We start from the raw sequence: 55,688 nt of genomic DNA on the forward strand, positions 1-55,688 counted from the left end.
CTGCGGTTCACAGAGCTGGTCGCCCAATACTTGTTCGGGCGGCGAAAAATAAACGCCATCGATAAGCCGCCGCCGGTCAATCCGAACCGACCAAGAGACCGATCCTGCCTCAATCAGATGGCCTTCATATATGAATAACTTTCCCCGGACAGTCCTGCTTGTTGTGGGAGAAGGTGGATCGGCGCGCAGCGCCGAGACGGTTGAGGTCCAGCGGAGTGAGGCGGCGGTGTCTTCTGGAACACCCCTCATCCGACCGAGCTGCGCTCGGCCACCTTCTCCCACAAGGGGCCCACAAGGGGAGAAGGGAAAGAGAGGGCGGTGCTGCCCCTACGCCCCCCTCAAAAACTCGATCACCATCGCCGCCGTCCAGGTGAAGCGGCCGCCGCCAAGCGGATCGCCGGTGAGCGGGTCGTAATATTCTGCAAAGCCGCTTTCCCGGATCAAATCCAGGCTGGATTGCGTGATGCGCCGTGCCGCGTCGTTGTGGCCGGCGGCGGCGAGGCCGTCTGATATTATGTAGTTGACCACCAGCCAGACCGGGCCGCGCCAATAGCGCTTGGAGTCGAAACGTGGATCGTCTGGATCATGCGACGGGACGACGTAGCGTGCCTTGGCGGCAAGGCGTTCGACGGTTGCGGCCAGCGCAGCGGTGCGAGCCCCGGGAATGGCCGCGAAGGCCGGCAGGATGCCGCCGACTGAGGCGCTGTCGACCAGTCTGCCGGTGACGCGGTCGAGGCAGAGATACTGGCCGTGCGCATCGCTCCACAGCCGCTCCATCGCATCCAGGCCCTTTTGAGCGCGGACGCGATTGGCGCCGGCGATCCCGGTTTCGCCCAGCACTTGTGCGAGATCGGCGAGATCGGCGCAGGAGCGGACCAAAATGGCGTTGAAGCCGGGATCGACGACCTGGAATGGCGAGGCGTCATGCAATTTGGTGTTGTCCCAGCCAAGCCCGCGAAAGTGCTGCAACAGCCAGATGTAGCGGTCATACTGGCCTTGCGTCGGGCGATGCGCCGGATCGGCGTGTAAAGTGTCGCGGCGCGAGTAGGGCTCGACGCCTTCGGTCGGCACGCACTCGAAGGCCTCGTCCCAGTCGATGGAATTGTCGCGGCCGGACTCCCAGGGATGGATGATGGCGACCAGTCCCTCGCCTCTGGGGTCGCGGTTTTCGTAAAACCAGCGGTGCCAGGCGTCGATCTTCGGCAGCAGCGCGCGGGCCCGCTCCGCAGCCAATTTCTTGTCCTTGGCCCGGTCGAACAGGCGGCGTATGGCAAAGCCTGCAACGGCCGGCTGGGTGATGCCTGAAGTGGCAGTCGGGCGGCCGGTGCGCCAGACTTCCGGTCCGGGAAAATAGCCGTCGCTCCAGACATGGAAGACGATGTGCGGCACCATGCCATCCGGCCATTGGTGCGCGAACAAGGTTTCGATCTCGGTCCAGGCGCGGGCCTCGTCATAATGGGCCAGACCGAGAGCGGTCAGGCAGGAATCCCAGTTCCACTGGAACGGATAGAGACCTTTCGTCGGGATGGTGTAGGCGCCCTTGTCGTTCTCTTTCAGCACCTCGACGGCGCGGGCGATGATGTCACTGGCGGCGGAAGCAGTCATGAGAGTTCGGAGCTTTCGGTATCAAAGAGCATTGGTGGTTTCGGGATCGAACCAGCGGATGCGGTCGGGTTTGGGCGCGAGCCGCAGGCGATCGCCGACCTGGACGCCGGCATTCGAGTCCAGGATGGCGCGGAACAGGCCGCCCTCGACATCGCAGGTGACCAGCGTGTGTGGTCCGAGCGGCTCGATGACGCGCACGGTGGCATGCAGGCCCTCGCTGCCGGCACCGACGTCTTCGGGGCGGATGGCGAAGTCTATGTTCTGCTTGTCCGATTTGGGGCCGGGCAGCGTCAGTCCGGCAACGGTCCAGCTGCCATTCGCGGCCTTGGTTGCCGGAATAAAATTCATCGGCGGGTTGCCGATGAAGGAGCCGACGAAACGCGCGGCCGGATTGCGGTAGACCTCGACCGGCGACGCGGCCTGGACGATGCGGCCTTGATGCATGACGGCGATGCGGTCGGCGAGGCTCATCGCCTCGACCTGGTCGTGGGTGACATAAATGGTGGTGGTCTTCGACGCGGCAAGCACGCCCTTGAGTTCAGCGCGCATTTCCAGCCGCAGCAGCGCATCTAGGTTCGACAGCGGCTCGTCCATCAGGATGACGTCGGGCTCCATGGCGAGCGCACGGGCGACGGCAACGCGCTGGCGCTGGCCGCCGGACAGCTGGCCCGAATAGCGTTTCAGCAATTGCTCGATATGCATCAGTTCGGCGGTGCGGCTGACGCGGCGCTCGACGTCAGCTTGCGGCAATTTCTTCATGCGCAGGCCGAAGGCGATGTTCTCGAACACGGTCAGGTGCGGAAAGACGGCATAGTTCTGGAACACCATGGCGATGCCGCGGTCGCGCGGCGGCAGATGGTCGACGCGGCGGCCGCCAATCCAGACCTCGCCCTGGCTTGGCGTTTCCAGCCCGGCGACGATGCGCAGCAGGGTGGTCTTGCCGCAGCCCGAGGCGCCAAGCAGCACCATGAACTCCTGATCTGATATGGTGAGGTCGATCTGGTGCAGGGCGGTGAAGCCGCCGAAGCGCTTGGCCACACTCTTGATCGCGATTTCAGCCATGTGCGGTCTCCGTGTCTCGCGTCATCGGTTGGCGATCCCCCACATGGCAAACAGGTATTTTCGAACAGCGAAGATGAAGATCAGCGCCGGCACGACCAGCGCGGCACCGCCGGCGAATTTAAGATAGAGCGGCGATTCACCGAGGCTTTGCAGCAGGAAGGCGGTCAGCGTGCGGTTCTCGATGGTGAGCACGGCGGCGGCAAACACCTCGTTCCAGGAGATGGTGAAGGCAAACACCGCCGAGGCCGCGATGCCGGGCAGCGCCAGCGGCAGGATGACCTTGCGAAAGGCCTGCAGCCTTGTGCAGCCGAGCGTCCAGGCCGCCTCTTCGAGTTCGACGGGAATGCCTGAAAACAGCGAGAAAGTGATCAGGACGGCAAACGGCAGCGCCAGCGTGGTATGGACCAGCGCCAGCCCGATGGCGGTGTCGTCGAGGCCGGTGCGGATGAACATCACCGCCAGCGGCAATGCCAGCAGAGGCAACGGGAAGGCGCGCGTCATCAGCACCAGGAAGCGGAAGGCCTCCTTGCCCGGAAAGTCGAAACGCGACAGCGCGTAGCCGGCCGGCGCACCGAAGCCGATGGACAGGATCATCGTCAGGGTGGCGACGAGGACCGAGTTCCACAGTGCCCTGGCGACGCCGGCAAATTCGATGAAGAAGGACAGGCTTCCAAAATCGAAGGACGGAAAGAAGCGCTTGGGAAAGGCGGTGACCTCACCCGGCGACGACAGCGCGTTGACGAGCAAGAGATAGATCGGCAGCAGCACCCAGACGCAAAGCAGGATGGCGGCGGCGATCAGCAGCCAGTCGCCGGCCCTGCGCGCATCGGCGGGCGCCGTGGCCGGTACTTCGGCGATGGCGCTCATATCCGCGCCTCTTTGGGCACCCGCAGCACCCTGAGGAAAAACAGCGTGAAGGCGATCGAGATGGCGAGGATGAGCAGCGCCGAGGCGGCGGCGACATTGCGGTCCTGCAGCGTGAATTGCCAATTGTAGGTCTCGCCCATCAGCACCGGCAGATTTGTGCCGCCAAGCGCTGCGACGACGGCGAAGACTTCGAAGGCGAGGATGACCCGCAGGATGATCGCCGTCTGCAGGCTGGGGCGCAGCAATGGCAGCGTGATGCGCACAAAGCGCTGCCATGGGCTGGCCCCAAACACCTCCGCCGCCTCGTAATATTCCTTGGGGATCAGGCCCATGCCGGCGACGAGGATGACCATCATGATCGCGGTGGCACGCCAGATCTCGGCCAGCGCTACGGCGATGAAGATGGTCAGTTTGCTCTGATAGCCGAGAAACATGATCGGCTTGTCGACGACGCCAAGGTTGGAGAGCAGCGTGTTGAGGAAGCCGGACTGGTCGAAGATAGCGAGCCAGATCAGGCCCGCGGCGAGGTCGGAAATGCCGAGCGGAATGGCGAACACATAGAGCGCCGCGCTTCGTCCGGTCTCCAGCCGCGCCACCACGCTTGCCATCAGCAACGCCATGGCGAGCTGGATCGGCACGACGATCGCCGCGAGCAGCAGCGTGTTGCGGACCGTGACGGGGAATTTCCAGCTGTCGGCCATGGTGCGAAAATTGTCGAGGGTGAAGGCGCCGTCCCGGGTCACCGCCTCGAAAGCGACCAGCGCGAAGGGGTAAAGGAAGAAGATGCAGAGGAACAAGGTCGCCGGCATCAGCAGCAGATAGGGCAGAGCCTTGCCGTGCATGGTGGTGTCCTTTGCGATGCTGCGGCCATGTGGGTGCGGGTCTGGGCGCCCGGAGGGGAAAAAACAACGGGCGCCCCCTCGGGCGGATTTAGTCGACGGGGCAAGCGCCGGTGGATGGCTTGTCAGGTGCCCAGCACGGCGCCTTGGCCTGGTCGATCAGGCCCTTGAGCACCGTGGCCTCTTCGCCAAGCACGCCATGCACGTCCTCGCCGCCGAGCACGATGCGCTCGAAGCTGTCGGTGTAGACCTGGTTGAACTTGCCATCGAGATCGCCGAGCCCCATCGGCAGCAGTGCCGGCAGGGCATCGGGAGCCCCGGTCATGGTGGTGATCGCCGGACCGAAGGCCTTGACCGAAGCCGGCATGTCGTCAGGCAGCTTGACGTCGACGACCGGGAAGAAATTCGTGGCTTTCAGCGTCGCGATCTGGGTTTCCGGCTTCAGCATGTAGGCGACCAGCGCCTTGGCCTTGTCGATGTCGGGCGAGGTCTTCGGGATGGCGACACCGGCCACGACAGGCATGAATCCGCGACCGGCGGGGCCGGCCGGCGCCGGAAAGGCAACAAACTCATCCGGCTTCTTGTTGAAGGCGTCGGCAAGCCGCGCGACATGGTCGAACGCCACCCAGACATCGCCGGTCAAAAGCGGCTCCTGCATGAAGGCATAGTTGGTCGAGTTCGGGTTGGTGTATTGCCACAATTCCTTGAACTTGTTCCAGGCGATCTCGGCTTCCGGTGAACGGAACTTGGTCACCATCGAGCCGGTGTAGGACGGGTAGAGGAACCCCTCGAAGAAGCGGTGCTTGAGCCCTTTTGGACCGGCGGGAAAGCCGAATTTCGGCGAGCCGGTTTTCTCGGCGATGTTCTTCGACCATTCGATCAACTGGTCATAGGTGATGGTGTTGAGATCGACGCCTTGCGGCAGATATTGCAAGGCCTGCCTGTTCGCCGCCATCAAATAGGTGGCCTGCATCCATGGCAGGTATTTCTGCTCGCCGGTGCCGAGCATGCCAAGCTTCTTGTAAGCTTCGTTGACCTTGACGCCGCCGACATCGACGCCGGACAGATCGACAAAGTTCGCGCCGACATTGGAGAAATCACCATGCAGGCCGCCGAGCACGCCGATGGTGCCGGTGCCGGCCTGCAGTTCGGCCTGCAAGCGGGTGAGCCAGGGGCCGGTCTCGGCGACCTGATAGTCGACCGCACCGTCAAAACCCTTCAGCACCTCGTCGCGCATCTTTTGGGTTTCCTCGACGGGGCGCGCCTGCGTCGACCAGAACAGCACCTGCTGGGCCTGCGCGCCGCCTGAGGCGATCGATAACGCCAGCGCGGCGCCGAGCAGTGTCTTCAATGCTTTCATCACGGTCTTCCTCCCTGGATATGCGCCGTCACGGCGGCGTCAGCTTCTCGTCTGCGGTGCGGGTCCATGGCTTGCGCGCGCAACCAGCGTCGGCCGGATCAGCCGCGTCAACGGTGCGGTGGGCTTGTCGGCGATGATGGTGAGCAGCATGTCGGCGATCTCGCGCGCGCATTGGCGGATCGAGGCATCGAATGTGGTCAGGCCGGGTGGCGCGTAGGCCGAAGCGGCAATGTTGTCGAAACCGATGACGGAGAGGTCGCGCGGTACGCTGAGGCCTGCGCGGGCGGCCTCCTCCATCACGGTCAAAGCCAGTTCGTCGAACAGAGCGACAATGGCCGTCGGCCTGTCAGGACCCAGCAGCATGCGGTTGACGGCCTGGACGCGGGCTCCGTGATCGAAGCGCGGCGCCGTCACCACGTCGAGCCGCACCGAAGGATCGCCCCGACGGGCAATGGCCGCGGCAAAGCCGTCTTGCCTGAGATGCCGGAACGTCATCGGTTCGGAAATCGTCACCAGGCCGAAATGGCGGTGGCCGAGATCGTAGAGCATGTCGAAGGCTTCGCCGAAGGCATGGGCGCCGTCGGTATCGAGCCAGTTGTAGCCGAAGTCGCTGTCGAGCAACCGGCCATGGGCAACGAACGGAAAGCCGCGTTCGCGCAGATAGGCGAGCCGCTCGTCGACCGCGGCGATACGCGTCACGACGACGCCATCGGCGCGTCCGGACTCGACGACATGGCGCAGCACCGACAGTTCCGAATGGCCGAAGGCGGCGGTGGCCAGGATCAGGTCGGCGCCATGCGATACCAGCCCTTCGCCGAGCCCGGTGACGAATTCGCCAAGGAAGGAATCGACAAGGTTCGGTCCGCGGATCGGCAACACGAGGCCGACGAAGCCACTGCGGCCGGAGACAAGCGTGCGCGCCGCGGTGTTGGGCACGTACCCCGCCTGACGCGCCGCGTGCGCGACACGTTCGCGCGTCTTCAGCGCGATCTGTTCATGGCCGGCAAGCGCCCGCGACACCGTCGTGATCGACAGGTCGAGGCCTGCGGCAAGCTCCTTGAGCGTGATGACGCGGGTCGTCATCCTTCTCCCTCGAACAAGTTTGAAACGTTTGTAATTGCCTTTCGCAAAAATGCAAACGTTTTAAATTTCTATCCAAAGCGGACTGACGAGCGATTCGACCAACGTGGTGGGGTTTGGGCGTGCCCTGACTATTGGCGGAAACGCCCATCGCTTCGTCATCCTGGGGCGAAGCGACGCGGCGCAGAACCACGATTCATGCCGCGACTTCCAAGCGCTGCCGCGGTGCAGAACTTTGTTCCGCTGCCCTCTGCATGATTAAGGTCGCGGCATGGATCCCAGGGTCTCCGCGACGCCGCTTCGCGGCTGCTCCGCCCAGGGATTACGACATTGGAGGCTAGCGCTCCGCATCCGGGTCGGCCAGACCCTACTGAAGCGTCCGCGCGCTCGGGCCGAGGTGGTCCCGGGCGATGCCGGCATCGCCATCCTCTGCTCCAGACGCACGGTCGAGGCCTGTCGCCACCACCGAGACCCTGAAGCGGCCTTCCATGCTCTTGTCAAAGATCGCGCCGACGATGATGTCGGCATCCTCGTAGACCTCTTCGCGGATGCGGGTCGCGGCCTCGTCGACCTCGAACAGGGTCATGTCCCTGCCGCCCGATATCGAGACCAGGACGCCCTTGGCGCCCTTCATCGACACTTCGTCGAGCAGGGGGTTGGCGATCGCGGCTTCCGCAGCCTTCATCGCCCGGCCCTCGCCGGAGGCCTCGCCGGTGCCCATCATGGCGCGGCCCATGTCGCGCATCACCGATTTGACATCGGCGAAGTCGAGATTGATTAGGCCTTCCTTGACGATGAGATCGGTGATGCAGCTGACGCCGGCATAGAGCACCCGGTCGGCGATGACGAATGCATCGGCGAAGGTGGTCTTGGCATCGGCGATCCTGAACAGGTTCTGGTTCGGGATGACGATCACCGTATCAGCGCTCTCGCGCAGCCGCTCGATGCCCTCTTCGGCCATCTGCATGCGGCGCCGGCCTTCGAAGGTGAACGGCTTGGTGACGACACCCACCGTCAGGATACCGGCCTTGCGCGCCGCCTGGGCGATGATGGGTGCAGCGCCGGTTCCGGTGCCGCCGCCCATTCCGGCGGTGACGAAACACATATGCGTGCCGGCCAGATGATCCATGATCTCGTCGAGCGATTCCTCGGCCGCGGCACGGCCGATCTCAGGAAGCGAGCCAGCGCCCAATCCCTCGGTGACGTGAGCGCCAAGCTGGATCAGCCGCGTCGCCTTCGACATGGTCAACGCCTGGGCGTCGGTGTTGGCGGCGATGAATTCCGTGCCCTGAAGCTGCTCCGCGATCATGTTATTGACGGCATTGCCGCCGCCGCCGCCAATGCCGATAACGGTGATCTTGGGTCTCATCTCGGAGATTTCGGGCTTCTTGAACTCGGCCATGCCTGCTTCTCCTTCGCTAATTGCGCGCGCTTCACGGCCCACCCCCAGACTGCCTTGGGAACATTGCAATCGAGCGGCACGACGCGAATCAGTCCGTTCGGATGGGTACCCCAAAAAGCCAGAGAGCGGCCAGAGGTGCAAGTGCGTGCTAGGTCAAGATTTGTGATGACGGATTGGACAGGGGGTCGTGGAGGTGAGTATCCGGCGCAGGCCCGAATCGCCGATGGGGTTTCGACAGTCGCCGAAACAACGCAACCGTCTCTGGGAACGTTTGCCAGATGCAACCACCGGCAGGGTGACGGGTAGTGTCTCAGTTTGAAATTTGAAATCAGATCGTTGGCCAAAGTGCCGCAATGTTCTGGCATTCGGCAGAGATGTCATTGAGGCGCTGCTTGGTCGCCTTCACGCCGGGGAAGACATTCCCAGAGGCAACGTCAATGACTTGGCAAAATGCCGCATTAACGATGCCATCGCCATATCCGACAACATGAAGGCGGCAATATTCGTTAACTGCCGCCGACACAAAGCCGGCGGATTCAGCGGTGTGAGGATGCGACTTAGAAAAATGGAACTTCAACGCACCAACGTAAAGTTTGCCCTTGATCGTGGCGCGCAACACGATTTCAGGTCGAACAGATATTTCGACGTTATGGAAGGTCAGCTTGGCCGGCGCATGAGCACCCAGTACCGGCTCGGCTCCCATAAGGTCCATGTCGTCCAACATCGTGCTGAAGCGTTCCAGAGCGTCAATGTTGGCGTTTATCCGCCGCGCCGTCCCCACCTTGTCTGGGGTCAACTGCTCAAGGGAATGAAGAACGGAGTCCAAAGGGGACTGGTCGATCGCACCGCTGGCAATGTAGGACGCAACCGCCTCGCTGGCCTCTCTGTGGTACATGCCCATTTGGAAATCGGGGTCTGGATACTTCCGGTCATGCAGAATTTTCCGCTGCCTCGCCCCTTTGCTGGTAATGTATTCCCCAAGTTTGTTTACTGAAATTGTCGGTTTGTTAACCACAGATGCCCACCCTTCCTTGAAGGAGACGAATCATGACGTTCCAAGCAGTCGCTACTTTATCGAACCGTGAGAGTTTGTGTATCTGCGAAATAACAGATCATGAGGCGGATATTGCGCGGCAGGATAACCCCGAATTCGATCAATTCGGCCTCTATCTGATTGCTGTAGACAGAGAAGACCTCAAGGCGCCGGGTCGGGTTCTGGCCAAATTTGCATCTGAGGATGCGGCAAAAAGTCTAGCCAAATTCTTCCGGCTGCACGGCACGCTCGAAACTGCTTAGTCCCGCAGCTTGTAGGGTCCGCGCTTGCCTGGCTTCGGCGCAACAGCGTCCATCTTCTCGCAAAGATCGTCCATCGACCAAAGCGTCTGTGACACGCCAGCGGCCATTCCAGGCGAGGTCTTCAGCGTCTTGTGGATGCGGATGAAGTTGTACCAGACCGTGTATAGCGCAACCATGTGAACGTGGTTTTCGAACTTCTTTGAGAACGCGTTGGTGAGGCGTGTAAAGCGGCGCATCTGCATGCGCATGGTGAGGTTCTGGCGTTCAACGTGCGACGTGCTGACATCGCCAGATCGGGCGAGCCTTCTATGCGGGTCTTCTTTGCGCCAGTGCATACGGCGGGGCTGTAGCGGCGTTCCTGTGGCACTGCCTTGCCTTCCGGTTCGCCATACATCTTGACTAGCACGGCTTAGTCGATGTCGGCTCCAAAGGCTTTCTCGACCGCGTTGAGATAGGCTTTGTGACCGTCTGTCGTAAGCTGGACGCGATTGGCAAGACGCTCCTTTACGTCGTCCATGAAGGCCAGTGCGTATTCGCCATCGCGACCGCCGACCAGCCACGAAATGATAAGCTTGCTGTCGCTATCCAAAGCGGTCCACGTCCAAGTGTCGCCAGCGCGTTCGACGTGGTTCTTCATCGCCGCGACGTTCTTCTGCTTCGCGCCAGTGAACGACCAGATTTCATCGCACTGAACGCGCTTGGCCTTCACGTTGCGGACTTCGCGGTCATGCATCTCGGCGCAGAATTTGCCGGCATCGACAAGCAGCTTCGAAACCGTGTTGATCGACACGTCGGCAATGCGAGAGATAGAGCGCATCGAAGAACCCTCGCAAAGCATGGTCAGGATTTGGACGCGGTTCTTGAGGGGCAGCTTGTTCATGCCCCTAATATCTGAACTTTTATGCTTAGTGCCAAGCATTTCTGTCATGTGAATTTTCCATGCTTGCAGAATCGTAGATGCAAGCATATGCTTGCACAATCGATATGCAAGCACGAGGAACCCCGATGACAGACAAAGACCCTAAGAAGGCAGAAGCCGCCAGAGCGCGGGCCAATTCTCTGACGCCTATAGAACGAAGTGAGATTGCAAAGCGCGCAGCCGACAACAGATGGAACAAAGACCTCCCAGCGGCCATCTACACCGGCGAGATTGAGGTAGGTGATGCCCATCTGTCATGTGCCGTTCTTGAAAATGGCATCCGGGTTCTCACTCAGAGCGACATGATGCGAGCGCTTGGTAGATCACGGCAGGCCAAGGGACGTGGCTTCTATGACGCTGACGTCAACTTGCCTGCTTTTTTGACCGCCAAGAACCTAAAGCCATTCATTTCCAATGACTTGTACGTGACGTCCAGTCAGATCGAATTTAGGCTTCCTTCTGGTCAAAAGGCTTTCGGTTACCGGGCGGAGATGCTGCCGCAAGTCTGTGAAGTCTACTTGAAGGCCAGAGACGCGGACGAATTGACAGGCAATCAGAAACACATCGCTACTCAGGCCGACATTCTGATGCGTGGCCTCGCGACCGTCGGCATCGTTGCTCTCGTTGACGAAGCAACCGGATATCAGCGAGATCGCGCAGCCGACGCTCTCGCAAAGATTCTGGAAAAGTTCATTGCGAAGGAATTGCAGCCTTGGGTTCCAACGTTCCCCAACATGTTTTATGAGCAGCTTTTCCGCCTTCGCAATCTGGATTTTCCGCGCGAGACGGTTAAGCGTCCCCAATATTTCGGCCACCTCACAAACGATATTATTTACGACCGTCTAGCGCCTGGTATCAGGGAAGAACTGCGCAACACGACCCCTAAGCTGCCCTCTGGGCGTCGTAAGCATCACATGCACAGGAAGCTGACCCCGGACATGGGCCACCCGAAGTTGCGCGAGCATCTGGCGTCTGTAACGACAATTATGCGCCTAAGCTCGAATTACGAAGAGTTCAAAAGGAACTTGGATAAAATCCATCCTCGCTATGGCGAGACGATTGCGATGGATTTTGGAAGCGAGGGACTCTAGCGCTTACCCCACCGCTTCTCAGCCGCCTTCTTAGCGATCTCGGCGCGCCGCTCTGGCGTCATGTTTTCCGCCCGCTTCTTCCCGCCCTTCGCGCCAAGCGCCTTGGCTGCCGGGTCTTTGCCGTCGTCAATCACGTCGTCGGATTCCTCGCCGGTGGCAATGCGCATGACGCGGACGGCATTGCCGATCACGTCGGCGGGGCGCTTCTGGCCTTTAGGTCCGGTAGGCATTCCTAGTTCTCCGCATGGCTAAAAACAACAGTGCCGTTGTCCTTACGAACTTCTACGGACACGATTCCATCGTCTCCCCTTCGGGTCTGGAACATGGAGGTAGCGTGGTCTTTGGCCGCCTTCTCGGCGTCGAAGATCACCTTATCGATGATGCCCTGTCTTCCATACCAGATGACAGTGAAGGCCATTGTCGCTCCCATGCTTTCCGCTAAGCATATAGGAGGCCGGCCCGATATGGGAAATGCATATTGCATTCGGGCAAATTTCAAACTGAGACACTACCGGGTGACGAGCTGGCTTGCCGCGCGACGACCGAAGCGTCTATCATGCGGCGATAGATCGCTGACTTGGCGTTCTCGCCGCGATCGGCCAGGCAGGATTATCCCCGGCTGTTGTCGTCAGGGTAGATTTCAGAACGAATGAAGCAGCGTCCCCGCCAATGGCCGACAAGACACAAGTCGGCTTGAGCGCCGTCGACACCGTTCCCCTGCATGAGAAGGTCTATCTGGAACTCGTGCGGGCGCTGATGTCGGGCCATTTCGCGCCGGGCCAGAAGCTGACCTCACGCAAGCTCGCCAAGGAACTCGGCACTAGCGACATGCCGGTGCGCAGCGCCTTCATGCGGCTTCAGGCACTGCGGGCGCTCAGCCCTGTGCCGAACGGCAGCGTCGAAGTGCCGGTCATTTCGGCCGAGCGGTTCTCGCAGTTGACCGCGGTGCGCACGATCCTCGAAGGCTCGGCGACCGAGATGGCGACAAAACGCATCAACGGCAACAATCTGCGGACGATCCGACGCCACTGCACCGACCTGACCCTGGCGGCCCGCAAGGGCGATATCAACGATTACCTGCGCAAGAACCACGAGTTCAAATTCTCGATCTATCGCCATTGCGGCAACGAGCAGATGATCTTCCTGATCGAGACCGTGTGGATGCAGGTCGGCCCGTTTCTTAGGAACCTTGCCATGGGGTTCGAGGATGACCTCGCCTCCATTCTCGACATCGACTATCACGAGGAAGTCGTCGCGGCGATCGAGGCCCAGGATGGGGATCGAGCACGCATGGCCATCGTGCGTGACATCGATGAAGGCGCCGCGCACATCCTTCAGCAGGCCAGATTTCCGAAGGCGAGAGGTTAGAATGGATCACCCGAAAGGCGCCGCCTATCGTTCCTTTCAGCGGACTGTCGCAAAACCTTCGCGATTGGCTGAAGCCTCCCCAACGTCGTCATCCCTGGGCGAAGCAGCTCCAGGGGTCTGCGCCGCGTCGCTACGCTCCTTGCTCCGCCCGTGGATGACGAAGTGACCGACGTTTCCGCCAATCGCCAAGGCATGCGGTTCGTCACCGTCAAGACTTTCTCGCCGAAGAAGCAGGCATCGGCCCAGGAGCTGGGGGCCGACATCACAGCCTGGATGCCCCTTGGCTTTCCGGCTTCTTGCCTCTATGTTGCGATCGCAGATCGCGCAATTGGTTTTGAAATGCCTCCCGACATCCCAGCTAGTGAATTGAAAAAATAAGGAAAATATCCGGCATTAGCCGGATATGGTTCCCGAAAACTCACAAGCTATTTTACCAGGGACAGTGCAGCCGAGCAGGCTGCGGCGCCTTCCAAAACCAGAGGTTAGAAATTGAGCGATGCAATTGCGGACGTTTTGAACTGGCTTGACAGCAGAACCGACATCCAGAGCCTGAGGGCGGCGGTGTGCGACCTCAACGGCATCATGCGCGGCAAGCGCATTCCGGTCGAGCAGGCAAGGAAGGCGCTGGAAGGCAAGCTACGCATGCCTTATTCGCTGATCGGGCTCGATATCTGGGGCGAGGACATCGAAGGCAACACCCTGGTGTTCTCGACGGGCGATGCCGATGGATTGTGCCAATGGACGGGGCGCGGCATTCTGCCGGTCGCCTGGACGGCGCACCCGACGGCGCTCATCCCGCTCTGGCTCGCGGACGAAAGCGGCGCGCCCTATCTCGGCGACCCACGACGGGCGCTGGCCCGCATCCTCGATCGCTACAAGGCCTTGGGCCTGACCCCGGTCGCGGCAACGGAACTCGAATTCTACCTCGTCGATCCGCAATCGCAGCGGCCGGTCGGACCGGTCTCGCCGGTAACCGGGCGGCGTCTCGATTCCGACGCGGCGCTGTCGATCGACGAGATCGACGATTTCGAATCCTTCATCCATGACGTCTACGAGGCCTGCCGGACGCAAGGCATTCCCGTCGACACGGCCATCGCCGAAAACGGTGTCGGTCAGTTCGAGATCAACCTGAACCATGTCGCGGATGCATTGCGGGCGGCTGACGATGCGGTGCTGTTCAAGCGCACGGTGAAGGGCATTGCCCGCAAGCACGGCTTTGCCGCCTGCTTCATGGCCAAGCCCTATGGCGACCGGGCCGGCAACGGCTTTCACGTCCATTTCAGCCTGGTCGACGGAGAAGGGCGCAATGTCTTCGACGACGGCACCGACCAGGGTTCGGAGACCATGCGCCATGCGGTCGGCGGCCTGCTTGCGGCGATGGCCGAGAGCACGCTGGTGTTCGCCCCGCACTTCAATTCGTACCGCAGGCTACGCCCACGATCCTACGCACCGACCGCCGTCGCCTGGGGTTACGAGAACCGCATGGTGGCGATCCGCATTCCCGGCGGACCGACCGGTGCGCGCCGTATCGAGCATCGCGTTTCGGGAGCGGACGCCAATCCCTACCTGGTGCTTGCCGCCATACTGGGCGCAGCACTGATTGGCATTGAAAGACAGTTGTCGCCTGGCGATCCAACGGGAAGCGATGGCCAGGGACTTCCGCCGGCAAAGCTGCCACCGGACTGGGCGTCCGCGATCGCCGCCTTTGAAAGCGGGACGCATGTGGCGGAAATCTTTCCGGCAATCCTGCGCGACTCCTTCGTTGCCTGCAAACGCCAAGAGTTGAACACGTTCGCGCTGAATGTCAGCGATTTCGAGATCGAGACATACCTCGAGAGCGTTTGAGGCCAGACTGATCAAGGCTTGCACGATGACGTCGCCCCTTGGGCGACCCGTTGGATTGTCAAAACGTCTCGACCCAGGGCCGCAGCTCAAGCTCCGAACTCCAGGCGCTGCGATGCTGGCGATGGGCAGCGAAATAGGCCTCGGCGACGGCGTCCGGCGACAGGCGGCGGTCCGGCCGGTCCGGGTCACCGGGCTGACCGGGCGGCTCGATCGCCCCGTCGATGATGAAGTGGGCGACGTGGATGTTCCTCGGGGCGAGTTCGCGGGCCATGGACTGCGCCAAGCCGCGCAGGCCGAACTTCGGCATGGCAAAGCCGGCCGAGCCGGAAAATCCCTTCACACTGGCGGTGGCGCCGGTGAACAGGATCGATCCGGAACCCCGGACAAGGAGCCGACGCGCCGCCTGCTGGCCGACCAGGAAGCCGCCATAGGCGCCGACCAGCAATGCCTGTTTGACCGCTTCGGCATCGAGTTCGGCGATCGGGCCGCGCGTGCGCGCGCTGGCATTGAAAACCACGAGCGCCAGCGGACCGGCCTTGTCGGCGGCGTCGAACAGCTTGGCCACGGATGCGGCGTCGGCGACATCCGTCTCCACGGCAAGCGCACCGGTCTCGTCGACCAGAGCGCTCAGCTTCTCGACGTTGCGGGCGGCCAGAACCACGCGAAAGCCTTCGCGGGTGAGAAGGCGCGCAAGCGAGGCGCTCAGACCAGCGCCGGCGCCTGCGATGACGGCCACATCGGATGTCATGATTTTTCTCTCCTTGCGGATTTCGGCGGAAGCGTTTCGCCTGATTGGGCAGGGTCGCGCCTTCGCGGGTGACAGGCAAGAGATGGAATTGCTGCAGTTGTTGAGCCAGAACGGCCGTGAGCCCGGCGTAGCGCGGTCCGGTGTCGCCTGTGGCGCTACGAAGACCGCTCGGCCTTCAGCACCGAAACCGCCGCTTCGCTGTTGTGGACATAATCGTTGGCGTCCGGCTGCTTCTGCACCAGCAGGATGAACAGCAAGTCGGTCAGCGCCAGTTGCGCATCGCGCGCGGTGATCGAGGACGAGCGCGCCCGCTCCTCATCGGCGATGGTGTAGAGGCAGATGTCTGCGACGCGGCTCAGCGGATTGTCGTGCAGGCCAGTGACTGCGATCACGGTCGTGCCGCGCTTGTAGGCAAGCTCGGCGATGCGCAAGGTTTCGATGCTGGCGCCGGAATAGGAGAGTGCGAACAGCACGTCGCCTGGCCCGAGCGTCGAGACATTGGCCATCTGGATGTGGCTGTCGCTGTCATGCAGGACATTGCGGCCAAGCTTCATCAGCTTGTAGGAGAAATCGCGCGCCACCAGCGAGGAAGCGCCGACGCCGACCAGATGGATGCGGCGCGCGCCATCCAGCAATTCCAGCGTCCTGGAGATGATGCGCTCGGTGTTGGCGGCGACCGTGCGCTGCATCGACAGGAGCTTGCTGCCGATCAGCTTCTTCAAAATGACCTGGTAGTTGTCGCCGACCTCGATCGACCCGTGGATCATGCCCGCCGGCACCTGCCATTCCTGCGCCTTGGCCTCGCTGACCGCGAGCTTGAGCTCCTGATAGCTGGCATAGCCGAGCTTCTGGCTGAACTTGACGACGCTCGACTGGCTGCGTCCAATCTCGGCGGCAAGAGCCGCCGTCGACAGGCGCAGCATCTGGTCGGGATTGTCGACGATGTACTGGCCGATCTCACGATCGCCAGGCGCCATGCCGTCGAGCTTCGCATTGATCCTGTTCAGAACTGACACGGATTCCCTCGCGCTTTCAGGTGACGGCAAAAGGAATAAAATATTCCAATTCCGATTGACAGCCAAGAACGTGGAATTAATTCTCGACTGGATCGGGCCAAGATCCGGAATTCGGAGCAACATCTCCAGAGCGAGCCGCCCGTGTGTGGCCGGCTTTCGCACAAAGGTTTCAAACCATGGACAGATTGCGGATCGTCGGCGGACAAAGACTGGAAGGCGCGGTCACCATATCCGGCGCCAAGAACGCGGCTTTGCCGCAGATAGCGGCCGCGCTGCTCAGCCCCTTCCCGCTCGAACTGACCAATCTGCCTGATGTGACCGACGTCGAAAACATGCTCGGCGTGGTGCGGCTTCACGGCGCCCAAGTGACGCGGACGGCGCATGCCGCGACGATCGACACCAGTGCCGCCGTATCCAAGGAGACATCCTACGACACGGTGCGAAAAATGCGGGCGACGGTGCTCGTGCTGGCGCCGCTGCTGGCGCGTTTCGGCCATGCCCGGGTTTCGCTGCCGGGCGGCTGCGCGATCGGTGCGCGGCCGGTCGACATGCATGTCTCAGCACTCGCCGCACTGGGCGCCAGGATTGCCATCGAGAACGGTTCGATCGTCGCATCAGCGCCGAACGGACTGACCGGCACGCGCATCGTCCTGAGCTCACCATCTGTCGGCGCGACGGAAACCGCCGTGATGGCAGCGACCACGGCCAAGGGCGAAACCGAGATCCTCAACGCGGCCCGCGAACCGGAAGTGGCTGATCTGGCCGCTTGCCTCAACGCGATGGGCGCGCGCATCGAGGGCGCCGGTACGCACCGCATCCTGATTGCCGGCGACACAAGTTGGCATGCGGCCAGGCACGACATCATCCCGGACCGGATCGAGGCCGGCACCTATGCGATTGCCGCAGCGATCACCGGCGGCCAGCTAGAGCTGACCCATGCCCGGCTCGAGCATATGGCCTCGGTTGTGCAATTGCTGGAGGCCACCGGCGTCAGCGTCTGGCCCGGCGACCGCGGGCTCATCGTCTCGCGCGATAGGCCACTCAAGGCTGTCGATCTCACCACCGAACCCTATCCGGGGTTTCCGACCGATCTCCAGGCGCAGTTCATGGCGCTGATGTGTTGCACTGACGGCGCATCGCTGCTGCGTGAAACCATCTTCGAGAATCGCTTCATGCATGTTCCCGAATTGATGCGGCTCGGCGCCAACATCAAGCAGCAAGGCACCACGGCGCTGGTGCGCGGCGGCGAGAAACTGCATGGCGCGCAGGTGATGGCCACCGACCTGCGCGCTTCGGTGTCGCTGGTGCTGGCGGCGCTGGTCGCCGAGGGCGAAACCATCATCAACCGGGTCTACCACCTCGACCGCGGCTATGAGCAACTGGACCACAAGCTGCGCCTGTGCGGCGCCGATATCGAGCGGCTGAGCGCATGAGCCCGGGGCGCTATTTTCTCGGCGTCGACGGAGGCGGCACCGGCTGTCGCGCCCGCATCGAGGACTCGGATGGCACCGTTCTGGGACAAGGACTGTCGGGCCCGGCGACGACGCGGCTCGGCATCGACGCAGCCTGGGCGTCGGTCGCGAAAGCGTTTGGCACGGCGGTCGAAGAGGCGGGTTTCGGGGCTGCGGAGATCGCCCGGACCCACGCCGGCATCGCCCTTGCCGGCATCGGCCGCAAGGGCGCGCTGGAAGCACTCAGGGCGATCGCGCATCCCTTCGCCAGCATCGATTTCGTCAGCGACGGAGTCGGCGCCTGCCTGGGCGCGCATTCGGGCCAGGACGGCGCCATCGTCATCGCCGGCACCGGTTCGATCGGCCTCGGCTTTGTCGACGGACGCGACCTGCGTTTCGGCGGCTACGGCTTTCCGATCTCCGACGAGGGCAGCGGTGCCGATCTCGGCCTGAAAGCCGTGCAGCTGGCGTTGCGCGCCCATGACGGCCGGCATGAGCGGACAGCACTTCTGGCAGAAGTGATGCAGCGTTTCGACGACGATCCGATGGAAGCCGTCGCCTGGATGGACCGCGCCAGCCCCACGGACTATGCCGCCCTGGCGCCGATGGTGATGCGCCACGCCGATCAGGGCGATCCGGTCGGACGGCGCATCGTGCAAAGTGCGGCCGAGCAGATTGATACGCTGGTGCGCGTGCTGTTCGAAAAAGGCGCGCCGCGTGTGGCCTTGCTCGGCGGCCTCGCCAGCGCGCTCGAACCGTGGCTCTCCCCCGACGTCCGGCGCCGGCTGAAGCCTGCTGACGGCGATGCCGTGTCCGGCGCGATCATCCTTGCCAAGAGGTCCGTTCACCGACGGCAGCGTCTTGCCCCGAAGGAATAAAATATTCCAGATTTCTGTTGACGATACGAATATCCAATTCTAAAAAGTTAACAGAGAAAACAGGGTGCGAGGACGGGCTCTAGGTCCGCATATGCCCGCTCCCGATCGGTGAGCCGTGCTCATCCGGCTGTGCCGCATGGCTCTTGAAAGCACTGGGATGACCGAGCAAGGGTTGATGTCTGAGCTGGACCGGCTGGTCTCCGAGGGCCGGAACCCGAGGACGATGGATATCGACCTGCTGCCGACCATCGACGTCCTGCGCAAGATCAATGACGAGGACAAGGCTGTTGCGGCGGCTGTCGAAAAGGTCCTGCCTGAAATCGCTGCCGCGGTGGACCGTATCGTGCTTGCCTTCCAGAGAGGCGCGCGGCTTGTCTACATGGGCGCCGGCACCAGCGGCCGGCTTGGCGTTCTCGATGCATCGGAGTGTCCGCCCACCTTCGGCGTGCCCGAAGGCATGGTGGTCGGCCTGATCGCCGGCGGTCCCGACGCTTTGGTGCGGTCGACGGAAGGCGCCGAGGACGATCCGAAAATGGGCGCCAAGGAATTGCGGGAGATCACGCTCACAGCAGACGACGTGGTGGTCGGCATCGCGGTCAGCGGCCGCACGCCCTATGTCATCGGCGGATTGAACTATGCCCGGCAGGTGGGCGCAACGACGGTCGCCCTGTCCTGCAATCCGGCGTCTACCATCGCCGGCATCGCCGACATTGCCATCTCGCCGGTCGTCGGCCCGGAGGTGCTCACCGGCTCGACACGGCTGAAGTCGGGAACCGCGCAGAAGCTGGTGCTCAACATGCTGACCACCGCTTCGATGATCCGCATCGGCAAGAGTTATCAGAACCTGATGGTCGACCTTAACCCGTCGAACAAGAAGCTTGTCGCCAGGGCGATCAGGATCGTCATGCAGACGACCGGCTGTACGGCGCGACAGGCAAAGCAGGCGCTCGGCCAGACCGGCAACGATGTCAAGCTGGCGATCCTGGTGACGATCACCGGTATGGGTGTCGAGGAGGCGCGCGCGGCTCTCGGCAAGGCCGGCGGGTTCCTGCGAAAGGCAATCAGCGACATGACGGCATGAGCCGCATAGACTGGGCCGATGGTCCAAAGCATGTGTGTCTTGGAAGCGGTCGGCAGAACTGCAAGGCATCGAGTCAAATCACAAAGGGAGACGAAAATGGCAAGGCATCTCACAAGAACACTGCTTTCAGGTATCACGCTGGCCGCTATACTCGGCATTGCGACGGTTTCGAGCCACGCGGCAACGCTGCACATGGCCTGGTCACAGGACGCCACGGGACTTGATCCGCACAAGCAGACGGCCTTTTCGTCGCTGCGGCTGCTGGAACTGATCTATGAGCCGCTGGTGCGGGTCGACGCCAGCCTGCAGATCATCCCTGCCATCGCCACCTCCTGGGAGTTCTCCAAGGACGGCAAGGAGCTGACCTTCAAGCTCGACCCCAAGGCGAAATTCCAGGACGGCGCCGCCGTGACCTCGGCTGACGTCAAGGCATCGTTCGAACGCATCCTCGACGAGAAGACGGGGGCTGCGGCTCGTGCCAACTTTCTGTCGATCGCAAGCATCGATACGCCGGATGCAGCGACCGTGGTGTTTCATCTGTCGCAGCCCGATGCGCCCATCCTGACCGCGATGAGCGACGTCAACGCGGCCATCGTCCCGGCCGGCGAAATCAAGGCCGGCTCGATCGGCACCAAGGCTTTAGGCTCGGGACCCTTCAAGCTTGACAAATGGGACCCTAACGCCAAGGAGGTCTTGAGCGCCAACAAGGATTGGGCCGGGGGCGCAACCGGTGTCGACGGCATCGAAATCAGCGTGCTTCCCGATGAAGCTGCGATCCTGGCCGCCATGCGCACCAAGCAGATCGATTTCGCGCTGCTCAACGACCCGCTCGTCGCCACGCTGGTGCCGAAGGAATCCAGCCTGCAGTTGAACCGCGTGCCGGTGCTCGCCTATCACGTGCTGCAGCTCAATCCGTCGCGCAAGCCGATGACCGAGCTCAAGGTGCGCCAGGCCATCTCCTGCGCCATCGACCGCCAGGAAGTGCTGGACACCGCTTCGCTGGGCGAAGGCAAGGTCACCGGGCCGCTTACCATTCCGGCGCTCGCGACCGACCCGAGTCAGTTGTTCTGCTACAAGCGCGACGTCGAAAAGGCCAAGAAGCTGATGCAAGAGGCCGGCTATGCCGACGGCTTTTCGGCGACCGTAATCGGCGCCACCGGCGAACCGCCGACGGCAGCGGCGGAGGCCCAGGTCATCCAGTCGCAGCTCGCCGAAATCGGCGTCAAGCTCGACATCAAGATGATGGAGCTCAACGTCTATGTCGACGCCTGGCTGAAGGGCGACTTCGACATGGCGATTGCCTTGAACGGCGGCCGCGCCGACCCTTACACCATGTACAACCGCTACTGGACCAAGGCGGGCAATCTGCAGAAGGTGGCGAACTACATCGACGACACGCTCGACAGCCAGATGCAGCAGGGCCGCGCCGAAACCGATCCGGCAAAACGCAAGGCGATCTTCGCCGCGTTCGAGAAGCACCTCACTGAAATGTCGCCGTGGATCTGGCTCTACACATCCTACAGCTATACGGCCCAGCAGAAGAACATCGCCGGGTTCGTGCCGACGCCGACGGGTACGCTGTTCAGCCTGAGCAAGGTTACCATCCAGCAGTAGCCACCGGCATTGGACGAGAGGACTTCTTCGCGTGAACTATCTGATGCGACGACTGGCGACGTTTCCTCTCGTCCTGCTTGGCGTATCCGTCCTGGTCTTCGTGGCGATCCGGATGGTGCCGGGCGATTCGATCACGGCGATGCTGGGCACCGAAGCCGGGCTGCTGACGCCGGCACAGCGCGACTCGCTCGCCGCCTATTTCGGCACCGACCAGCCCTGGTTCGTCCAGTACTGGCGCTGGATAGGCGGCATCCTGCATGGAAATCTCGGCATCTCGGTCACCTATGGCAGGCCGGTGCTCGACGTCATCCTCGAGCGCTTCCCGCTGACGCTCGAACTGGCTGTGCTCTCGATGATCATCGCGCTCGCTGCCGGCATGCCGGCCGGGATCTATGCCGCCACGCACAACGAGAAGCTGTCCGATTTGGGAGTGCGCATCGTCGCCATGATCGGCCAGTCGACGCCGAGCTTCGTGCTAGGCCTGCTGATCATCTACACGCTGTCGGCCGGGTTCGGCGTGCTGCCGGCGATGGGCGAGTTCGCACCGCTCTGGCAGGATCCCTTGCGCAATCTCAGCCAATTGATCCTGCCCGCCATCACGCTCGGCTTCGCCTTCGCCGCGTCGGTCACCCGCATATCGCGCTCTGCCATGCTCGATGTGTTGAGCGACGACTATGTGCGGACCGCGCGCAGCAAGGGCGCCTCGGCGCGCAGCGTCATCTGGCGGCACGCTCTGCCCAACGCGCTCATCCCGGTCGTGACGCTGAGCGGCATCGAGTTCGGCTACCTCCTGGGCGGCGCCGTGATCGTCGAGCAGATCTACGCGCTGCCCGGCCTCGGTCGCATGGTGCTGGACGCGATCCAGCAGCGCGACTACGCGCTGGTGCAGGGCAGCGTGCTGTTCATCGCCTTGAACTTCATGATCGTCAATCTCCTGGTCGATCTCGCCTATGTCGGGCTCGATCCGCGCATCCGGCTTGGAGAGTCCTGATGCGCATCCTGCGCGCCATCTTCGGCCACGGCAGCGGCCGCATCGGCGGCGTCATCGTCGGCGCCTATATCACGGTCGCCATCCTCGCCATGCTGGGGCTGACGCCGCACAATCCCATCACGCAGTACCGCGTCGACCGACTGCATGCCCCCAACGGCGTCTACTGGATGGGTACCGACCTGTTCGGCCGCGATGTGGCCAGCCGGCTGATGGCAGGCATCGGCCAGTCCTTCACGGTTGCCTTCTTCTCGGTGGCCTTCGCCACTCTGGCCGGCACCGTGCTCGGGCTGGCCGCCGCCTGGCTCGGACGCCGCTGGGACGGTGCTGTCATGCGGATCATGGATGTGCTGCTGGCCTTCCCGGCCATCCTTTTGGCGCTGCTCATCGTCACCGTCGCCGGACCCGGCACTTGGACCAGCGTCGTTGCCATCGGCATCGTCTACACTCCGATATTCACCCGCGTGGTGCGTGGCCCTGCACTGTCGCTCAAGGCGCGTGAATTCGTCGATGCCGCACGCACGTTCGGCAGCAGTTCGAGCTACATCGTGACGCGCCATCTGCTGCTCAATCTGGTGGCACCCTTGACCGTGCAGGTGACGCTGGCGCTGGCATGGTCGCTTTTGACCGAAGCCGGCCTGAGCTTTCTTGGCCTCGGCACGCAGCCGCCGGCGGCCTCGCTTGGCCTGATGCTGAGCGACAGCCGCAATCTGATGGAGACCGCCCCCTGGCTGATGATCTTTCCGGGGCTGACGATCATGATCAGCATTCTCGGCTTCAACCTGCTGGGTGACGCCCTGCGCGATATCCTCGACCCGAAGATGCGGAGAGCGCCGGCATGATCCCGCTGCTGTCCGTTCGTGACCTGCGCGTTGGCTTCGGCCGCGATTCGCAAGCCAATGAAGTGGTGCGCGGCATAAGCTTCGATCTCGCCGATGGCGAGACGCTGGCCATAGTCGGCGAAAGCGGCTCGGGCAAGTCCGTCACCGCGCTCTCGATCAACCGCCTCATCGATTTCGGCGGCGGCCGCATCACCGGCGGCGCCATGAGGCTGAAACGCGCCGACGGCAGCCTTTTCGACCTGATGACCGCGACCGAACCGCAACTGACCGGCATTCGCGGTGCCGAGATCGGCATGATCTTCCAGGAGCCGATGACCTCGCTCAACCCGGTGCTGACCATCGGCTGGCAGATCGAGGAATCCTTTCGCCTGCACCGCGGCCTGACCGGCAGGCAAGCCACTGCAGCGGCCAAGGATGCGCTCGACCGCGTGCGCATTCCCGATGCCGCGCGGCGGCTGAAATACACGCCCAACCAGCTGTCGGGCGGCATGCTGCAGCGGGTGATGATCGCCATTGCGCTGGCCTGCAATCCGCGCCTGCTGATCGCCGACGAGCCGACGACGGCACTCGACGTGACGGTGCAGGCACAGATCATGGCGCTGCTTGCCGAACTGAAGCGGGAAACCGGCATGTCGATGATCTTCATCACGCATGACATCGGCCTGGTCGCCGGCATCGCCGACAAGGTGATGGTGATGCAGAACGGGCAGGCCGTCGAACAGGGCGAGCTCAACCAGATCCTCGACAATCCGCAGCACCCCTACACGCAGCATCTGCTGCGGGACGTGCCGCATTTCACCAACGGCAGCACCACGCGTTCGGATGGACGGCGCGACAAGGGCGCGAGCCACGAGCCGGCCTTGAAGGTCGACGGCCTCGTGGTGCGGTTTCCTCTCAAGAGCCGTTTCTTCAGCCGCGCCACCGGCGCCGTGCATGCCGTCGACGGCGTCGATTTCGACCTAATGCCGGGCGAAACTTTGGCCATCGTCGGCGAGAGCGGTTCGGGCAAATCGACCACCGCGCGTGCCGTCCTGGGGTTGGTGCGGTCGACGCGCGGCAGCTTCTCGGTCGGGGCTAGAAAAGCTTCTGCTCAGCAAAGCGCCCTGCCCGTGCAGATGGTGTTCCAGAACCCCTACGCCTCGCTCAATCCGAGGCTCAGCATCGAGAGCATCCTGGCCGAACCGGTGATCGCCACCGGCGGTCGGGTCGATGCCGGAACGCGGGCCAGGATGGCGAGCCTGCTGGAACGCGTCGGCCTGCCGAAAAACAGCCTGGAGCGTTACCCCCACGAATTCTCCGGCGGCCAGCGGCAAAGGCTGTGCATTGCTCGCGCGCTGATGCTCAACCCTTCCGTCGTCGTTCTGGATGAAGCGGTGTCGGCGCTCGACGTCTCGGTGCAGGCCAAGGTGCTGGAGCTGCTGGTCGATTTGCAGCGCGAGTTCGGGCTAGCCTATCTGTTCATCTCGCACGACATGGCGGTCGTCGAGCGGATCGCGCACAGGATCGCCGTCATTTATGCCGGCCAGATCGTCGAGATCGGTGATGCGACCTCGGTGCTGTCGCAACCGAAGCATTCTTATACGAAGAAGCTCATCGCCGCCGTTCCGACCATCGACCGACGGCACGAGCATTTCGAGATCGATACGCGCCAGGTTCCTTCGCTGGTCCGCCCGCAGGGGTTTGAGCCGGCTCCGGCGCGGTGGGAGCAGTTTGGCGGGGATCATATGGCGAGGGTGGAGGTGTGATGGGTGGCGCGCAGACACTTCTAAACTCGGCGGGACAGCACCCCCCTCTGCCCTGCCGGGCATCTCCCCCGCAAGGGGGGAGATCGGATGTCGCCTCGGCTTTCGCCAATCTCCAAGATTGGAAGGTTGGCGGGACATCAACGCTGCCAATCTCCCCCCTTGCGGGGGAGATGTCCGGCAGGACAGAGGGGGGTGTGACGGATCACGGCCTCTCGGACGGAGGCCAACATTGAGCGACCTCTCCCAACTCTTCGACCGCGCCTTCCAACCACTTGCAACCGCAGTTTCCACCAAGCGCATACCTGGCGGCGTGCTTGGCATCGTCGACAAAAGCGGCCACCGCATCACCAGAGCAATCGGCTCCGCGCAGCTCGTGCCAAAGCCCCGCCCCATGCGGGACCACACCTGGTTCGACCTGGCATCGCTAACTAAGGTCATCTTCACCACGCCACGCATCCTGGCGCTGGCGGAAGATGGGGTCATCGATCTCGATGCGCCGCTGGTCTCGGTGCTGCCGGACCTGCGCCAGTATGATGCAGAGGCCTGGGAGCGGAAGGTGACGTTCCGGCAGTGCCTCGGCCACCAGACGCCCTTTCCGGCGGTCGAGCCGATCTACACGTATGGGCGCGACCCCGAACTGCTGCGCGCCTTCATCCTGCAGCGCGAATGGCGGGCCCGCGACCCGGTCTATTCCGACATCAACTTCATCCTGCTCGGCTTTGTGCTGGAGCGGCTGTCGGGGAAGACGATCCGGAACATGGATCCCGGCCCCGGATTCGCCTGGTCCGCCGAACCGGATGCTGCCGCCGCGACCGAGGACTGCACCTGGCGCCATCGCGTGCTGTCCGGCGAGGTCCACGACGACAATTGCTCGGCGCTGCAAGGCGCGGGTCACGCCGGCCTGTTCGGAACAGCCGCTTCGGTGCTGGATTTCGCGCAAGGGCTGCTGACCGGCGCCTCCGAACGTTCGATCGCGCTGATGCGCACGCCCCTGTCGGCCACCCGCACCCATGGCTGGGAGCGCCCGTATGAAGGCTGGTCCGGCGGGACCTTGTGCAGTCCGGGCACTATCGGCCACACCGGCTTCACCGGCACGGGACTGTGGATCGACTTCGACGGAGGCAAGGCTTGGACCTTGCTCACCAACCGGATCCATCCGACACGTCATTTCGACAGTGGAATCGGTTCGCTTAGGCAGGCGGTCGGCGATCTCGTCAATGGAGCTCAATAATGGAACCAATCTGGGCCGTCGGCCTGATGACCGGCACCGTGCTCGACGGCAACATCGACGTCGCGCTGATCAAGACCGATGGCGAACGGATCGACGATTTCGGCACCTATCGGTTGATGCCTTATCCCTCGTCGATCCGCTCCCTGCTGGAAGAGACGCTGAAGGAGGCACGGGCCTGGAACTTCACCGGGCCGGAGCCGGCGATTTTTCGCAAGGCGGAGGAGGCCCTGACGCGTGCCCAGTCGGCGGCGGTCAAGGAGTTGGTCGAAGGCTATGGCATGACGATGGCCGATATCGGCGTCGTCGGCTTTCACGGCCAGACGGTGCTGCATCGTGCGCCGCAGGTTGGACGGCTTGGCCAGACCCGGCAGCTGGGCGATGGCGAACTGATGCACGCCCTGTTGGGCACCAAGGTCGCCTACGATTTCCGTTCGGCCGACATGCGCGCCGGTGGGCAAGGCGCGCCTTTGGCCGCTGTCTATCACACGGCGCTGATGCGCAGCGCCGGCGCCAATGGCGAGGTGGCGGTGCTCAATCTGGGCGGCGTCGCCAACATCACCTGGTGGGACGGCGCCGACAATGTCGTTGCTTTCGATACCGGCCCCGCCAATGCGCCGCTCAATGATTTCATCAAATCGAAGGGTCTGGGCGAAATGGACCGCGATGGCGCACTTGGCCGAGCGGGAACGGTCGATGAGGCAAGGCTCGCCAAGCTGTTGCAGCACCCCTATCTGACCAAAGCCTATCCCAAATCGCTAGACCGATTCGACTTCGGTGCCGCGATGGCGGACGGTTTGAACGCCGAAGACGGTGCTGCCCTGCTCACCGCCTTCACTGCTGCCGCCGTCGGCAAGGCGCTCGATCTTCTGCCACGGCGGCCTAGAAAGCTGGTGGTCAGCGGCGGCGGGCGCCACAACCCGACGATGATGGCAATGCTCGCCAGCCGCGCCGGCGTCGAGGTGGTGCAGGCCGAAACCCTTGGCTGGAGCGGCGACGCTGTGGAAGCGGAGTGCTTCGCCTTCCTCGCGGTTCGCGTGCTGCGCGGCCTGCCGATCAGTTTTCCAAGCACCACCGGCGCGCCGCAGCCGATGCGCGGCGGGCGGCTGGCCGGCTGATCAGGCAACCAGTTTCTTCTGCAGGAAGATACGGCTGCGGCCGACCGGGAAATCGGCAAGCGTGCCGAAGGGCTGATAGCCCTGTCGCTGATAGGCCTTGGCGGCATTCGGATTGAAGGTATCGATCCAGGCATTCTGGCAGCCGCGACCGACGGCTTCCTGTTCGGCCGCGTCCAGCATCCTGCCGGCCACGTGCTGGCCGCGCAGCCTCTCATCGACCCACAGCCATTGCACATAGAGCCAGCCCCAGGCGGTGTAGCCCGAAATGCCGGCAACGACCGCACCGGCCTCGTCGCGCACGAACACGGCCAGGGCCTTCCTTTTGGAAGCACCGACATCGCCATCGTTGAATGCCGTCAGACGCTCGCCGAGAAAGGTGAGTTCTTCCGGCAGGGGATTTGCCGTCGTTTCAAGTGTCGTCTTCATATCGATCCCCGAACAGGGTGCGCGTCCTGATCGCCGCCGTTGCGAAATTCGGACGCGGCGATGCCGTAGCGCTTGAGCTTGTCGTAGAAGGTCTTGCGCGGCACGCCGAGCGCATCGATGGCGCTGCGCACATCGCCGCCATGGTCGCGCAGCGCATCGCGGATGAGTTCTGCTTCGTAGAGGCCGACCCGTTCGGGCAGCGTCGCCTCTGGTTCCGGTACTCGGGTGGGTACCACCTTCGTCTCATCGTCCGGGCCGAGGCCGAGCGCGACGCGATCGGCAAAATGGGCGAGCTCGCGCACATTGCCCGGCCAGGCATGCGACTGGAGATGGTCGCTGACCGCGGCGTTCACCTTGGCGACGGGCCGGCCGAATCGCTCCGAGGCCTTGCCGAGGAAATGCCCGAACAGCATCGGGATGTCGCCGCGCCGCTCACGCAGGGGCGGGATGCGCAGCGTCACCACGTTGAGGCGAAAATACAGGTCCTCACGAAAGTCGCCGCGCTGGTCCGGCCTGCCGAGATCGACCTTGGTCGCCGCGACGACCCTGAGGTCGACGCGGCGGGTCTCGTTCGAGCCAAGCGGTGTCACGCTGCGCGTTTCAAGCACCCGCAGCAGCTTGACCTGGAGGGCTGGCGGCATGGATTCGATCTCATCGAGAAACAGCGTGCCGCCGCTGGAATGCTCGATGCGGCCTATCCGCCGCCGTTGTGCGCCGGTGAACGCGCCCGCCTCATGACCGAACAGTTCGCTTTCTATCACGGTCTCCGGCAGCGCGCCGCAATTCAGCGCCACGAAGGGTTTTGCCCGGCGCCGCCCCCATCTGTGCAGAAGATCCGCCACCACTTCCTTGCCAGTTCCGGTCTCCCCTTCGACCAGCACGTCGACATCCATGTCGGCGATTTGGCGCAAGGTTTCGCGCAGGCGCCGGATGGAAGGCGCTTCGCCGATCAGCGGCAGGCCGTCGGCAGCCTGCGCCGCTGCCTCGCGCAGCCGCCGGTTCTCCATCACCAGCCGCCGCTTCTCCGATGCCCGTTTCAGCGCCTCGACCAAGCGATCGCCGGCATAGGGCTTCGGGATGAAATCGTAGACGCCGTCCTTGAGTGCGGCCACCGCAAGATCGACATCGCCATGCCCGGTGACCAGGATCACAGGTATGTCCGGATCGATCGCCTTGATGCGGTCGAACAGCTGCAGGCCGTTCATGCCCGACATGCGGATGTCGCTGACGACCACGCCCTCGAAATTCCCGTCGACGACACCAAGCGCTGCCTCGGCGGCGTCGAGCGCGACCACGGTGAAGCCGGCAAGCTCGAGCAATTGCGTGGTGGCGTGAAGCAGGTCCGCATCGTCGTCGACGAGTGCCACCAGCCCTGATCGGTCCGTCATTCTATCCGCCTCAGGTCGATGGTGAAGGATGCGCCGCCGGCGCTGCCGGAGGCGCTGGCGCTGCCGGGATCGAGCCGCAGCGTGCCGCCGAGTTCCTGGGCGATCTCCTGCGAGATCACCAGCCCGAGGCCGAGCCCCTTCTCTTTGGTGGTCTGGAACGGCATGAACAGACTGCCGGCGGCCTCCGCCCCGACGCCGGGGCCATTGTCGCGCACCGAAATGAGCACCCTATCGTCGCGCTCCGCGAGTTCAATCTCGATGCGGGGATCAGGCTGATCCTTCATGGCGTCCAGCGCATTCTGCAACAGATTGACGAGGATCTGCTCCAGCCGGATGCGGCTCGCCATGACGACCGGCGACGCGTTGCCGCGCGGCTTGACGATAGTCACCCCGGAATCGCGGATGCGGCCGGACAGCAGCGACAGCGCGCCGTCGATCGCCTCGCGCACCGGCAGCGGCGAGGCGGCGACGCCTGGCCGGCGGGCGAAGGTGCGTAAGGTACTGGTGATCGCGCCGATACGTTCGGTCATCGAGACGATCGACGTCAGATTGCCGCTGGCCGGCACGGTCTTGCCGCTGTCTAGAAAGCGGCCGGCATTCTCGGCATAGGTGCGGATGGCGGCGACCGGCTGGTTGATCTCATGCGCCACGCCGGCCGCGATCTGGCCGAGGATGGAAAGCCGGTTGGCCTGGGCGAGGTCGTCACGCAGCCGGCGGACCTTGGCTTCGGCGTTCTCGCGCTCGGCGATTTCGCCGGCAAGGGCGGCGTTGGAGCGCGTCAGCTCGGCCGTCCGCATGCTGACCCGGCTCTCCAGTTCGACATTCATCCGCGCCAGCGCTTCCTGCCTCAGCCGGTGGGCGCGCCGGCGCCGGGTCAGCACAAAGGTTAGCAAGCCCATCAGCAGCAAGCCGAGCAGCGTGGTGAGGCGCGCCGTGTTGGCGGCGGCGGAGAGAGCAGCATCGGCGGGCGTCAGCAGCCAGAGACGCCAACCGGGGACAGCACCCGGCAGGTCCTGCACAACCTCGACGAACTGGCGCTGCTTGCCGGCACTGTCGATCGTCGCCAGGCCGTCACCAGCGCCGCGTCGGATCGGCAAGGGCTCGAAGCCGGCATCGGCCAGCTGGAGCTGCTCGTGGGCAGCGGCGGTGTCCTGCGCCGAGAGTGGTGCGAGGGCACGAAACCGCCAGTCGGGCTGACTGGTAGCCAGCACCACGCCACGTTCATCGGTGACGAAGACGAGAAAGCCGCTGGAGCGCCAATTGGCTTCGACGCTGTCTAGCTCGACCTTCAACACCGCCACGCCAAGCGGCTTGGCGCCATCGTCGACCCGGCTGGCCAGGTAAAGGCCTGGCTTGCCGCTGATCGTGCCGAGGCCATATTGGCTGGCGGCACCCTTCGCCATGGCCTCCTGAAAATAGTGCCGAAAATTATAGTCGATGCCGACAAAGCTGGTCGGCTCGCCGGCATTGCTGGCTGATATGGCGATGCCTGCTGTGTCGATGACATAGATGGCGGACGCCGAGGCATCGCCGGCAATCGCCTTGAGCTTGTCGTCAAGGGCCTTTTCTTGCATTTTTCCGGCTCGGCGCAGAGCGCCGCGTACAGCGTCGTCACGTGCCAGCACCAAGGGAACCAGGCGCTGCTTTTCGATTTCGCCGGTCAGCGTCCCCGCCGCCAGCGGCAGGGCCGCAAGTGCTGTGTCGCGGAGATTGTCGGCCGCCTGGCCGGCGGCAATGCGCCCGGCAATTGCGATCGCGCCAGCCAGGAAGGCAAGGGCGACGACCGCGACAAGCCAGCGGCCATCGCGCAGCCGGGCCACCGCCTCGCGCAGCAATTGACGTCCGGCAAATCCAGGGGATTCGCTATCGGTGCCTGCTTGCGACGTCTGCCCTCTCCTATTCCTCAAGCCGTCCCGACTTCCCGGCCAGTGTAATGCGAAAATCCGCCCAGGCAAACAATGCCTGTGCGGAAATCCGCACAGGCATTACCCGCTTAACCTCGAACAAGGGCCGAAATGCCGGGATTCCGGCCTTTTCCCGATCTGGCACGACGCTTGCAAAAGTCCTTGCAGCGGCGTGCGACCGGAGCGCCGCGATGGGAGAAGTCACGCAGGGCGGTGCATTCCGCCCCATCCGGCAGGGAGAGTTCGATGCACATCGCAGATCATTCAGGCGCGGCTTCCGCGCGGCGCAAGCCTTTCTATGCCCAACTCTACGTGCAGGTGCTCGTCGCGATCACCGTCGGCATCCTGCTCGGCCATTTCTATCCGTCGATCGGCGAAAGCATGAAGCCGCTCGGCGACGCCTTCATCAAGCTGGTCAAGATGATCATCGCCCCGGTCATCTTCCTGACCGTGACGACGGGAATTGCCGGCATGAGCGACCTGCAGAAGGTCGGGCGTGTCGCCGGCAAGGCGATGCTCTACTTCCTCACCTTCTCGACGCTGGCGCTGATCATTGGCCTTGTCGTGGCCAATGTCGTGCAGCCGGGCGCCGGCTTCAACATCGACCCGGCGACGCTCGATGCCTCGACCGTCAACACCTATGCCGCCAAGGCGCACGACCAGTCGGTCACCGGCTTCCTGATGAACATCATCCCGACGACGATCGTCGGTGCCTTCGCCGACGGCGACATCCTGCAGGTGCTGTTCTTCTCGGTGCTGTTCGGCATTGCGCTGGCGCTGGTCGGCGACAAGGGCACGCCCGTCCTCAATTTCCTGCAGGCGCTGACGACGCCGATCTTCAAGCTGGTCAGCGTGCTGATGAAGGCAGCCCCTATCGGCGCCTTTGGCGCCATGGCGTTCACCATCGGCAAATACGGCATCGGCGCGGTCATCAACCTCGCCATGCTGGTCGGCACTTTCTACGTGACGTCGTTTCTGTTCGTCTTCGTCGTGCTGGGGGCGGTCTGCCGCTACAACGGGTTCTCCATCCTGTCGCTGATCCGCTACATCAAGGAAGAGTTGTTGCTGGTGCTGGGCACCTCATCGTCTGAGGCAGCCCTGCCCTCGCTGATGGAGAAGATGGAGAAGGCCGGCGCCAAGCGCTCGGTGGTCGGTCTAGTCATTCCGACCGGCTATTCGTTCAACCTCGACGGTACCAACATCTACATGACGCTGGCTGCGCTGTTCATCGCTCAGGCAACCAACATCCACCTGTCGATGGGCGACCAGATCCTGCTGCTGCTGGTTGCGATGCTCTCGTCCAAGGGTGCCGCCGGCATCACCGGGGCAGGCTTCATCACCCTTGCCGCCACGCTTTCGGTTGTTCCGGCGGTGCCGGTCGCCGGCATGGCGCTGATCCTTGGCGTCGACCGTTTCATGTCGGAGTGCCGGGCGCTGACCAACTTCGTCGGCAATGCCGTCGCCACGCTGGTGGTGGCGCGCTGGGAAGGCGAACTCGACGAGGCCAAGCTGGCGAGAGCCCTGGCAGGCACCGCGGATGACAACCTGCCGGCGGATGTCGTTCCCGCCGAGTAATAGTCCGTGCGGTCTGATACCAACAACGGCCGGAGGCATGCTGCCTCCGGCCGTTGTTGTTCAGGTCGCAACGTCGATTTTCCGCGGCCCGACGAAGACGACGAATTCGCGGTCGCCGACATCAAGGTCGACGCCCTTGATCACCTCCACTCAAAGGACTTGCGCACGCCGCGCAGCTTGAGCTCAGCCATTGAAGTCCCTCCTCCGGTCCGGACAGGTGCTCGGGCCGACAGGCATGCGAGCCGCCAAGGTGACCACGTCATCGAACAGGACAAGGCTGGCGGCGCCGACGAGACCGGCGTGGCGGCCGAGTTGGGCCTGAACGACCGGCACGTCGCGATAGGCGCGCATGGCCCGCTGCCTGATCGTCGCCTCGATGGTCGGCAGCATCAGGTCGAGGCCATTTGCAATGCCGCCACCGACGACCAGCACATCGGGCGAATAGAGATGCAAGAGGTTGGTGAAGCCGACGCCTAGCCAGCGGGCTTCCTCGTCCAGCAATGCCGAGGCAAGGCCATCCCGCAGCCGCGTCGCCTCGACGACATGGCGGCCAGTCACCTCCGCGTCCGCAGACAGGCGCCGCAACGTCGAGCCGTCGCCGGCGGTCGTGGCGGCGGTGGCGCGGCGGCCGAGCGCTGTTCCAGAAGCGATCGCCTCGAAACAGCCGACGACGCCGCATATGCAGCGCTCGCCTTCGTTGGTGATGGTCATATGGCCGATCTCGGCGGCAAGGCCGCGGCGGCCGTGCAGGATGCGCCCGTCGACGACGACACCGCCGCCGATGCCGGTGGAAACCGTGACGAAGACCAGCGAGCGCGCACCATGACCGGCGCCGAAGCGCCATTCGCCGAGCGCGGCGGCATTGGCGTCGTTCTCCAGCCGCACCGGTAGACCGAGCCGCCGTTCGAGGATATCGGCAAGCGGCACGTCTAGCCAGCCGGCGAGCGTCGGCGGTCCGACCGCAATGCCGGCTTGCGGATCGAGCGGCCCCGGCGCGCCAACGCCGACACCGACAATGGCGAGCGCCGGGGCCTCGGCATACACGGTTGCCGCCAGCGCCTCGATCTGGCCGATCACCGCATCGGGACCAGCCTGCGCCTGCGTCGGCACCGCCGCGAATGCCAGGATCTTGCCTTCACGGTCGACCAGGGCGGCGCGAAGCTCCGTCCCGCCAAGATCGATCGCGAGGGCGGCTTGTATTGTCATCCCGCGACCTTCAATCCGTACAGCCAGGCGATGCGGCCGGCGAGGTCTTTGTCGCCGAAGGCGAGCGAACCGAGAACCACGGTTTCGGCCCCGGCGGCACGCAGCAATGGCACCGTCTCGTGGCGGATGCCGCCATCGGCCGCCAGAACCACGTCTGCCTCGCGGCCGGCCTGCTTTAGGACGGCGCGGGCGTCGCGTAGCCTGTCGCAGGCCTTGTCCGAGAGGCTCTGCCCCTTGACGCCGATTGCCGTCCCGAGGAGCGTGACGAAGGCGACCTCGGAGACGAAAGGCGTCACCGTCTCGACCGGCGTCTCCAACCTGAGCACGACGCCGGCTTCGGCGCCGAGTTCCCGGGCCAACCGGACGGCGCGCAACCCCGCCTCGCCATTCTCGGCATGGACGCTGATCATGTCGGCGCCGGCCTCGATGAACTGGCGCGTCTGCGCCTCAACGATTGCTTTGTCGACCATCAGATGGACATGGATGGGCTTGGCCGTCAGCCTGGCGATGCGGGCGACGAGATCAGGAAAGAACAGGAAGGACGGGGCGAAATGCCCATCCGCCACATCGATGTGGTGAAGATCGACATAGGGCTCGATGCGTTTCAGGTCGCTCTCGAAGTTGGCGAGGTCGGCAGACCACAGCGAGAATTCGGCTATCATGCGATCGCGTGGCAATGCGGCGATAGCGGCTGGGCCGGAGAGTGGTTTCGAGATCATCATGGGTCCTGGTTGTTGAAACGAGCATCGAGAAAGCCCGCGATAGCAGCGCGGATTTCGGCGAAATGGCGATCTTTGTCGGTGCCTTTCGGCGCCACCTCGGTGAAGACTGCATTGGGGATAGCGTCGGCAAGGCTGCGGGCGGTCGCCAGCGGATGGACGAGATCGATGCCGCTGCCAATCACGAGCGTGGGGATTGCGAGGTCGGCGGCTACTGGCTGTGTGATGCCAGGCCCGTCCTCTGCGATCGCCTGCATCACCTCGGCGAAAATTGACGCGTTTTCGCGCGCGAAGAAGCCAAGCAAGGAAGCGAGATTATCCGGCGCTTCCGAGCGAAACCGGGCAGCGGTGGCGGAGGCCGCGAAGGCATCGCGCGCTTCATCAAGCGAACGGCTGCGGATGAATTCCGCCACTTCCACGTAAGGGCGCATGTTTTGCGGCGCTGCTTCGAAGGCCCAGGCCGGGCGCACAAGCACCAAACCCAGGACGCGGTCCGGATACCGGACGGCAAGCTGCAAGGCGATGGCCGCGCCCATCGAAATACCGCCAGCAACGAAGTCCTTGATGCCAGCAGCATCGGCGGCAGCCAGCACATCTTCGGCAAACATGTCGATCGAAAAGGGGCGACCGCTGCCGGCGCCGGAGCCGCCCTGCGCGCGGCATTCGACGGTCAGCCGGCGGTAGGAAGGACTGTCGGGAAAGTTCAGCGCCACCTGCGCGGCATCGCCTCCAAGGCCATGCTGGAAGACGACGGGAAGCCCGGCTTGCCGCGTGTCGAAAACACGAAGTGCCGCATCGTCGCGAAGCAGGATCGCCGGTGCTACGCCCATCAGAGCAGCCCCCGCAGGAAGGCAGCGACACCGGGAGCTTCCTCGGCGGACAGGCCGTGGGTGACGAGCGATCCCTCGAAGCCGACTGCCTTGAGCCGCGCGACGAAATCGGGGAAGTCGACAATGCCTTGCCCAGACGTGGCAAAGCGGCCATCACCGTGGCGATCCTTGGCGTGCGCCATGGCGACGTGGCCGGCTGCCTCGTCGATCGCTGCGGCAACGATGGAGCGCGCCTCGTCGGGCGTCGCGTGTTCGAACAGGTTCGCCGGATCAAGCACGATCTTCAAGTGCTTCGACCCCATCTCGGCGATCAGCCTGATCGCGTCGTTCGCCGAGGTAACGATGTTGGCCTGCTCTGGCTCGATGCCGAGATCGACGCCGGCCTCTTCGGCCAGCGCCAGCGCCTTCGACATCTCGGCGGCCATATCGGACCAGGCGGCAGGCGTGGCATTGTCAGGATGATAGGCCCACTGATCGGCGGCGTTGCGCGAGCCGGTGCAGAGCGTGACCAGCGGAATGTCGAGGGCAGCAGCAGACTTGATGATGACGGTGAGACGCCGAAGGCCATCGTCGCGGACTGCCTTGTCGGGATGCGCCATATTGTAGGTGCCCGACAGTGCTGCGAGTGAAACACGGGTCGACCGCGCGGCGATGCGGATGGCCGCGATCGCCTCCGCCGGCACGACATCCGGCATCGACGGCAGGCCGGCGCAGGCGAGATTGAACTGCGTCGCCTCGTAGCCGGCCTGCTTAACCGCTGCGAGCACCGCGGCCGGCTCGGCACCGGGAAAGGTCTTGGCGAAAATGCCGAGACGCATCAAACCGCTCCCGAAACCGAGGCGAGCTCAACGCGTTCACCTGATGCCACCGAGCGTGCGATGGCAACCATGGCGCGGATCGAGGCGATGCCGTCCTCGACATTGGCGCCGCGCATCGGCGCGCCTTCCAGCACGGTTTGAGCAAGACCTTCCAGCTGGCGGCGAAAGAAATGGCCGTCGGCACCGAGCGGCTTGTGGGCGGAGGCAGTCTTCTCGTGAAATATCTCCACCTCGCTGGCGCGGAAATACCAGGGGTTGAATGTTCTGGCGATCACCGAACCGTTCTCGCCATAAAGCTGAAAACCTTCGTGCCAGTCCATGCGTACGGCGACGGTCAGGTCGAGATGGCCGAGCGCACCGCTGGCGAATTCGGCCTCGACGAACCAGCAATAGGCGCCGAAGCGTTCGTTGAGGCGGGCGCGCACGGCGACTATATCGCCGCACAGGAAGCGCGCCGTGTCGACAAGATGCGAGCCATGCGCCAGCATGAAATACTGGCGCAGATCGGCCTTGGGATTTCCCCCCGGCTTCTTCGCCAGCTTGCTGGTGACGGGCAGCGGCTGCACGGCATCGGTGTTGGTGTAGCGATGGGTGGAATCGCAATACCAGGCCTTCAGCGCCAGAACCTCGCCGATCTCGTCGCGGACGAAGTCGCGCGCTGCTTCCAGCGCCGGGTCGAAGCGCTTCATGTGCCCGACCTGCAGCACCCTGCCCGAGCGCCTAACCGCCTTAGCCAGCGCCTCGCCTTCCTCGACCGAAGTGCCGATCGGCTTTTCGCACAGAACATGCTTGCCGGCATCGAGCGCCTTGATCGACATCGGCACGTGATAGGCGTCCGACGTGGCGACGATCACCGCTTCCAGTTCGGGATCGGCGAGCATTGCGTCATAGTCGCCATACATCTTCCGCGGTTCGTAGGTGGCGCCCATGCGGGCAAGCAGATCGGGGGCCGCGTCGCAGATAGCGTAGAGGTCGGCATTGCCGGCCTTGACGCAGGATTCCAGATGCGCGAACTGCGCGATGGGGCCGCAGCCGAGCACGCCGACCCTGAGGCGTCTGTCCTGTTTCTTGATCATCGTCTCGTTCTTCAGGCGCCGTAGGAGCGCATTGTCTGGCGGTTGGTCTTGACCGCGCCGGCGGGATCGGCGGCGGCCGTTTCGGATTCCTCCTCCAGCACCAGCCAGCCGGTAAAGCGTGGCGCGGTGTTGGCGATCTCGATAACAGCCGGGGTGTCGCAGACGCCCTTGCCGAGCATGGCCCAGGTGCCGTTGGCGTCGACGTCCTTGAGGTGGATGTAACGGATGCGGTTGCGGTAGGTGCGCAGCGTGTCGGACATGTCCTTGTGGCCGCGCAGGATATGGCCAGTATCCGGCACCCAGCCGACCAGATCAGGGTCGAGCAAGGCAAAGATCGTGTCGTAGTCGGCGCGGTCGAACAGCAGCGTGTTGTGGTGCGAGCTCGGATGCACCGCAACCTGGACACCCGCCTTGCGCCCAAGGTCGCCGGCTTTGTTGTAGATGTCCGCTGCTATGGCGAACTTGTCGTCGCGCGGCCCTTCGGACACTACGGTCGCCGAGCCCATCGAGATCAGCGCGCCGGGAAACGCAGCGGCGAAGTCGATCCAGCGCTTGGCGGTCTCAAGATCGGCGCTGATCTTCTCCTTCAGCGTGAAACCGCTGTTCGAGCCGAAGGCGCAAGAGACGAGCGTCAGCCCGGACGCGTTCAGCGCAGCGGCGAACTCCGACGGCTTGCCGGCATAATGACCGATCATGGTGTCGGTGATTTCGATGCCGGCGTAGCCGCCATCGGCGATCGCCTTCAGCAGATCGTCGGGGCCGCCGGTCCAGGCCTTGCCAAGCATTTCCCAGGTGAAGGTCTGGCAGCCGACTTTGAGCTCTTTCACGTTCATCCTTTCATTCCTTGACACCGCCTATTTCTTGATGCGCCCTGCGTCAGCCGTTCGATGATGTGGCGCGGGAAGAGCAGCACGAGCACGATCGGCGGACCGGTGACCCTGGGATGGACATCCTACTTGACCGAGCCCGCGGTCATGCCGGCGAGGAAGTACCTCTGGGCAACGAGGTAGATGAGCAAGAGCGGTAGCGAGCCGAGCACGCTCATCGCCATCATCTGGTTCCATTCGAAGGCGTGCTGCCCCATCAACAACTGGATGCCGATCGGGACGGTGCGCATGGACGTTGACTTCGTCAGCGTCAGCGCAAAGAGAAATTCGTTCCAGCACAACAGGAAGGTGTAGACCGCCGTCGCCACGATACCAGGCAGTGAAATCGGGACGATCACCCGCCAAAGCGCTGTCCAACTGGTGCCGCCATCGACAGCCACGGCTTCATCGAGATCGCGGGGCAAGGTGTTCAGATATCCCGTCATCAGCAGGATCGCGTACGGCAGTGTAAACACCAGGTAGGTCAGGATCAGTGCGACGTAGGTATCGAAGATACCGTATGAGACGACAAGCCCGAAGAAGGGGATCAAAAGTGTGATCGGCGGAATCGTCTGCGTGCTGATGATGAGTGTGTTCAGGCTGCCCTTGCCGCGGAAGTTGAAGCGGCTGAAGCCGTAGGCCGCCATCAAGGCGATCAGCACCGTCAGCACGGTCACCGCTCCCGCCACGAAATAGCTGTTGAAGAAGAAGCGCAGCTTTACCGGGTCGCCAAGGATGGCTGCATACGCTTCCAGCGTGAAGGCCTTTGGCAGGATTGTTGGTGGCAGGGCAAAGATCTCGGTATTCGATTTGAACGAACTGCTCAGCATCCAGTAGATCGGGAATGCCGCGAAAAAGAGCCCCGCAGCAAGCGCTACATGGAGCGCGACGGTGATCAGCCTGTCTTTCGGCGTATGCCTTTTCCTCATGGTGACTACCGAGCCTTTTGATAGCGAATATAGAACAGCGTCAGGCCGAGAGAGATCAACAAGATGACCACAGCGCTCGCCGAAGCCTGCGACAGGTTGTAGCTCGAAAACGCCAGCTTGTACGTGTAGGTGCTGAGGACCTCGGTCGAGTAGATCGGGCCACCGCCCGTCGTTATCCAGATTAACGGGAAGACCTGCATGGTCCAGATGAAGTCGAGCAGCGAGATGCTGATGATGATCGGCATCAGCATCGGAATGGTGATGAAGATCAGCTTCTGGTAGGCTTTCGCCCCGTCGATATCGGCGGCCTCGTAGAAATCCTTGGGAATGCCCTGCAAACCCGCGAGCAGGCTGACCATGAAGAGCGGATAGCCCGCCCAGATATTGGCAAAGGTGACGGCGTGCAGCGCGGTCTCAGGCGAGGAAAACCATTCGACCTTGGAACCGATGATGCCGATTTGCATGAGAATGCTGTTCACGACACCGTTCGGCTCAAGCAGGAGGCGCCAGATCACGGCGATAATCACCGCGGTGAACAGCCAGGGCAGTATGTAGAGCACGCGCAGAATATTGCGCAGCGTCGGATTGATGCGGTCGCTGTTCAGCATGAGCGCGAAGACCATGCCGATGGTCATGTGGAAAATAACACTCATGCATGTGAAGTAGAGCGTGTGCCACAGCGAAGCCCAGAACACGGGGTCGTCGAAGATCGCCTGGTAGTGTTTCAGTCCGGCAAAGGAAGGGTCACGACGCAGCACCGCGCTGTTCTGGAACGAGTAGGCAATCACCGTCACCATCGGCAGCAGCATCAGAAGCCCGATTATGAGCAGCGAGGGCGACAGATAGAGGTAGGGTGCGACCGCTCGTTTCAGCTTATTGTGGGAGCGCTTTTGCCGGGTCATGTGCCAAACCTTGGGATACGCCTTCAAAAGAAGGTAGGCTTCGGAAACAGGTCCATCTCAAATTGCTGATCCGTTGTTGCCGGGTGGCCTGCCCGAAGTCAGGCCACCCGGTCGAAGATAGCAAACGGGAACAGGCCGATCAGAATTTCGCCATCCAGCCCTTCTGAGCGGTGGCTGCGGCTTGTTCCGGAGACTGCTCACCGGCGAGCATCTTCTGGGCCTGCACGTCGAACTGGGTCATCAGGTCTTCAGCCACCGGCAGGCCTGTGAACTCGTTGGCGAGATAACCGGTCTTGAAGATTTCAAAAGCCTTGCCGAAAGCCTTGTCCGAGGTCACGAAATCGGGCTTGGCGTTGACGTTGCCCGGGAAGGCGTTTGCAAGCGACACGAGCTTGGCGTTCACCTTTTCACTCATCAGATATTGGACGAGTTTCCAGGCCTCTTCCTGATGTTTCGAGGCAGCAGAGATGCCGATGCCCCAGGAGGCATAGGGAAGGCCGCGCTTGCCGGTATAGTTTTCCACGCCCGGGACCGGGATGAGGTCGAAGTTCAGCTTGGGATTGCGCTTGCGGATGAGGTTCACATGCGCGAGCGAGTCGATCATCATCCCGGCGCGGTCGTTGACGAATTCCTCGACCTTTTCCTGCTCGGTCTTGGTGGCGATGCCGGGCGAGATGGTGCCGGCGTCGTTGAGTGATTTGACGAAGGTGAGCATATCCACCACCGGTTTGCCCTCAAGGTCTGGCTTGCCGTTCGCCATCATCGACTGACCCGAAGCCCAAACCCACGACATCATGTCGTTCTGGACGCCGGATGGCGTTTGCAGCGACAGGGGCAGCACCCAGCCATACCGGTTCTTGTCGGCGTGCGTCATCTTCTTGGCGGCTTCGAGAAACTCCGCACGGGTCGACGGCAGCTTGGTCACGCCCGCCTGGGCGGCGAGGTCCAAATTCACGAAGACCGGATAGACGAAGGAAGCCACGGGAAACATCACCGCCTTGCCGTCCACCTTGATGATGTCCGCGACCTGGCTCTTGTCGAAACCGCTCGCATCCATCATCGGATTCATGTCGGCGAGTGCGTTCTGCGCATTCAGATTGTTCACCCAGGCGCCGTCGAGACCGACGACGTCGCTGAGGGTTCCGGTTGCAGCACCAACCGAGATCTGGTCTCGCGTGGTCGCGTAGGGGCCGCTGACCAGTGTCACCTTGATTCCGGGGTTTGCGGCCTCGAAGTCATCCATGATTGCCCTGAGCGAGCCAGCCGGCAATTCTGGCTCCCACCATTGGGTGAATTCCAGCGTCGTATCCGCCATGGCGCCGGTTGCGCCAAGCAACCATGCGGCCGCGGCTATTTTCAGCATCGCGGGTCTTATACGAAACGTCATTTTCTCCTCCTTCTTTAGGATCGACCGCACAATGCGGCCGATCGTCTGGTTATTCAGAAGTCTCCTTATGCAGGCGCCTCCCCTCGCCCGCGGGTCTTGTCGCGGATATTCAGATCGCCAGGTGCGTCTCGGGATCGAAGAAATGGAGCTTGGCGTCATCCAGGGCCAACCTGATCTCCGAGCCGGAGCGGACTGTGCTGGCTGGTTCGAATTTCGCCACCGCATTCGACGCCAGGCCGAAATCTTGCACCGCGTCAGGGTCGCCGGAGTCCACCCGGACCGCGTCGATGTTGAGATGGACGATATGTTCGGATCCGAGTTCTTCGATCGAGGTCACCTTTGCCGGTATCGTCTGATACTTGCGGCCGGATTCGAGGCTGCTGTCATAGAGATCCTCCGGTCGTATCCCGAACACGACCTTGCGCCCCGCATACGACCTCAAGCCCGGCCTGCGCACGAAGGCTGCATCCTGCAGCCGGATGGCCAAGGCGCCGGACATCATTTCGTCGCCCGTCAGGGTCGCCTCGAAAAGGTTCATTGAAGGAGACCCGATGAAGCCGGCAACGAAGGCGTTCACCGGCGATTCATAGAGCCTCTTGGGTGTGTCGACCTGCTGCAGCACGCCGCCTTTCAACACCGCGACCCGGTCGCCCATCGTCATGGCTTCGGTTTGGTCGTGGGTCACATATATGGTCGTTACGCCGAGCTGCTTTTGCAGACTGGTGATTTCGGCGCGCATTTGAACGCGCAGTTTCGCGTCCAGATTGGAAAGGGGTTCGTCCATGAGAAAAGCTGCCGGCTCGCGCACCATGGCGCGGCCCATGGCAACCCTTTGACGCTGTCCGCCTGAAAGGTTCGCAGGTTTGCTGTCCAGCAGAGACGTCAGTTGAAGGGTCTTGGCGATCTCGTCCACGCGCTTTTTGCGCTCGGCCTTCGGCTTGCCTGCCAGCCGCATCGAAAAGCCGATGTTTTCGAACACCGTCATATGCGGGTAGAGGGCGTAGCTCTGGAAGACCATCGCGATGTCGCGGTCCTTGGGTGGCATGTCGACGACGTCGACTCCGCCGATCCGAAGGCTGCCGCTGGTGACGTCCTCCAATCCCGCGATCATCCGCAACGCGGTGGATTTGCCACAGCCGGACGGCCCGACGAGAATCAAAAACTCGCCGTCCTCGACCGACAGGTTCAATTGGTCGATTGCGTGAAAATTGTTCCCGTAAGTCTTGGAGATATTCTCAAGAACGACTTCTGCCATATTCCTCCTCCACAAGTCTAAGCCACTGATTTTTATGATTATGCTCGGCTTATGTTCACCTGCGAAATATTCCTCGGATAGTTCGGGCTATGTTCCGGTATCGAGCCGCGCATATTTCAGTTCGACCGCCGACGGCGCGTTCGTCGATGCCAGAAGTTCCGTGACCTGATCGTCGGTCGGAAGCGCCTCGCGCCCACCCCGCCCAGTTATCGATAGGGCCGCCGCCGCGGCCGCGAATGCGACCCGGCCTGCGGTGCCGGCCCTGCGTGTCAATGCAAGGGCATAGGCGCCATGAAAGCAGTCACCGGCGCCGGTCGAGTCGACGACGGCAACCTGGTGCGGAGGCAGGTGCCAGAGCCCTGTCTCGTCGCGCCCGCGATAGAATACGCCCCTGCCACCATCCGTCAGAACCACGGCGGACCGCGACGGCAACCACAATGCATCGAGTATCTCGGCCGGTGAGCGGCGGCCCGTGGCGGTCCGCGCAAAGCCGAGTGGAAGAATGAGATGGTCGCAGAGCCCTATCAGTCTCTCGGTGGCTGGGCCGCGGCTCCATTCGACATCTCCGAGGATCGCAAGGCCGAGATCGCGAGCCCGAGCCACGACATCCAGCGACCCGATCCCGTAACTATCGACGATCAGGACGGTCGCGCGGCTGAGGACCTCGTCCGGAAAGTCCGGCGCGGTCCCCAGCATCGCGTCGTCGTCATACGCGATGAACCGCTCCCCATCCGAACCGACGGTGATCCGCGAGCGTACCGGGCGCGCGTGCGGGTGGCGCGGCGCGAACGCGGTTTCAACCCCACTCGCAACGAGATCGCATAGCACGGCGTCGTCGGCGGCACTGCCCAGCCATCCGACGAAGCCGGCGGTCCCGCCGAGCCGCGCGACGGCCGCAAGTGCCGTCGCGACATTTCCCCCGAAAGCTCGGGCGCTTTGCACAACCTTCCCCTTGCCCGCCGACAACGGCTGATCGACATAGACGATGTCGTCGATCGCAATAGCTCCGAAGCCGAGGATTGAAGGGACGGCGGGCATCGTTCAGGCACCCGCCTTCGCCAAGGCATCTTGCGCCGAAAGGCCGTCATGGATGACGCCCCGAAAGGCAATCGCCGCCTTTTCCGGATCGCCATGCCCCCAGAGATTACGGCCCACCACGGCACCGCGCGCGCCGGCACGGATGGCGTCCGCCGTCTGCTGAAGGGCGCCGAGCAGCGTGTCGGTCTTCGGACCACCGGCGATCACGACCGGCACCGGGCAGGTCCGAACGGTCTCTCGAAACGACTCGAACTCGCCCGTGTAGCCGATCTTGATCACGTCGACGCCGGACTCGTAGCCGATGCGTGCCGCATAGGCGATCTCGTCGGGGGTGAAGACGATTTTTGCCCCGTCGGTGAAATCGCGAGGGTAGATATGCGCCACCACCGGCATGCCGTAACGGGCCGCCGCATTCACCGAATCGGTCAGCCAGCGTATGTATTTGCCCTCGGTCGCGCCGCGCACCGGAATGGCCACGGCCAACGCATCGGCGCCAGCGCGCACCGCATCCTCGGGCGTTGCAATCAGTTCACTGATGCGATCGTCTGGGGTGAAGCAGCCTGCCTGGATCACCAGGGAAGCCTTGCCCGCGTATTGCGGCCACAGATGGCGCGCGGTGCCGGGCTGGATGCTGACGTAGTCGGGTTTGCCCACCATGACGCGTGCAAGCGCGCCTGGCAGGTCGGCAAGACCTCCTTTGCGCACGTCGCCATAGCCGACAAAGTGGTCGACCGCGCCGCCAAAAAGATTCCCAGATGGATGTGAGAAGAGGCGTGCCAGGCGCACCTTGGTTCCGAGGCTCATGAGTCCAAAACTCTCCAATCGATTGATTTCAAAATCCTGGACCAGTGTTTGCGAAAGAAAGGATAAATGCAATCTTTCGAAAGCTTTCGAATTCGCGTATTTTTGGTAGAGTGAACCGAGGCCGGGGCGATCGCTTGGCGCATGGAGGCAAGGACAGGGCAATGTTGTCGGAGCAGAGACGCCAATCGATCCTGGGTGAAGTGCAACGCAGCGGACAGGTTCGCATCAAGGACCTGTCAGACGATTTTGGCGTGTCGGAAGTCACGGTGCGCTCCGACCTCGAGATACTGGACCGCAAGGGACTGCTGACCAAGACCCGTGGAGGCGCGGTGACCCGGACCACAGATTCGACCACGGCCGCGTTTGCCCGGCGGATGCAAACGAACCTCGATGCAAAGAAACGCATCGCCCGGGCAGCGATAGACCTGTTCGAGGACAACCAATCGGTCATCTTCGACGGCGGCTCGACATTGATGCAGGTTGCCATGCTGTTGCCGCCGCTCAGCAATGTCGTGGTCGCGGCCACGGCGATGAATATCGTGCAGCATCTGATGCATCGGCCCGGGCTCGACGTTCACATGATCGGTGGCCGGGTCTATCCAGACACGGTGAGCACGCTGATCACCGATGCCGACACGGCTCTCGGCGGCTTGGTAGCGCATCAGGTCTTTGTTGGAGCGCATGCGATTGACTCGTCACTGGATGTGGTCGACGTGAACGAAGACATGGCGCGAACGAAGCGGAACCTCGTGCGCATGGCCCGGCGCGTTGTCCTCCTTGCGGATTCGAGCAAATGGGGCGTCAGCGGGACCTCCAAGGCATTTTCGCTATCGAGCGTCGATGTTGTGATCACCGACGATGGCCTGTCCGGTCCGATACGCAGCCAGCTTGATAGGACCGGGGCCAAGGTGATCTATGCCTGACTCCGTCGCGATTCCCCGGCCGCAACGGAAATATCCAACGCGCACATGACCACAGGCTTAGTACCGGCGGTCGCCCGTTCCTTTCATGTCTGTCATTCTCTCCTCCTAGGGCTGGCAGCCTCCCGATATCGCGCCAGCATTTCGCATGTTGTAGAAAAATTTTACGCGCGTCAATATTTAAAATGCTGTATAGCCCGCTCCAAGGCGATCACGTTGCCGGCTGGGCGGGTCCGGCAGACAATGACCGCATTGGGAGGTACGATCGGAAATGCACGGAAAATCAACGACGAAGCTCGGGATCGGCGTCATCGGATGCGGCAATATCTCGATGACCTATCTGCGCAATGCCGCTCTCTTCGGCGGGATCGAATTGCGCGCCTGCGCCGATATCTCGGCTGACATGGCGGCGATGCGAGCGAAGGAATATGGCATCCAGGCACTCGGTGTCGATGCGCTGCTGGCCGACCCCGAGATCGATCTTGTCCTCAACCTGACCATTCCGGCGGCGCATTTCGAAATTTCACTTGCCGCGCTTTCGGCCGGTAAGCACGTCTTCACCGAAAAGCCGCTCGCCACCTCGGCCGCCGATGGACAGCGTCTGGTCAACGAGGCGAGATCGCGCGGCCTGCTGCTCGGCTCGGCGCCCGACACCTTCCTGGGTGCCGCCGGACGCCGCGCCCGCCGGCTGATGGACGACGGTGCCATCGGCCGCCCTGTCACCGGCACCGCCTTCATGATGGGCCGCGGCATGGAGCACTGGCACCCGAACCCGCAATTCTACTACCAGCCCGGCGGTGGTCCGGTGTTCGACATGGGCCCCTACTATCTGACCATGCTGGTCAATCTGCTCGGTCCGGTCGAGCGCGTCATGGCGATGGCGACGCGTGGCCAGGAGGAACGGCTGATATCAGCCGAAGGGCCGTTCAAGAACACCACATTCAAGGTCGGCACGCCGACCAGCGTTTTGTCGCTGCTCGAATTCCGCTCCGGTGCGACCGTCACCTTCGGCGCCTCGTGGGACGTTTTTCGCCACTCCAACCACCCGATCGAGCTGCACGGCACGGAAGGCTCGCTGCGCCTGCCCGACCCCGACACGTTCGGCGGCACCGTGTCGTTGTCCGAACGCGGCACAGAGTGGAAGGATTTCGCCAGCGAAGGCGAGCTCTATGGCGCCCGCAACTGGCCTTATGCGGCGCCCGATCGCGCCAATTACCGCATGCTTGGCGCCGCAGATCTGGTGCGTTCACTTCAAACCGGCAGCACGCCGCGCGCTTCCGGCAGCCTTGCGCTGCATGTGCTTGAGATCATGGAGGCGATCCTGCGTTCCGGCGAAACACAGGGCTCGGTCGCCATCGCGGGCGATGTCGTCCAGCCGGCCCTGTTGACCGAAGAGGAAGCAAGCAGTCTGCTGGCCTGAGGATATGATGATGACACTCGACCGGGATGCGCTGCGCGTCCTCGAAATCAGCCGCGCGGCCGGCGGCGAACCGTTCGAGACCGGCAGCGTGGCGGCGGCGCGCGCCGCTTACAATGCTTCGTTCCCGACGCTGCAGGGAGAGCACGAGCCGGTAGCCACGACCTTGGAACAGCAGATCGAGGGGCCGAACAGCCCGATTGCCGTGCGCATCCATCGCGGCATCGGCGCACTACCGAACGGGGCACCGGCGCTGCTCTATCTGCATGGCGGCGGCTGGGTGATCGGCAATCTGGATTCGCATGACGAGATCTGCCGCTGGCTGGCCAATCTCGGCAACGCCGTCATTGTCTGTCCCGACTATCGCCTGGCGCCGGAACACAAATTCCCCGCCGGGCTGGAAGATGGGCTGGCAACGCTGCGCTTCATGGAGGAGAATGCCGCCGGTCTCGGCATCGATAAGGCGCGCATCGGCGTGGCCGGCGATAGTGCCGGCGGCAATCTCGCCGCCGTGCTGGCGCTGCTCGCCCGCGATGGATTGGCGCCGCCCGTTGCGGCGCAGATCCTGATCTATCCCAACACCGACGCCCGCCAGATGGCAGACAGCTATCGGCGCTTCGGCGACGGCTTCGGTCTTACCGCAAGCACCATGGCCTGGTTCCGCGACCACTATGTGCGAACGCCCGACGACATGCTGGATTGGCGCGTCTCGCCCCTGCTGGCGCCTCACCTCGCCGGCGTCGCGCCGGCCTTCGTGGCGCTTGCTGGCTGCGACATCCTGGCCGACGAAGGGACAGCCTATGCCGCGCGCCTGCAAACCGAAGGCGTGCCAGTGATCCTGCGGCATTGGCCGGGCCAGATCCACGGCTTCGTCTCGATGGGACGCCATATTCCTGGGGCCCGACAAGCGGTAGCCGAGGCGGTGGCGGCCTGGCGCCAGTTCGAGAGGAATTCGCCGACGACCAACGCTCAGGCCGACTGACGCATCACCAGCGTCGCGCCGAGCTTGACCGTGCGCGCCAGGCCCTGCTTTGGCGGATCGGTCTCGTCCAGCAGAGCCAGCAGGATCTCGACGCTGCGCCCGGCCATGGCAGTGAAATCCTGCGCCATGGTGGTCAGCGCCGGACAGGTGTAGCGGCTCAGCGGATGATCGTCATGCGCGGCAAGGCGCAGATCGCAGTCGGGCCTGCGGCCGACCTTCAGGCCGCGCGAGTACGCGGCAGCCATTACGCCAAAGGCGAGACGATCATTGGCGCACAGGATGGTGCGGCCGGGCAAGGTGCCGGTCTCCAGCATTCTTTCCATCTGCTCGTAGCCAATGCGTTCGAAGTCCCAGGTGTAGTCGCGCGCAGCCTCGATGACGACCGGCTTGAACCCGGCGGTTTCCATCGCGACGATATAGCTTTGCTGGCGTTCGCCGGAGTTGTGGTTGACATGCGGAATGTCGAGATAGGCTGGCGGCTCACCGGAGCGGCAGAGATAATCGACGATGGTCGACACGCTCTGCCGGTTGTCATTGCCGACGAACGGCGTATCGCCCTCGATATAGGTGTCGAAATAGACGATCGGAATGTCCTGTCCGAGCTTTTCGAAAACGCCGCGGTCGGAGGCCAGCCCCAGCGGGGCGATGATCGCGCCCGCCACCTTCAGTGACAGCAGCGTCCTGACCGACTCCGCCTCTAGCTTCGGCGAGCCATGCGAGGAGATGACGATCGGCCAGTAGCCTTCGTCGCGGCAGCGAATTTCGATGCGGCTGACCATCTCGGCATAGGACGGATCGGTGATCGTCGGCACGATGATGCCGATGTTGCGGGTGCGCTTGCGGTTGAGGTTGCGCGCAAAAAGGTTCGGCTGATAATCCGAGGAGCGCAGTGCGGCTTCGATACGCGCCCGCGTCGCCGGCTTCACGCTTGCCGGGTCGTCGAAATATTTGGACAAAGTCGGCCGGGACACGCCGCATGCCTGGGCGAAGTCATCCATCGTGCGGTGAGTTTTCTCCGCCATCGATATTCCTGATCCCCATACCGTCATTGCCGACCGGACGAGCCGCTACCACTCATGCGGCCGTTGACCGGAAGCAGCAATGGCTTGACCGAACTTATTCAGTCAAATTTTCATACTTCTAAATACAAAGCAAAAATATTCCGCACGTTAAATTATTTATTGACGCTTTAAAACCGGAGACAAAGGGTTCGGGATGGAAAGTGTGGCATGGGGCAGCGCGACGGACTGACCGCCGGCTACGGCGCTGATCGGCCACGGCGTCGGTCCTGCTTGCCAAATGCCGCCACGCCGCCCATACACGGCTTGGCAATCGCCCACCCGCGATTGTGGTCCGCCTCACTTTCAATTTTGCCAGGGATACTCTTCAATGCCTGCGGCGCCTCGGTCAAAGCCTTGACGGATCACTCCACGCCATCGCTCGCCAGCCTCGGCTGGACGGACTTCTTCGGCGACCAGCTCAAGCCCGGCGAAGCCAATCTCGTCCCGACGCGCATCGCCATGGTCCATCGCGACCGCCTGACCGGCTTGTCGCAGGCAGGGCCAATCGATCTGACGCTGCCGGCGCAGGCGAACACAGGCGATTATGCCGTCGGCGACTGGGTGCTCGTCGACGCGCATGACCAGCTTGTGCAACGCCGCCTGACCCGCAAGACGGTGCTCGAGCGCCGCACCCAGGGCGGCAGGGTGCCACAGCTTGCCGCAGCCAATGTCGACACGCTGTTCATCGTCACCTCGTGCAATGCCGACTTCAATCCCGCCCGGCTCGAGCGCTATTTGGCGCTGGCCAACGAGGCCGGAACGACGCCTGTGATCCTGCTGACCAAGGCCGATACCGCTGAGGATGCCGAAGCGTATGAAAGGCAGGCTGCCGCGTTGCAGCGTGAACTGCCGGTCGTGATCCTGAATCCCCGCACCTCAGATGCGGCAACCGCCTTGGCTGTCTGGTGCGGTGTCGGCCAGACGGTGGCGTTGATCGGTTCCTCCGGCGTCGGCAAATCGACGCTGGTCAACACGCTTGCCGGACCGGCGCAGCAATCGCCGCAACAGACCGGGGGTATTCGCGAACATGATTCCAAGGGTCGCCACACCACCACGTCGCGATCGTTGCACGCCATCGCCGGCGGCGGCTGGGTGATCGACACGCCCGGCATGCGGACATTGCACGTCAGTGATGTCGCCTCCGGCATCGACATGCTGTTTGCTGAAATCACCGAACTCGCCCCACTCTGCAAGTTCCGCGACTGTACGCATGTGCATGAACCGGGCTGCGCGGTGCAGGCTGCCTTGAAATCCGGGACGCTCGATCCGGAGCGTCTTGCCCGCTGGCGCAAACTTTCCGACGAAAACCAGCACAACACGCCGGTTCAGAGCGGGCCGCGCGGGGCCAGGTCTCCCGGCGGTCGCGGAAAGAGGCGTTGAAGGGTGAGAACCGAGGATCAGAGCCGCGCCGTGCCGAAGAGCCGATCCCAAAATGCCGACGTGACACCGAAATTGGCCGATTCGTCGATGTGATGATGCACGGCGTGGCGGCGCTTGAGGGTGTAGAGATAGCTCGGATGGCTGGGATGCCAGTGATGAACCATGTGATGGATGCTGATGTACCAGAGGTACCCCAGCATCAGCCCGCAACTTACGGCACTTGCGGTTGCGAAACCTGAGACCATCCAGACAGGCACAAACGCGACCAGCGCATGCACACCGAGGCTGAGCCAGGTCGGAGTGCCCACAGAACTGCGCTCCTCGACATGGTGACGCTCGTGCAGGTCCCTGATGTAGGGAATGTGATGAAGCACGAACCTGTGCAGCATGTATTCGGTCAGCGTCCAGAGGAAGAGACAAGCGAGGACCGTGCCGATCCAGCCTGTCGCATTGTCTTCGCCGGCCTCGATCAGCCCTGCAACTGCTAGTGCGGCGATAACCAGCGGATAGACCACGAAGTCGCTGTAGTAGCCAACAAGACCGAGTTGCATCGTCACCTAGCCTTCGAGCCGCCAAATAAGCGATTTATCAGATTGCCGGACTCGTGGGTGAGGCGCAATGCAGATGCAACTGACATAGCGTCGCAATGCTGTGAAGCAAGGTTCGGACCAACGATCACGCACAGTCGATAGGAATGCAAGTCTTCGTTGCCAACATCGCAAACGGACGCATCACAATGGCAAAACGGAGTGCTGGATTGCTGATCTATCGCCGTAGCGACGGCGATCTCAGGGTGTTGCTGGTTCATCCGGGCGGGCCGTTCTGGACGAAGAAAGACGACGGTGCGTGGTCGATACCGAAGGGCCTCGTCGGCGAGAACGAGGACGAGTTGGCGGCAGCGCAACGAGAAACCGAGGAAGAGCTCGGCGTCAGGATCGACGGCTCCTTCACGCGCCTCGGCGACTACAGGCAACCGGGCGGAAAGATCGTCGTGGCCTGGTCTGTCGAACCGACCGTCGACATCGACGTGCTTGCCATCAAGAGCAACATCTTCACCATGGAATGGCCGCCAAAGTCAGGATTCCTGAAGGAGTTCCCGGAAATCGACAGAGCGGGCTGGTTCACCTTGCCCGAGGCCGAGGCGAAGATCCTCAAGGGGCAGCACCCGATCCTGTTGGATTTTGCCAGGCAGCAAGGCGCCGAATGATCCGCGGCCCTCAGTAAGGCAGGCCGACATAATTCTCCGCAAGCGCGGTCGAAGCTGCACGCGACTGCACGAGGTAGTCGAGTTCAGCCTCCTGGATGCGCTGGCCGAACTCGCCGGTGTCGGGAAAGCGGTGCAGCATCGTTGTCATCCACCAGGAGAAGCGCACTGCCTTCCAGACCCGCGCCAGCGCCTTGCCGGAATAGGCATCGATGCCGGCGTGTGATTTCTCGACGTAGAAGTCGCGAAGACCGGCGAAGAGATAGCGCACGTCGCTGGCAGCGAGGTTGAGGCCCTTGGCGCCGGTCGGCGGCACAATGTGGGCGGCGTCACCGACCAGGAAAAGCCTGTTGAAGCGCAGCGGCTCGGCAACAAAAGAGCGCAGCGGTGCGATCGACTTCTCGAAGGATGGGCCGGTGATGACACTTGCCGCCGTCTGTTCCGGCAAGCGGCGGCGCAACTCGTCCCAGAAGCGCTCGTCCGACCACGCCTCCACGCGATCGTCCTCAGGGCACTGCACATAGTAGCGGCTGCGATGCGTCGAACGCATCGAGCAAAGCGCGAAACCTCGCTCGTGATTGGCATAGACCAGTTCACGATCGGCCGGCGGAACTTCGGCCAGCACGCCGAGCCAGCCGAACGGATAGTGCCGCTCGAAGGTCTTTAGCGCATCCGCTGGCACAGATTTGCGGCTGATGCCGTGATAGCCGTCACAACCGGCAATGAAGTCGCAGTCGATACGATGCGTTGCGCCGTCCCTGTCATAGGTGACGAAAGGTGCCTCACAATCGAAATCGTGCAGCGCGACATCGGCCGCCTCATAGATCGTGGTCAGTCCTGCCGCGTCGCGCTTGTCCATCAAATCGTGCGTAACTTCAGTCTGGCCGTAGACGGTGACATGCTTGCCGCCGGTGAGGGCGGTAAGGTCGATGCGGTGCAGGCGTCCGTCGAAGGCGAGCGAGATGCCGGAATGCAGCAGTCCCTCGGCGTGCAGCCGTGCCGCAGCACCCGCTTCCTCCAGCAATTCGACAGTGCCTTGTTCGAGCACGCCGGCGCGTACGCGGCCAAGCACGTGCTCGCGGGTCGCCCGTTCCAGAATGATCGTCTCGACGCCGATGCCAGCCAACAGTTGGCCGAGCAGCAGGCCGGACGGTCCCGAACCGATGATAACGACCTGGCTGCGCATCAGTGGCCGAGACTTTCGACCTGTGCGGCGAGTTCGGCGGCAAGGCGCAGCGACGCGGCGGTCGCGACGACCATCTGCGGCAGCAACAGCCATTCCAGCGTCCATGCCGCGCCCGAGCGCTCCTGCTCGTGCACAAGCGACTGATGCATGCCGGAGAGCTGCGTGGCGTTGAAGCGGGCCAGCGCCACCAGCGCTTCGGCCTTCACCGGGTTCTGCTTGTGCGGCATGGCAGACGAGCCGCCGCCACCCGACAGTTCGATCTCGGTTCCACCCTGCGCCATCAGCGCGATGTCCTGGCCGAACTTGCCAAGGCTGCCCGTCACCAACGACATCAGGCCGGCAAACTCGGCGAGCGCGTCACGCTGACTCTGCCATTGCGATGCGTCGCCAAGGCCGAGCTTTGCGGCAAGGGCCGCGCGTACCGCCGGCCCTTTATCGCCAAGCTTTTCCAACGTGCCGGCAGCGCCGCCAAACTGCACCACCAGCAAACGTCTGGACTGTCCCGACAGTCCTTCCTGATGTCGCTGCAGAGGTGCCCGCCACGCCGCAACGCGATCCGCGATATGAATGGGGATCGCGGGTTGCATGCGGGTCATGCCGGTCAGCCCCCTGCCCCCGAAGCGCTCCTCCAATGAGATGAGCCGGATGATGGTCTCGGTCAGCAGCAGCCCGAGATGCTCGACGACGGACTTCAGCCGGAGCACAAGGCCGGTGTCGATGACGTCCTGGCTGGTCGCGCCGAAATGAATGAAATCGCCATGCGGTTTCCCGACTGCCGATCTGATCTGGCGTACCAGTTCCGGCACCATGACGCCGTCTTTGGCAACAGCGGCCCTAAGCAAGGCGGTATCCGGCCGGAAAGAGCCCAGTGCCGTCACGATCGCTGCCGCCGCATCCCTAGTGATGATCCCGTTTTCGGCTTCCGCTTCGGCCAATGCGCGCTCGAACGCCAGCATGGCCTCGATTTCCGCCTCGACCGAAAAATGCCTTGATGCCTCGTCGTCGCCAAGGAGCGCGGAGAGCAGCGGATGATCGAAAGGCGATACGGTCATGTCGCGGATCTCCTAGCTGTCGAAGAAGACCGTTTCCTTCTCCCCCTGGAGATGGACGTCGAACACATAAATATCGCCCTGGCGCTCGGCGATCAGCGTCGGCACGCGGATGCGGTGCTCGATCCGTGCCAGGATCGCATCCCCGGCATTGGCCTTTTCCTCGTCGGAAAAATAGAGCCGTGTGTGGAGGCCGAGGTTGATGCCGCGCGCAACGATCCAGAGCGTGATGTGCGGCGCCATCAGGCTGCCATCCCTGAACGGCACCTGGCCCGGCTTGATCGTCTCGAACGTGCACAGGCCGGTGTCCATGTCGGTCGGGCAGCGGCCCCAGCCGAAGAAATTCGGATCTGCAGCACCGCGCAACTCGACCGCCGAGTTGTAAAGCCCGTCCGCATCCGCTTGCCAGATCTCGATCAGCGCATCCTTGAGCGGCGTGCCGGTGCCGTCGAGCACCCGGATTCGAAGACCGATGCGCTCACCCTTGGTCTTGTCGTTGACCATGGTGGCGCCAAGGTCGCTCGCATAGACGCCACCGATGCCGCAGAGATTAGGCGTCAGCCCAATATGGACGTATGGTCCCGCGGTCTGCGAGGGGCTCTCCTTCAGCCGGTCGAGCGACTGGGCCATCAATTGCCCTCCAGCCGGTTTTCGAACAGCGATGAGCGCCGCCCGCGCAGCACGATGTCGAACTTGTAGGCGCGCGCATCAAAGGGGATTGTCGCTTGCATGTCGAGCGCGGCGATCAGCGTCTCGACGGCTGCCTTGTCAGGGATGCCGCGCGCGATCGGGCACTGCCAGATCAGCGGGTCGCCCTCGAAATACATCTGCGTGACCAGCCGCTGCGCGAAGCCATGGCCAAAGATCGAGAAATGGATGTGCGAGGGCCGCCAGTCGTTCGGCCCGTTCGGCCAGGGATAGGGACCGGGCTTGACGGTGCGCAACGCATAGCCGCCATCCTCGCCTGATATGGCACGGCCGCAGCCGCCGAAATTCGGGTCGAGCGGCGCCAGGTAGCCATCCTTCTTGTGGCGATAACGGCCACCGGCATTGGCCTGCCAGAATTCGAGCAGCGCGCCGGGCACGCCGACGCCGCGCTCGTCGAGCACCCGCCCGTAGACGATGATGCGTTCGCCGATAGCGCTCTCGCCGGGTCCGGCGAAATTGTGGATCAGGTCGGCGTCGAGTTCGCCCAGCATGGCGTGGCCGAAGACAGGACCTGTTATTTCCGACAGTGTGTTGTCGAAAGCGAGCGGCGCCTTCTGCGGCGAGCGCAGCACCGAAGTCTTGTAGTTCGGCGTCAGGGCCGGCGGATGCCATGTCCGGTCGCGCTGAAAGAAGGCGCCGGTCTCGGGCCTCCGGTTCGAGCCGGACTTAGCGGGCATTCTTGGCTCCGTCCATTTCCGAAAACACGTCCTTGGCGATCTTGAAGGCACGGTTAGCGGCCGGCACGCCGGCATAGATGGCGACATGCAGGAACGCCTCGCAGATATCGTCGCGCGAAGCACCGGTGTTGGCGGTGGCGCGCACATGCATGGCCACCTCCTCATCATGGCCGAGTGCGGCCAGCAGCGCCAGCGTGACGATCGAACGTTCGCGCTTGGTGAGACCCGGCCGCGCCCACACCGTGCCCCAGGCCGCCTCGGTGATCAGCTCCTGGAAAGGCAGGTCGAAATCGGTGGCGGCGAGCTCGGCGCGGTCGACATGGCCATCGCCTAGCACCGAGCGGCGCATCGCGAGACCGGCGCGATATCTGGCTTCGTTGACGGGGACTTCATCCATCGGTTTCGGCTCCGGAGGCAAGCGATGCGATAAAATCGCGGATCAGGGCGACCAGTGCCTCTGGCTGTTCAACACAAGAAATGTGCGCTGCGTCGCCGATGATTTCGAAGCGCGCGCCGGGGATAAGGTCGGCCAGGGATC

55 protein-coding genes and 1 pseudogene (1 of these 56 running past the window's edge) are annotated in these 55,688 nt (G+C 63.0%); 20 read left to right on the forward strand and 36 right to left on the reverse strand.

What is annotated here, in order from left to right; translation table 11 throughout:
* Nucleotides 1-327 precede the first annotated feature (327 nt).
* The 8 genes from NKJ01_RS03270 to NKJ01_RS03305 all read right to left on the reverse strand — a co-directional run bounded on the left by NKJ01_RS03270 (nt 328) and on the right by NKJ01_RS03305 (nt 9,230).
* Nucleotides 328-1,605, reverse strand: coding sequence for an amylo-alpha-1,6-glucosidase (locus NKJ01_RS03270; RefSeq protein WP_352726053.1), 1,278 nt, complete (start codon nt 1,603-1,605; stop codon nt 328-330).
* Between the two features lie 21 nt (nt 1,606-1,626).
* Nucleotides 1,627-2,667, reverse strand: coding sequence for an ABC transporter ATP-binding protein (locus NKJ01_RS03275; protein WP_352726055.1), 1,041 nt, complete (start codon nt 2,665-2,667; stop codon nt 1,627-1,629).
* Nucleotides 2,668-2,688: 21 nt separating this feature from the next.
* Nucleotides 2,689-3,534 carry a carbohydrate ABC transporter permease gene (locus tag NKJ01_RS03280; RefSeq protein ID WP_352726057.1) on the reverse strand — a complete coding sequence of 282 codons (846 nt, stop codon included), beginning with the start codon at nt 3,532-3,534 and terminating at the stop codon, nt 2,689-2,691.
* A complete protein-coding gene (locus tag NKJ01_RS03285; protein WP_352726059.1) occupies nt 3,531-4,376 on the reverse strand; it encodes a carbohydrate ABC transporter permease in 846 nt (281 codons plus the stop codon). Before NKJ01_RS03285 ends, NKJ01_RS03280 begins: the two co-directional genes overlap by 4 nt.
* A gap of 88 nt (nt 4,377-4,464) precedes the next feature.
* Nucleotides 4,465-5,733, reverse strand: coding sequence for an ABC transporter substrate-binding protein (locus NKJ01_RS03290; RefSeq protein ID WP_352726061.1), 1,269 nt, complete (start codon nt 5,731-5,733; stop codon nt 4,465-4,467).
* Nucleotides 5,734-5,772: 39 nt separating this feature from the next.
* On the reverse strand, nt 5,773-6,816 hold the full coding sequence (locus NKJ01_RS03295) for a substrate-binding domain-containing protein (RefSeq protein WP_352726063.1): 1,044 nt from the start codon (nt 6,814-6,816) through the stop codon (nt 5,773-5,775).
* A 364-nt stretch (nt 6,817-7,180) separates the two neighbouring features.
* Nucleotides 7,181-8,215: a cell division protein FtsZ gene (ftsZ, locus tag NKJ01_RS03300; RefSeq protein ID WP_352726065.1), complete on the reverse strand. Its 1,035-nt coding sequence runs from the start codon at nt 8,213-8,215 to the stop codon at nt 7,181-7,183.
* Between the two features lie 328 nt (nt 8,216-8,543).
* Nucleotides 8,544-9,230, reverse strand: a complete 687-nt coding sequence (locus tag NKJ01_RS03305; protein ID WP_352726067.1) for a hypothetical protein — start codon at nt 9,228-9,230, stop codon at nt 8,544-8,546.
* Between the two features lie 32 nt (nt 9,231-9,262).
* Between NKJ01_RS03305 and NKJ01_RS03310 the strand changes: the two genes are divergently transcribed.
* Complete coding sequence (locus tag NKJ01_RS03310) at nt 9,263-9,511, forward strand: hypothetical protein (RefSeq protein ID WP_352726069.1); 249 nt, start codon at nt 9,263-9,265, stop codon at nt 9,509-9,511.
* Here NKJ01_RS03310 and NKJ01_RS03315 read toward each other — a convergent pair.
* A pseudogene (locus NKJ01_RS03315) lies at nt 9,508-10,391 on the reverse strand (IS1 family transposase). The gene NKJ01_RS03310 and the pseudogene NKJ01_RS03315 overlap by 4 nt on opposite strands.
* 125 nt (nt 10,392-10,516) lie before the next feature.
* On the opposite strand from NKJ01_RS03315, the gene NKJ01_RS03320 reads away from it, so the two are divergent.
* Nucleotides 10,517-11,521 (forward strand): P63C domain-containing protein, encoded by a 1,005-nt coding sequence (locus tag NKJ01_RS03320; RefSeq protein WP_352726071.1) that lies wholly within the window; start codon nt 10,517-10,519, stop codon nt 11,519-11,521.
* On the opposite strand, the gene NKJ01_RS03325 is transcribed toward NKJ01_RS03320, so the two are convergent.
* The gene (locus tag NKJ01_RS03325; protein ID WP_352726073.1) at nt 11,518-11,751 is read right to left on the reverse strand and encodes an RNA-binding protein; all 234 of its coding nucleotides are present in this window, start codon (nt 11,749-11,751) and stop codon (nt 11,518-11,520) included. The genes NKJ01_RS03320 and NKJ01_RS03325 overlap by 4 nt on opposite strands.
* Nucleotides 11,752-11,753: 2 nt before the next feature.
* Nucleotides 11,754-11,939: a hypothetical protein gene (locus NKJ01_RS03330; RefSeq protein WP_352726075.1), complete on the reverse strand. Its 186-nt coding sequence runs from the start codon at nt 11,937-11,939 to the stop codon at nt 11,754-11,756.
* Nucleotides 11,940-12,190: 251 nt separating this feature from the next.
* Here NKJ01_RS03330 and NKJ01_RS03335 point away from each other — a divergent pair, with 251 nt between their 5' ends.
* The 3 genes from NKJ01_RS03335 (at nt 12,191) to NKJ01_RS03345 (ending at nt 14,734) form a co-directional block, all read left to right on the forward strand.
* Nucleotides 12,191-12,889: a GntR family transcriptional regulator gene (locus NKJ01_RS03335; RefSeq protein ID WP_352726076.1), complete on the forward strand. Its 699-nt coding sequence runs from the start codon at nt 12,191-12,193 to the stop codon at nt 12,887-12,889.
* Nucleotides 12,890-13,051: 162 nt separating this feature from the next.
* Nucleotides 13,052-13,267 carry a hypothetical protein gene (locus NKJ01_RS03340; RefSeq protein WP_352726077.1) on the forward strand — a complete coding sequence of 72 codons (216 nt, stop codon included), beginning with the start codon at nt 13,052-13,054 and terminating at the stop codon, nt 13,265-13,267.
* Nucleotides 13,268-13,378: 111 nt separating this feature from the next.
* Nucleotides 13,379-14,734: a glutamine synthetase family protein gene (locus NKJ01_RS03345; protein WP_352726079.1), complete on the forward strand. Its 1,356-nt coding sequence runs from the start codon at nt 13,379-13,381 to the stop codon at nt 14,732-14,734.
* 58 nt (nt 14,735-14,792) lie between these two features.
* On the opposite strand, the gene NKJ01_RS03350 is transcribed toward NKJ01_RS03345, so the two are convergent.
* On the reverse strand, nt 14,793-15,482 hold the full coding sequence (locus NKJ01_RS03350) for an SDR family NAD(P)-dependent oxidoreductase (protein WP_352726081.1): 690 nt from the start codon (nt 15,480-15,482) through the stop codon (nt 14,793-14,795).
* 155 nt (nt 15,483-15,637) lie between these two features.
* Nucleotides 15,638-16,498: a MurR/RpiR family transcriptional regulator gene (locus NKJ01_RS03355; RefSeq protein ID WP_352663647.1), complete on the reverse strand. Its 861-nt coding sequence runs from the start codon at nt 16,496-16,498 to the stop codon at nt 15,638-15,640.
* 176 nt (nt 16,499-16,674) lie between these two features.
* Between NKJ01_RS03355 and murA the strand changes: the two genes are divergently transcribed.
* The 9 genes from murA to NKJ01_RS03400 all read left to right on the forward strand — a co-directional run bounded on the left by murA (nt 16,675) and on the right by NKJ01_RS03400 (nt 27,443).
* Entirely contained in the window at nt 16,675-17,931 is a 1,257-nt protein-coding gene (gene murA, locus NKJ01_RS03360; protein WP_352726083.1) for a UDP-N-acetylglucosamine 1-carboxyvinyltransferase, read from the forward strand.
* A complete protein-coding gene (locus NKJ01_RS03365; protein ID WP_352726085.1) occupies nt 17,928-18,827 on the forward strand; it encodes a glucosamine kinase nucleotide-binding domain-containing protein in 900 nt (299 codons plus the stop codon). The genes murA and NKJ01_RS03365 overlap by 4 nt, the downstream gene beginning before the upstream one ends.
* 157 nt (nt 18,828-18,984) lie before the next feature.
* The gene (murQ, locus tag NKJ01_RS03370; RefSeq protein ID WP_352726497.1) at nt 18,985-19,908 is read left to right on the forward strand and encodes an N-acetylmuramic acid 6-phosphate etherase; all 924 of its coding nucleotides are present in this window, start codon (nt 18,985-18,987) and stop codon (nt 19,906-19,908) included.
* 96 nt (nt 19,909-20,004) lie between these two features.
* Nucleotides 20,005-21,522 (forward strand): ABC transporter substrate-binding protein, encoded by a 1,518-nt coding sequence (locus NKJ01_RS03375; protein ID WP_352726087.1) that lies wholly within the window; start codon nt 20,005-20,007, stop codon nt 21,520-21,522.
* 31 nt (nt 21,523-21,553) lie between these two features.
* Nucleotides 21,554-22,513, forward strand: a complete 960-nt coding sequence (locus NKJ01_RS03380; RefSeq protein ID WP_352726089.1) for an ABC transporter permease — start codon at nt 21,554-21,556, stop codon at nt 22,511-22,513.
* Complete coding sequence (locus NKJ01_RS03385; protein WP_352600557.1) at nt 22,513-23,352, forward strand: ABC transporter permease; 840 nt, start codon at nt 22,513-22,515, stop codon at nt 23,350-23,352. The genes NKJ01_RS03380 and NKJ01_RS03385 overlap by 1 nt, the downstream gene beginning before the upstream one ends.
* The gene (locus NKJ01_RS03390; protein WP_352726092.1) at nt 23,349-25,097 is read left to right on the forward strand and encodes an ABC transporter ATP-binding protein; all 1,749 of its coding nucleotides are present in this window, start codon (nt 23,349-23,351) and stop codon (nt 25,095-25,097) included. Before NKJ01_RS03385 ends, NKJ01_RS03390 begins: the two co-directional genes overlap by 4 nt.
* A 229-nt stretch (nt 25,098-25,326) precedes the next feature.
* Nucleotides 25,327-26,328: a serine hydrolase domain-containing protein gene (locus NKJ01_RS03395; RefSeq protein WP_352726094.1), complete on the forward strand. Its 1,002-nt coding sequence runs from the start codon at nt 25,327-25,329 to the stop codon at nt 26,326-26,328.
* Complete coding sequence (locus NKJ01_RS03400; RefSeq protein ID WP_352726096.1) at nt 26,328-27,443, forward strand: anhydro-N-acetylmuramic acid kinase; 1,116 nt, start codon at nt 26,328-26,330, stop codon at nt 27,441-27,443. The genes NKJ01_RS03395 and NKJ01_RS03400 overlap by 1 nt, the downstream gene beginning before the upstream one ends.
* On the opposite strand, the gene NKJ01_RS03405 is transcribed toward NKJ01_RS03400, so the two are convergent.
* Genes NKJ01_RS03405 through NKJ01_RS03415 form a run of 3 tightly spaced genes read right to left on the reverse strand, consistent with a single transcriptional unit; the run spans nt 27,444 to nt 31,077 of the window.
* Nucleotides 27,444-27,869 carry a GNAT family N-acetyltransferase gene (locus NKJ01_RS03405; RefSeq protein ID WP_352726098.1) on the reverse strand — a complete coding sequence of 142 codons (426 nt, stop codon included), beginning with the start codon at nt 27,867-27,869 and terminating at the stop codon, nt 27,444-27,446.
* Nucleotides 27,866-29,257, reverse strand: a complete 1,392-nt coding sequence (locus NKJ01_RS03410; RefSeq protein WP_352726100.1) for a sigma-54-dependent transcriptional regulator — start codon at nt 29,255-29,257, stop codon at nt 27,866-27,868. The genes NKJ01_RS03405 and NKJ01_RS03410 overlap by 4 nt, the downstream gene beginning before the upstream one ends.
* The gene (locus tag NKJ01_RS03415; RefSeq protein ID WP_352726499.1) at nt 29,254-31,077 is read right to left on the reverse strand and encodes a sensor histidine kinase; all 1,824 of its coding nucleotides are present in this window, start codon (nt 31,075-31,077) and stop codon (nt 29,254-29,256) included. Before NKJ01_RS03415 ends, NKJ01_RS03410 begins: the two co-directional genes overlap by 4 nt.
* 330 nt (nt 31,078-31,407) lie before the next feature.
* On the opposite strand from NKJ01_RS03415, the gene NKJ01_RS03420 reads away from it, so the two are divergent.
* Entirely contained in the window at nt 31,408-32,736 is a 1,329-nt protein-coding gene (locus NKJ01_RS03420; RefSeq protein WP_023756663.1) for a dicarboxylate/amino acid:cation symporter, read from the forward strand.
* Nucleotides 32,737-32,919: 183 nt separating this feature from the next.
* Here NKJ01_RS03420 and NKJ01_RS03425 read toward each other — a convergent pair whose 3' ends face one another.
* The 12 genes from NKJ01_RS03425 to NKJ01_RS03480 all read right to left on the reverse strand — a co-directional run bounded on the left by NKJ01_RS03425 (nt 32,920) and on the right by NKJ01_RS03480 (nt 44,566).
* Nucleotides 32,920-33,942, reverse strand: a complete 1,023-nt coding sequence (locus NKJ01_RS03425) for an ROK family protein (protein ID WP_352726102.1) — start codon at nt 33,940-33,942, stop codon at nt 32,920-32,922.
* Complete coding sequence (locus NKJ01_RS03430) at nt 33,939-34,661, reverse strand: ribulose-phosphate 3-epimerase (RefSeq protein WP_352726104.1); 723 nt, start codon at nt 34,659-34,661, stop codon at nt 33,939-33,941. The genes NKJ01_RS03425 and NKJ01_RS03430 overlap by 4 nt, the downstream gene beginning before the upstream one ends.
* Complete coding sequence (locus NKJ01_RS03435; RefSeq protein WP_352726106.1) at nt 34,661-35,491, reverse strand: alpha/beta fold hydrolase; 831 nt, start codon at nt 35,489-35,491, stop codon at nt 34,661-34,663. Before NKJ01_RS03435 ends, NKJ01_RS03430 begins: the two co-directional genes overlap by 1 nt.
* Nucleotides 35,491-36,309 carry a sugar phosphate isomerase/epimerase family protein gene (locus NKJ01_RS03440; protein ID WP_352726108.1) on the reverse strand — a complete coding sequence of 273 codons (819 nt, stop codon included), beginning with the start codon at nt 36,307-36,309 and terminating at the stop codon, nt 35,491-35,493. Before NKJ01_RS03440 ends, NKJ01_RS03435 begins: the two co-directional genes overlap by 1 nt.
* Nucleotides 36,309-37,385 carry a Gfo/Idh/MocA family protein gene (locus tag NKJ01_RS03445; RefSeq protein ID WP_352726110.1) on the reverse strand — a complete coding sequence of 359 codons (1,077 nt, stop codon included), beginning with the start codon at nt 37,383-37,385 and terminating at the stop codon, nt 36,309-36,311. Before NKJ01_RS03445 ends, NKJ01_RS03440 begins: the two co-directional genes overlap by 1 nt.
* Before the next feature lie 11 nt (nt 37,386-37,396).
* Nucleotides 37,397-38,218, reverse strand: a complete 822-nt coding sequence (locus NKJ01_RS03450; RefSeq protein WP_352726112.1) for a sugar phosphate isomerase/epimerase family protein — start codon at nt 38,216-38,218, stop codon at nt 37,397-37,399.
* A 119-nt stretch (nt 38,219-38,337) separates the two neighbouring features.
* A complete protein-coding gene (locus NKJ01_RS03455) occupies nt 38,338-39,180 on the reverse strand; it encodes a carbohydrate ABC transporter permease (protein WP_023756671.1) in 843 nt (280 codons plus the stop codon).
* Nucleotides 39,181-39,185: 5 nt separating this feature from the next.
* On the reverse strand, nt 39,186-40,082 hold the full coding sequence (locus NKJ01_RS03460; protein ID WP_352726115.1) for a carbohydrate ABC transporter permease: 897 nt from the start codon (nt 40,080-40,082) through the stop codon (nt 39,186-39,188).
* Nucleotides 40,083-40,221: 139 nt separating this feature from the next.
* Entirely contained in the window at nt 40,222-41,469 is a 1,248-nt protein-coding gene (locus tag NKJ01_RS03465; RefSeq protein ID WP_352726117.1) for an ABC transporter substrate-binding protein, read from the reverse strand.
* Between the two features lie 109 nt (nt 41,470-41,578).
* A complete protein-coding gene (locus tag NKJ01_RS03470) occupies nt 41,579-42,724 on the reverse strand; it encodes an ABC transporter ATP-binding protein (protein WP_352726119.1) in 1,146 nt (381 codons plus the stop codon).
* A gap of 87 nt (nt 42,725-42,811) precedes the next feature.
* On the reverse strand, nt 42,812-43,762 hold the full coding sequence (locus NKJ01_RS03475) for a PfkB family carbohydrate kinase (RefSeq protein ID WP_352726121.1): 951 nt from the start codon (nt 43,760-43,762) through the stop codon (nt 42,812-42,814).
* A gap of 3 nt (nt 43,763-43,765) precedes the next feature.
* Nucleotides 43,766-44,566 carry a beta/alpha barrel domain-containing protein gene (locus tag NKJ01_RS03480; protein WP_352726123.1) on the reverse strand — a complete coding sequence of 267 codons (801 nt, stop codon included), beginning with the start codon at nt 44,564-44,566 and terminating at the stop codon, nt 43,766-43,768.
* Between the two features lie 161 nt (nt 44,567-44,727).
* Between NKJ01_RS03480 and NKJ01_RS03485 the strand changes: the two genes are divergently transcribed.
* The 3 genes from NKJ01_RS03485 to NKJ01_RS03495 all read left to right on the forward strand — a co-directional run bounded on the left by NKJ01_RS03485 (nt 44,728) and on the right by NKJ01_RS03495 (nt 47,885).
* Entirely contained in the window at nt 44,728-45,489 is a 762-nt protein-coding gene (locus NKJ01_RS03485; protein ID WP_013532952.1) for a DeoR/GlpR family DNA-binding transcription regulator, read from the forward strand.
* A gap of 268 nt (nt 45,490-45,757) precedes the next feature.
* Nucleotides 45,758-46,906 carry a Gfo/Idh/MocA family protein gene (locus NKJ01_RS03490; RefSeq protein ID WP_352726125.1) on the forward strand — a complete coding sequence of 383 codons (1,149 nt, stop codon included), beginning with the start codon at nt 45,758-45,760 and terminating at the stop codon, nt 46,904-46,906.
* Nucleotides 46,907-46,916: 10 nt separating this feature from the next.
* A complete protein-coding gene (locus NKJ01_RS03495) occupies nt 46,917-47,885 on the forward strand; it encodes an alpha/beta hydrolase (protein WP_352726127.1) in 969 nt (322 codons plus the stop codon).
* Here NKJ01_RS03495 and NKJ01_RS03500 read toward each other — a convergent pair.
* The gene (locus tag NKJ01_RS03500; RefSeq protein WP_352726129.1) at nt 47,873-48,907 is read right to left on the reverse strand and encodes a LacI family DNA-binding transcriptional regulator; all 1,035 of its coding nucleotides are present in this window, start codon (nt 48,905-48,907) and stop codon (nt 47,873-47,875) included. The two genes, NKJ01_RS03495 and NKJ01_RS03500, sit on opposite strands and share 13 nt — an antisense overlap.
* A gap of 357 nt (nt 48,908-49,264) precedes the next feature.
* Between NKJ01_RS03500 and rsgA the strand changes: the two genes are divergently transcribed.
* Entirely contained in the window at nt 49,265-50,326 is a 1,062-nt protein-coding gene (gene rsgA, locus NKJ01_RS03505; RefSeq protein WP_502905853.1) for a ribosome small subunit-dependent GTPase A, read from the forward strand.
* A 17-nt stretch (nt 50,327-50,343) separates the two neighbouring features.
* On the opposite strand, the gene NKJ01_RS03510 is transcribed toward rsgA, so the two are convergent.
* Complete coding sequence (locus NKJ01_RS03510; protein WP_352726133.1) at nt 50,344-50,877, reverse strand: sterol desaturase family protein; 534 nt, start codon at nt 50,875-50,877, stop codon at nt 50,344-50,346.
* Nucleotides 50,878-51,062: 185 nt separating this feature from the next.
* Here NKJ01_RS03510 and NKJ01_RS03515 point away from each other — a divergent pair, with 185 nt between their 5' ends.
* Nucleotides 51,063-51,533: an NUDIX hydrolase gene (locus NKJ01_RS03515; protein WP_352726135.1), complete on the forward strand. Its 471-nt coding sequence runs from the start codon at nt 51,063-51,065 to the stop codon at nt 51,531-51,533.
* Between the two features lie 10 nt (nt 51,534-51,543).
* On the opposite strand, the gene pobA is transcribed toward NKJ01_RS03515, so the two are convergent.
* The 6 genes in view from pobA to pcaD are tightly spaced (at most 12 nt apart) and all read right to left on the reverse strand, a layout consistent with a single transcriptional unit that may run on beyond the window.
* A complete protein-coding gene (gene pobA / locus NKJ01_RS03520) occupies nt 51,544-52,716 on the reverse strand; it encodes a 4-hydroxybenzoate 3-monooxygenase (protein ID WP_352726137.1) in 1,173 nt (390 codons plus the stop codon).
* Nucleotides 52,716-53,768: a 3-carboxy-cis,cis-muconate cycloisomerase gene (locus tag NKJ01_RS03525; protein ID WP_352726139.1), complete on the reverse strand. Its 1,053-nt coding sequence runs from the start codon at nt 53,766-53,768 to the stop codon at nt 52,716-52,718. The genes pobA and NKJ01_RS03525 overlap by 1 nt, the downstream gene beginning before the upstream one ends.
* A gap of 12 nt (nt 53,769-53,780) precedes the next feature.
* Nucleotides 53,781-54,395 (reverse strand): protocatechuate 3,4-dioxygenase subunit alpha, encoded by a 615-nt coding sequence (gene pcaG, locus NKJ01_RS03530; protein WP_352726141.1) that lies wholly within the window; start codon nt 54,393-54,395, stop codon nt 53,781-53,783.
* Nucleotides 54,395-55,150, reverse strand: a complete 756-nt coding sequence (gene pcaH, locus NKJ01_RS03535) for a protocatechuate 3,4-dioxygenase subunit beta (protein ID WP_352726143.1) — start codon at nt 55,148-55,150, stop codon at nt 54,395-54,397. Before pcaH ends, pcaG begins: the two co-directional genes overlap by 1 nt.
* Nucleotides 55,140-55,547 (reverse strand): 4-carboxymuconolactone decarboxylase, encoded by a 408-nt coding sequence (gene pcaC / locus NKJ01_RS03540; RefSeq protein ID WP_352726145.1) that lies wholly within the window; start codon nt 55,545-55,547, stop codon nt 55,140-55,142. Before pcaC ends, pcaH begins: the two co-directional genes overlap by 11 nt.
* Nucleotides 55,540-55,688 carry the 3' end of a 3-oxoadipate enol-lactonase gene (gene pcaD, locus NKJ01_RS03545; RefSeq protein WP_352726147.1) on the reverse strand. Its footprint extends 661 nt past the window's final position, so the window shows 149 of its 810 coding nt (coding positions 662-810); its start codon lies off the right edge, out of view — the gene reads right to left on this strand; the stop codon is at nt 55,540-55,542. Before pcaD ends, pcaC begins: the two co-directional genes overlap by 8 nt.

Origin of the sequence: Mesorhizobium sp. M0276 (assembly GCF_040321755.1) — a bacterium.
Taxonomy (GTDB): domain Bacteria; phylum Pseudomonadota; class Alphaproteobacteria; order Rhizobiales; family Rhizobiaceae; genus Mesorhizobium.

What these genes read in the sequence shown, in the direction of transcription:
- NKJ01_RS03270 (WP_352726053.1), bottom strand. Translation starts at nt 1,605, where the DNA reads ATGACTGCTTCCGCCGCCAGTGACATCATCGCCCGCGCCGTCGAGGTG.
- NKJ01_RS03275 (WP_352726055.1), bottom strand. Translation starts at nt 2,667, where the DNA reads ATGGCTGAAATCGCGATCAAGAGTGTGGCCAAGCGCTTCGGCGGCTTC.
- NKJ01_RS03280 (WP_352726057.1), bottom strand. Translation starts at nt 3,534, where the DNA reads ATGAGCGCCATCGCCGAAGTACCGGCCACGGCGCCCGCCGATGCGCGC.
- NKJ01_RS03285 (WP_352726059.1), bottom strand. Translation starts at nt 4,376, where the DNA reads ATGCACGGCAAGGCTCTGCCCTATCTGCTGCTGATGCCGGCGACCTTG.
- NKJ01_RS03290 (WP_352726061.1), bottom strand. Translation starts at nt 5,733, where the DNA reads ATGAAAGCATTGAAGACACTGCTCGGCGCCGCGCTGGCGTTATCGATC.
- NKJ01_RS03295 (WP_352726063.1), bottom strand. Translation starts at nt 6,816, where the DNA reads ATGACGACCCGCGTCATCACGCTCAAGGAGCTTGCCGCAGGCCTCGAC.
- ftsZ (WP_352726065.1), bottom strand. Translation starts at nt 8,215, where the DNA reads ATGGCCGAGTTCAAGAAGCCCGAAATCTCCGAGATGAGACCCAAGATC.
- NKJ01_RS03310 (WP_352726069.1), top strand. Translation starts at nt 9,263, where the DNA reads ATGACGTTCCAAGCAGTCGCTACTTTATCGAACCGTGAGAGTTTGTGT.
- NKJ01_RS03320 (WP_352726071.1), top strand. Translation starts at nt 10,517, where the DNA reads ATGACAGACAAAGACCCTAAGAAGGCAGAAGCCGCCAGAGCGCGGGCC.
- NKJ01_RS03325 (WP_352726073.1), bottom strand. Translation starts at nt 11,751, where the DNA reads ATGCCTACCGGACCTAAAGGCCAGAAGCGCCCCGCCGACGTGATCGGC.
- NKJ01_RS03330 (WP_352726075.1), bottom strand. Translation starts at nt 11,939, where the DNA reads ATGGCCTTCACTGTCATCTGGTATGGAAGACAGGGCATCATCGATAAG.
- NKJ01_RS03335 (WP_352726076.1), top strand. Translation starts at nt 12,191, where the DNA reads ATGGCCGACAAGACACAAGTCGGCTTGAGCGCCGTCGACACCGTTCCC.
- NKJ01_RS03350 (WP_352726081.1), bottom strand. Translation starts at nt 15,482, where the DNA reads ATGACATCCGATGTGGCCGTCATCGCAGGCGCCGGCGCTGGTCTGAGC.
- murA (WP_352726083.1), top strand. Translation starts at nt 16,675, where the DNA reads ATGGACAGATTGCGGATCGTCGGCGGACAAAGACTGGAAGGCGCGGTC.
- NKJ01_RS03365 (WP_352726085.1), top strand. Translation starts at nt 17,928, where the DNA reads ATGAGCCCGGGGCGCTATTTTCTCGGCGTCGACGGAGGCGGCACCGGC.
- murQ (WP_352726497.1), top strand. Translation starts at nt 18,985, where the DNA reads ATGACCGAGCAAGGGTTGATGTCTGAGCTGGACCGGCTGGTCTCCGAG.
- NKJ01_RS03375 (WP_352726087.1), top strand. Translation starts at nt 20,005, where the DNA reads ATGGCAAGGCATCTCACAAGAACACTGCTTTCAGGTATCACGCTGGCC.
- NKJ01_RS03385 (WP_352600557.1), top strand. Translation starts at nt 22,513, where the DNA reads ATGCGCATCCTGCGCGCCATCTTCGGCCACGGCAGCGGCCGCATCGGC.
- NKJ01_RS03390 (WP_352726092.1), top strand. Translation starts at nt 23,349, where the DNA reads ATGATCCCGCTGCTGTCCGTTCGTGACCTGCGCGTTGGCTTCGGCCGC.
- NKJ01_RS03400 (WP_352726096.1), top strand. Translation starts at nt 26,328, where the DNA reads ATGGAACCAATCTGGGCCGTCGGCCTGATGACCGGCACCGTGCTCGAC.
- NKJ01_RS03405 (WP_352726098.1), bottom strand. Translation starts at nt 27,869, where the DNA reads ATGAAGACGACACTTGAAACGACGGCAAATCCCCTGCCGGAAGAACTC.
- NKJ01_RS03410 (WP_352726100.1), bottom strand. Translation starts at nt 29,257, where the DNA reads ATGACGGACCGATCAGGGCTGGTGGCACTCGTCGACGACGATGCGGAC.
- NKJ01_RS03420 (WP_023756663.1), top strand. Translation starts at nt 31,408, where the DNA reads ATGCACATCGCAGATCATTCAGGCGCGGCTTCCGCGCGGCGCAAGCCT.
- NKJ01_RS03425 (WP_352726102.1), bottom strand. Translation starts at nt 33,942, where the DNA reads ATGACAATACAAGCCGCCCTCGCGATCGATCTTGGCGGGACGGAGCTT.
- NKJ01_RS03430 (WP_352726104.1), bottom strand. Translation starts at nt 34,661, where the DNA reads ATGATCTCGAAACCACTCTCCGGCCCAGCCGCTATCGCCGCATTGCCA.
- NKJ01_RS03435 (WP_352726106.1), bottom strand. Translation starts at nt 35,491, where the DNA reads ATGGGCGTAGCACCGGCGATCCTGCTTCGCGACGATGCGGCACTTCGT.
- NKJ01_RS03440 (WP_352726108.1), bottom strand. Translation starts at nt 36,309, where the DNA reads ATGCGTCTCGGCATTTTCGCCAAGACCTTTCCCGGTGCCGAGCCGGCC.
- NKJ01_RS03445 (WP_352726110.1), bottom strand. Translation starts at nt 37,385, where the DNA reads ATGATCAAGAAACAGGACAGACGCCTCAGGGTCGGCGTGCTCGGCTGC.
- NKJ01_RS03450 (WP_352726112.1), bottom strand. Translation starts at nt 38,218, where the DNA reads ATGAACGTGAAAGAGCTCAAAGTCGGCTGCCAGACCTTCACCTGGGAA.
- NKJ01_RS03455 (WP_023756671.1), bottom strand. Translation starts at nt 39,180, where the DNA reads ATGAGGAAAAGGCATACGCCGAAAGACAGGCTGATCACCGTCGCGCTC.
- NKJ01_RS03460 (WP_352726115.1), bottom strand. Translation starts at nt 40,082, where the DNA reads ATGACCCGGCAAAAGCGCTCCCACAATAAGCTGAAACGAGCGGTCGCA.
- NKJ01_RS03465 (WP_352726117.1), bottom strand. Translation starts at nt 41,469, where the DNA reads ATGACGTTTCGTATAAGACCCGCGATGCTGAAAATAGCCGCGGCCGCA.
- NKJ01_RS03470 (WP_352726119.1), bottom strand. Translation starts at nt 42,724, where the DNA reads ATGGCAGAAGTCGTTCTTGAGAATATCTCCAAGACTTACGGGAACAAT.
- NKJ01_RS03475 (WP_352726121.1), bottom strand. Translation starts at nt 43,762, where the DNA reads ATGCCCGCCGTCCCTTCAATCCTCGGCTTCGGAGCTATTGCGATCGAC.
- NKJ01_RS03480 (WP_352726123.1), bottom strand. Translation starts at nt 44,566, where the DNA reads ATGAGCCTCGGAACCAAGGTGCGCCTGGCACGCCTCTTCTCACATCCA.
- NKJ01_RS03485 (WP_013532952.1), top strand. Translation starts at nt 44,728, where the DNA reads ATGTTGTCGGAGCAGAGACGCCAATCGATCCTGGGTGAAGTGCAACGC.
- NKJ01_RS03490 (WP_352726125.1), top strand. Translation starts at nt 45,758, where the DNA reads ATGCACGGAAAATCAACGACGAAGCTCGGGATCGGCGTCATCGGATGC.
- NKJ01_RS03495 (WP_352726127.1), top strand. Translation starts at nt 46,917, where the DNA reads ATGACACTCGACCGGGATGCGCTGCGCGTCCTCGAAATCAGCCGCGCG.
- NKJ01_RS03500 (WP_352726129.1), bottom strand. Translation starts at nt 48,907, where the DNA reads ATGGCGGAGAAAACTCACCGCACGATGGATGACTTCGCCCAGGCATGC.
- NKJ01_RS03510 (WP_352726133.1), bottom strand. Translation starts at nt 50,877, where the DNA reads ATGCAACTCGGTCTTGTTGGCTACTACAGCGACTTCGTGGTCTATCCG.
- NKJ01_RS03515 (WP_352726135.1), top strand. Translation starts at nt 51,063, where the DNA reads ATGGCAAAACGGAGTGCTGGATTGCTGATCTATCGCCGTAGCGACGGC.
- pobA (WP_352726137.1), bottom strand. Translation starts at nt 52,716, where the DNA reads ATGCGCAGCCAGGTCGTTATCATCGGTTCGGGACCGTCCGGCCTGCTG.
- NKJ01_RS03525 (WP_352726139.1), bottom strand. Translation starts at nt 53,768, where the DNA reads ATGACCGTATCGCCTTTCGATCATCCGCTGCTCTCCGCGCTCCTTGGC.
- pcaG (WP_352726141.1), bottom strand. Translation starts at nt 54,395, where the DNA reads ATGGCCCAGTCGCTCGACCGGCTGAAGGAGAGCCCCTCGCAGACCGCG.
- pcaH (WP_352726143.1), bottom strand. Translation starts at nt 55,150, where the DNA reads ATGCCCGCTAAGTCCGGCTCGAACCGGAGGCCCGAGACCGGCGCCTTC.
- pcaC (WP_352726145.1), bottom strand. Translation starts at nt 55,547, where the DNA reads ATGGATGAAGTCCCCGTCAACGAAGCCAGATATCGCGCCGGTCTCGCG.